Source organism: Neobacillus cucumis (genome assembly GCF_016908975.1).
Classification (GTDB): Bacteria; Bacillota; Bacilli; order Bacillales; family Cytobacillaceae; genus Neobacillus; species Neobacillus cucumis.
The window spans coordinates 1-49,850 of sequence record NZ_JAFBEX010000031.1 but is presented as its reverse complement, the minus strand read 5'-3'; the positions used below and the strand labels follow the sequence as shown (position 1 = coordinate 49,850).

Below are 49,850 nucleotides of genomic sequence, written 5' to 3'. Positions count from 1 at the left end.
AGACGCTCCTACCCTTTTAAAAAAGTTGAATGAGCTGCGTCTATTTAAGTGTTGCCATTTTTCGGTCCTTACAGAAGTTAATTTTCATGGTAGTGCTATAACCAAAAGGAATATATTCCAAATAAAAAAATGATAAGATCCGATAATCGGTTAATCCATATTAAGGTTTGTTTTTTTAGAGCTTCCTTGAAAAGCCCCACAACAAAACATAGTATAAGCCACCAAATTCCTGAGCCAATAAATACACCTAAAACTAAAGTGACCACTGATCTTTCATTAGCTTGAGTAAGTCCCAATCCGGAAAAAATGCCATCAAAAGGAAATATGGTCATAGGGTTTGTTAGAAAAACTGAGGCATATTCCCCAAATAAATGCTGACCTTCGACTTGTGCAGGGTTTTCCGATGCTTTAGATATGGCTATTTTTATTCCTAAATAACAGAGGAATGCTCCCCCTGCTAAATGAAACCAAAACTGCTCTTCTATAAAAAATTTTGTAATAAAAGTTAAACAAAGCCCTGCAATAAGTCCATAAACGGCATCCACACTTGCCGCCCCAACTCCCGACACAATTCCATATACTACTCTTTCAATCATAGAGTTGATATTTTTCAATAAAAAAAAGCTTCGTTTGATCATCATATTTTTAATCAAATTTGAACCAATCTTTTAAATAGATGGACGCCACAATATATTGGACATTAGAATAACTATAGAGAAAGAAGATGACTTAATAATCATCTGAGAAAGGATGAGACCATGGAAGAATCAATCCTTGAAAATATCGTAGTTGCCTTTTCATCCGGAAAAGACTCCGTTTTCTTAGTCAAGCAATTGTTAAAGGATCCAAGGTATAAAATCATATCGTTAGTGACAACCTGTACGAACAATGGAAACGTCACTAGTCACCACATTGATGAACAGCTAGTAGAAAAACAAGCAGAAGCCATCGGACTGCCTCTATACAAAATAAAAATGAGCGATTTTACCACAGAGAATTTCGAAGATGGTTTAATCAGTACCATGGTTTATTTCAATAAACATTTCGGTGTTACAAAAATCGCATATGGTGACTTATTTTTGGAAGAGGTTAAGACCTATAAAGAAAAATTACTCGCGAAATACGGATTTGAATTGCTGCTGCCCTTATGGGGAAGAAATACGGAAACATTAGCTCGACAATTAGTGGAAGAAGGATGGAAAGCTGCTGTCATATCCATAGATTCAACAAAATTATCGTCCGAGTTTTTAGGAAAAAACTTGACAAAAGAATGGCTGGAAGCATTGCCTCCTGATGTAGACCCATGTGGAGAGTACGGCGAGTACCATACCTTTGTATATGATGGGCCAATCTTTCAATATCCTATTCCAATAGAAATTGACTTTCAAATTATAAATGAAAGGGATCGTTGGAAATTCGTTGGAATTAAATTAAAAGGCGAGGAAGGTATGAGTTGATGATGTTATAAAAAATACTTTTAGAAATGTGAAAAAGCAACGGAAATGAGGTGACCCCCGAAAGTTAGAGTTTTATATTATGCAACTAATTGGCTGGTGTGGATATGGTATTGTACCGGACTCATGCCTGCCAATTTTTGCTTTATACGCTTGTTATTATAATAATTGATATATTCTTAGATTCTCTTTTTTAATGCCTCAAATGTGCACAGTGCTTCTCCGTAATACATTTCTTGTTTCAATAAGCCGAAAAAGTTCTCCATGGGCGAATTATCTAAACAGTTTCCTTTTCGCGACATACTCTGGAACACCTTGTTTTCTTTTAGCGTTTTTACCCATTTATTATGTTGATAATGCCATCCTTGATCAGAATGTATGGTCGTTCTGAACGTTGAATTTTTTACGATTTCTAGTGCTTCCTCAAGAGGCTTGAGCGCTAATTCTAAGGTTGGGAGCATACTTATCCCGTAAGATAGAATTTCACCATTGAACATATCCATTATTGGACTTAGATACAGTTTTACATTGTCTGAACACTTTAACTCTGTAAAATCGGTGGTTAATTTTTGATGACACACGTTTGTATGAAAGCGACGATTGATACGGTTCTTGGCAACAGCACCAGTGGTACCCTTGTAAGAACTGTATTTGCGTGATTTTAAAGTGAATTTATCTCCTTTGATTCCGAGTTTATTCATGATGCGTTGCACCTTCTTATGATTCACTTCTAACCCACGGTTTTCCAATTCTAATTGAATACGACGATAACCATAATTTCCGTTATGTTCTTCGAAAATGGAATGAATAATTTCCTCTAACTCTTGGTCTGAATTTTCCTTCTTCATCATTTTTATATGATAATGATAAGAGGATTCTGGAATGCCGACCATATGTAAAACATCTTTTAATTTGAAGGTTTCTTTGAGTTCGAATGATAGAGCTGCTTGTGCTTTTCGAGATAGCCTTTCGGATCCATCTGAAAAGCTCGCAACTTTTTTAAGTATTCTACCTCCAAACGAAGAAGTTCGTTTCTCTCTCCAATTTTTGTTCGTATGTTAATTCTTTTTCTTCTGTAATTTTTTTATTTCCGCTGTTCTTAGCTTTACCTGACATGGATGGCTGTCCTTTCGGTCTATCCAGGGCCTCGGCACCACCCTCCACATAGGCTTTCTTCCACGAAGCTATCATAGAAGGGTTAGTTAACCCAAAATGAAGGGCTGTATCAACCTCTGAAGAACCTGTTCTTTTCATAAAGCTTAATACATCCAGCTTGAATTGAACAGAGTAAGTTTCCTTACTCTCCTTTTTCATTAAACCTTTCTCTCCAAATTTTTCGTAAACTTTTACCCATCTCATAATGCGAGTATGGTCCTTCATATTATGCTTTTGTGCTAAAAACCTATATCCTAATTTACCTTCTTGATACTCCTTTACTAACATTAACTTAAATCCTTCACTATACTTAGCCATAAAGAAACACCCCAAAAATTAGATTTCACTCTAACTTTTGGGGTGCAGTACATTATTCCGCTGCCTTTTTCACTATTGCTACCTTTTAGCTTAGGTACAATTCTTCACAATATAAGTTTTTCCTCACCCACTTTAAACATGTTAAAATCAACAATTATTCCTGCAGATAATCAACAATTTCGATTCATTTGTTGAATAAACATCAAATCGCATGGAATTAGCGATTGAAAATAGCCCGTTACTTTATATAATGATAGACAGACGTTGTTTAAACAACATGAAGGGTTTGTAAACTTTATCATTAGTAAAGTGGGGGTGTATTTTTTTGGAAGAACGAAATAATTTATTGATTTTTATATTGACTATAGGAGTTTTCGGCATCTTAAATACCGAAATGGGAGTTATCGGGTTATTGCCTTCCATAGCTGAGCATTTTCATGTAAGCATATCAACAGCAGGATTGGCCGTTAGTTTTTTTGCCATTGCAATCGCAGTATCTGGCCCTACAATGCCGTTATTGTTTTCAAGTATAAATCGTAAGAAGGTCATGATACTTGTATTAGGAGTCTTCGTTTTAGGAAATATTGTATCCATATTTACATCTAACTTTACCAATCTATTAATTATTCGAATATTGCTTGGCCTTTTTCATCCTATTTATTGTTCCATGGCATTTACGGTAGCTGCATCTTCCGTACGTGAGGAAGATGCTCCGAAAGCCGTTGCTAAAGTATTTATAGGAGTATCTGCAGGCATGGTTGCAGGTGTACCGATTGCAAGTTTTATTAATAATGCCGTTTCATTTGAAATGGCTATGGCGTTCTTTGCCATTGTTAATGCTTTAATGTTCATTGCTACATTGATTTTTGTACCATCTATCCCTGTTGAAGAAAAGATTTCTTATGGCACGCAACTTGCTGTATTAAAAAAACCCATTATATGGGTTTCCATCGTGACTGTTATTTTATTAAACTCGGCTGTATTTGGTGTTTATAGTTATATCGCTGATTATTTGAAAACAGTAACGAATATGTCTCCGAATATCATTAGTTTAACGTTATTCATTTTTGGTGGAGCTAATATTATTGGAAACATTGTCTCAGGAAGATTGCTTACTCATAGCCCCAGCAAATCTGTAGTATTTTTTCCTTTGTTAATGGGTGTCGTTTATATCATTTTTTTCTTATCAGGACAGTCTACCGTACCAATGTTAATGATAACGATCATTTGGGGCATATTGGCTGGAGGAATAATGGCCAATATTAATCAATATTTGATTGCTTCTTCCGCTCCCGAAGCACCTGATTTTGCCAATGGATTATTTATATCATCCTGTAACGTAGGAACAACATTGGGTGCTACTGTAGGCGGGTTATTTATAACAGCAATGGGGACACAATACGTTGTGTTAGTGGGAATCCTATCATTAATATTAGGTTTGGTAACTATTTTACTTAGAACCTACATGTTGACTCCTACACAACAACTTTCCAAAATAGTTTCCAAATAAGAAAAGGCTAGGTATGGAAAATACCTAGCCTTTTCTTATAACTATAGAATCCTCTCTAGCAAAATCCCCAATTCCTTTGCCATTACAATAGGCGGAGAAGGCATCCCATCCTTTAGCCATTTTTCCAACGCCCCTACATACGCATTTGCAGCAAATGTAACGATAGTATCTTCACTTAGACCTTCATTTTTTCCATTTGTTTTGTGCAACTCTTCCTTGAATCCTTCGATTGAATACTCTAGGAACTTACTACGAAAAGATGGAGTTGCTTCTTTGCTCGCCAACATCGTTGAAAAGAATAAATAATTCTTCTCAAAGTATTCAAAAAATATCTGGATGGCATCTACCCATTCCTCTTGACATGCCCATTCACTTGTTTCCTTAAGCTCGTTTATATATTCATCTATCATCTTATCTAGTAGATCGTATTTATCCAAGTAATGCAGATAAACAGTACTTCGATTCACATTTGCCCTGTCAGAAATATCCTGAATGGTAATGTCATCAAATTTCTTTTCACTCATAAGTTCAAGAATTGCCTTTTTTATCGCCTGTTGAGTTTTGAGTACTCTTCTATCTACTTTCGGCATTGTTACATCACCATACTTTCTTATAGATTACTTTGTTGGATAAACAACGAATTGCGTTGAATTGGCTACTAACCAATGTAGGGCTTTGGACTACAAAATAGAAAAAAATTCTTGGTACCTAAAGTTCTTAAAAAAATCCCTTATAAATAATCAACATTTTTGGTTTATTTGTTGATTATACAACTAATTAAGATTATTTAACGATTGAAAGCACTTTATTTCTCTTTATAATTATAAACAGATGTTGTTTAAGCTATCAATGATGTTTTTGATTAACTGTGTGTAAGAAAATTGTCTTTTTAATAATGAAAGGATGTTTATCATTTATGTCTACAATTCAAGATAAAATAGTTGTCATTATGGGTGCATCAAGTGGAATTGGTGAAGCAACCACCAAGAAACTGGGTGAACAAGGAGCAAAACTAGTCATTGCGGCTCGTCGTGAAGACCGCTTGAAAGCACTTGTTGAATCATTACCAAACACTGATATTACTTATGCTGTTGCAGATGTAACCAATAAAGACGAGGTTCAATCGGTTATCGATTTGGCAAGAGAAAAATATGGCCGTATAGATGTGCTATTCAATAACGCTGGGATCATGCCGCAAGCTCCGCTTTCTGACTTGCGTATAGAGGAATGGCGTCAAATGTTGGACATCAATATCATGGGTGTTTTAAATGGAATAGCTGCCGTGTTGCCCATCATGCAAAAACAACAATTTGGTCATATTGTTACGACTGCCTCTGAAGCTGGACATGTTGTTTTTCAAGAAGGTGCCGTTTATAGTGGGACCAAGTTTGCTGTTCGTGCCATCATGGAAACTTTGCGACAGGAGGAGAGGAAAAACAAAATTCGCAGCACGCTGATCTCTCCAGGAACGGTAGATACTGAGCTTTATACAACCATTAGTAATCCTGATAGACGTAAATGGATAGAGAATCTTCAACATACTATCGGTTTAAAATCAGAAGATGTAGCAGATGCAGTAGCATACGCCATAAGTACACCCGATACGGTTAATGTAAGTGAAATTCTCTTGGTTCCAGCTACAAAAGTTGACTAATGATATTAAAACTATAAGTGATAAAGATTGGGCCGAAAACATCTAAAGGTCTTTCATACTTCTTTCGATTATGGAGATACATGAGCTTTCAGATGAGGTCTAACTAAAATAATAAACTGCCCTAATAATTGGGGGCAGTTTTTTTAAAAAAGAGTGAACTCCCATTTTTATAGTTCGCATGCTCTTCTTAATGCACCAATATCTTCTTCCGATCCACATTTCTCTCGATAGGAAATTCCCCTTTTCATTGCCTCTTTTCTTAACTATCGTTATTCTTATTTTTTGTTGATCCCTAAACATGTTATTTGTTTTCCTATTTGGATTATTATAGTATTAAATCACTACCTTATTTGTATGGAATAGGTAGATAGAAAGAGAGGTGTCGTTTTATGAAAGAAATCAAATCAGAAAAAGATTATCGTGAACAAATTTCTCAGGACCAGATATCTGTTGGCATTTTCACCACTACCTGGTGCCCCGACTGCAAAAGATTAAACATGTTTATTGATGAAATTATTGACGAAAATCAAGATAAACAATGGTTTAAGATTGACAGTGATGACTTCCCTGAGATTTCCGAAGCACAACAGGTGATGGGGATTCCTTCCCTATTAGTGTTTAAAAATGGAGAAAAACTTGCTCATTTACACAGTGCAAATGCCAAAACTCCCGAACAGGTTCAAGAATTTTTTAGCAATTTGCAAATTTCTTCTAATAAGAATTGATTAAGCCCTCATATAAGGGCTTTTTCTAATGAGTCTGTTAAAAAAATTTGTTAAAAAAAGATCCTATTTTTGAAATGATACCTTATGAGAAATAGGATATAGAGATGACTGATTCTACATAAAGTCCATTTTCTGACAAATCAGAGTCATGAGGAATTACTTTAATTATAAAAAAAAGAACCGCAGAAACGGTTCTTTTCACATTATTATAAGGAATAGAAGGAAAGCCATTGCTAGTACCAAAATAGCTACTAATTCATTACCTGCACTATCACTAAAAATAGCTGCATTGTTATTTATTTTCTTAATAACTTCCGTAGAGATCCTCTACCTTTTTTAATCTATTTTCTATTTTTTGGTGCAACTAATAACTACCGTTTCTCCTGAAAGAACCTCATTATTCTCTAAAACATTTAGATCATAATCTGCACTATTCGTAATAACCATTGGTGTTGTCAGTATGATATTTTTTTCCTTTAGGGAACTACGGTCAACACGAAGAATTGGCGTTCCTTTTTTTACTTTTTCTCCCTGGTCTACAAGTTTTTGAAACCCTTGACCATTCAAGTTAACTGTATCCAGCCCAATATGAATTAATATTTCTGCACCATTTTCTGCTGTAATACCAAAAGCATGTAACGTTTCTGCCACTAAAGTAATAGTCCCCTCACATGGTGCACAAACGAGATCTTCGTCCAATTCGAATGCTACTCCATCACCCATCATTTTGGAACCGAAAACTTTGTCAGGAACATTTTCTAAGTTCATCATACGACCGGTAACAGGTGCATAAATTTCGACGTTTTTGCTTTTCTTTTGAAACATTTTAAACATTTCAACTACCTCCTAAAGATATTAACGAAAATATTATTCTAGCTAAAGATAGCGTAAAACTGTATCATTGATGAAGCCTCTTAAAGAGTAGCTCTCATTGATCACCTATAGATGTTATTATATGATGACACAAAAAAACTCTTTAGCAAACATCACATAATACAATTCTAGCTAAAAATAGCCTAAAATGTATCATTGGTGAAGCCTCCTAAAGAGTTACTCCCGTTGATAACGACTTTATTTTAGCTAAACCTTATTGAATTGTCAACGAAATATTCAATTTTTCTGATTTTTAGGTTGATATTCTGGTCAAATGGTAGATCTTTGTAGAGACCTAGGTAATAGGGATAATGAACAATTGTTTATCACCAAATTCAATTCTTTAATGAGTTAAGAAACTTAAAAATAGCATTAAGTATATGACGACAGAACTTGAAGTGTTACTAGAAAATCAAACCATAGGCATTCGAAGAATATTTGTGTTAAAATGAATAGTCTGTTGGATAGAAAAAGAGAGAGAGGGGTATATACGAATCAAATGGAAACTAAAACACCTAAGAATTTCTTTAAAAACCTAATCAGCCTCATTAAAGGGAAAGTCTTTGTTATCAATGTGCTTCCAGTGTTGGCAGGATATTTTTTATCTTCGCATATCAATCATCTTCCACTTGCTGAACATATTGCCTCTTTCTTTGTTACATTAATAGGAAGTGCTTTTGTCATTGCTGGTGCTTTAATGTTGAATAATTGGTACGAAGCCGATTTAGATAAATTAATGGAACGAACTAAAAAAAGACCGAGTGCTACTGGAGAGTTCAGCAAGAAGTTTGTTTTAACTTTAGGAGTTACAACAAGCATAATCGGATTTTTAATATTGCTTTTTACTAATGCCGAAGTGTTACTATTTTCATTCCTTGGTTGGTTTTTTTATGTGGTCTTGTATACATTTTGGAGCAAACAAAAATACTCATGGAACACGATTATTGGTGCCGTATCAGGATGCGTTACACCGTTAATCGGTTGGTCTGTGATTTCTAGTAGTTTTCAACTTATTCCTATGATGTTGGCAATCATCGTATTCATTTGGCAAATGCCCCATACTTATTCCATCGCCATACGAAGATTTGATGATTACAAACGGGCAGGATTTGCTATGTTACCTGTTGTATCGGGTATCAAGAAAACGAAAATACACCTTCTATTTTATCTGATTTGTTTGATTCCAATCCCATTCTTCATGAAATCTCTTGGTTTGTTTTTCATCGGATTTATGACACTTTTAAATATCGGATGGATCATCTTATCTATTAGAGGATTTGCTACACGAAACGAAGAACATTGGGCGAAAGGGATGTTTAGATACTCGGTAATTCATATGATGTTATTTCTTATATCTATTATTGTGATGTCAATTTAAAAAGAACGGCGGCCCAAAAGCTAGATTTCATCCTAACTTTTGGGCTGCAGCCCCTGTTAATACTTTTTATATAAAACCGATACCAATTCCAACACAACTTCCGCATCTGAATCCGCCACATCCAAATCCTCCACAACCAAATCCGCCGCAACGGAATCCTCCACAATGGAATCCCCCGCAATGGAATCCTCCACAATGAAATCCTCCTCCACAGCGTCCGAAATGACGAGGATCTTCTAGATATTGTTGTCCATAAGGATTAATTGGGATTAGCCCCCCCACTTGGTATTGATCCATGCCCAACATTTGTAATTCATTTTGAAAATTTTGCAAAGTTACCCCCCCTATATAAATATCTTAAAACAGATATTAAACTGAGAGTTTCATTAAGATCATTTTTATTTTTGTTTGGAAAAACATAAATATCTCTGGTACTCTCTTCAACAAGGTATGATTCAAATTAGGTCACTGTTACTGATTTAGGTGCCTATTTCTAATTGTGAAATCCTATGGACAACATTAGTAGAGTGAGACTTTTTAGTAGAATATGAAATTATTTACTTACAGTGGGGTAAAAAAGAATTGAGTTTAGTTCAGCAGATTATCATTAGAATTACCGTTTAATGTGGTCAGGCTGTATCAACATTGAAAAGTAGGTCAAAATCAACATTCACTTCATCTATCTAGAAATGTTAATATTCCTTTCTATAATACCGTTTTATTATCTTAAATTTCTCCCTTGGAAGGCCGTCATTCTACGTTAAATTTTTTTGATAATGCCGTTTCCGAACTCACGAAATTTTTTAAGGTTTGTATTTCAAGATATTTGCAAAGGTACAGATTACTTATCTCAATCAAGCTCACGATAAATGAACAAATTTAATTAAAATGTTAGCCCTTATTTCCTATAACAGAGGAATTTATCACAAAATTAACTGAACAATAAATCAGATGCTCATATAATGACAGAAATGGCATAAGAGGTGGAGAAATTGAAATTTAAAATTATACCATCAAAGCATATGGAAGCATACGAATTGTTAAAGTTACAAAAAGAAGCTTTTCATTCCGACTTAATCAAATATAAGGATTATTTTCAAAGTCCAGCTGCTGAATCATTGAATTATTTTATTTTAAAAATGCAAACCTCCTTACACTATTCTATATTCGTTGATGGCAGGCTTGCAGGTGGAATCTGTGTTGTAAAGCAAACAAAAGATCATTATTATTTGTATCGTATTTTCCTTGGGTCTGAATTTCAAAATAAAGGTTTGGGATCAAAAATATTACAGGAATTAGAAAAACAATTCCCTCATGTAAAAAAATGGTCACTTGATACACCTAAAGACAACCGTAGAAATCGCCATTTTTATGAAAAACTTGGCTATATAAAAACAGGTGAACAACAAATAACCAAATACTTGACACTTATTTTTTATGAAAAGAATTTATAGTCCTTTTGACAATAGCTGGGATAAAACCAAACGGGGAGTGGAAATATAAGAATAAAGAGCAAAATGGGAAAGAATTAACCCTCTAGGGTGGTCTTTCTTCAGCAACTAAATTCCGTTTGTCACACTTTATAATTACTTTACATAAATACCTATAAAGAATTCAATTTGAAATTAAAAACTCTAACCCCCTATCACCTAAATAAAAAAATAACCCCTACAATGATATTGTTTAACAATAGGATTAAAGGGTATAAACATATCGACAAGGAGGATGAGATACATGATAAATAAGATTGTTGGCACATTAGCCATAGGTGGCGCCGCTTACCTGTTGAGGAATAAGGAATCTCGCACCAAAGTCATTAATCAAATGAAAAGCATTGCCTCTCCAGAAAACATCGAAAAGATAAAAAACCAAATCCGATCACTGTCCAACCAAAACTTAAAAGAGAATCCTGACCAGCCGAAGTTATTAGCGCCTTTGTCAGACCCAACATTCCCAGATTACGCAACAACAGCAAGGGCTGAAGCAGGAAGGTCCTAATGTAAGATCCACAAATAAACAAAAAAGGAATCAGTTGAATAACTGTTTCCTTTTTTGTTTATGGAATAGAAACAGATTTATACAATAATCCATTATTACTACTATAGATATAAAAGCTAAAGGAAAATAGTAGGATTTACATTCCTCTTTCGTCTCTTAAAATACATAGTAGGAGGTTGAGCAGCATCTTATTGCTTCAAATATTGAATCGTCTGCTATCTTTTATATAAATTGTAAAATTTAAAAGTATAATGGAAACATATAGTTTAAGTTAAGGAAGGTTGATACGGTTGGGGGAATTTCTAAATTTTTCATATCAGGATTTCAGGTACAAACTTTATGTTCCGAGCGAATATCAAGCGAAAAAAGATACCCCGTTGATGGTGATGCTTCATGGATGTGAACAAAATCCAGATGATTTTGCTGCTGGAACAAATATGAACTACCTTGCTGAAAAAGAAAACTTTTTCGTACTCTATCCTGACATGAACCACCTGTTTAAACCTTCGAATCCTGCTGCTTATAACCCTTTTGGCTGCTGGAACTGGTTTTTGGATAAAAATCAGCACCGTGGAGAGGGACATCCTGGGTTAATTAATGCGATTATCAATCAGATTAAAGGTACTTACCTCATTGATTCAAGTAAGGTGTACGCAGTTGGCTTATCTGCAGGTGCGGCACTCGCTTGTATTCTTGGAGTTACCTATCCAGATGTATTTAGCGGTATTGGAGTGTGTGCGGGACTTCCCTATGATGCTGCGAATGTATTTTTTCTAACCGATCCAATGGCTAAGGCTGCCACAGAGAGCATGCAAAAAGGTGTTTCGGATCCCTATGCATGCGGTAACAGCGCCTTTCAGGAAATGGGAAAATTTAAGAAGAAAATGCCTGTTATTGTTTTCCATGGTATCTGCGATACGGTTGTACATCCGATTAATGGACAACAGGTTATCATACAGTGGGCACAAACTAATTTTCTTGTAGAAGGTGGTACAGGAAGAGCTGATATTACACCTCACCAGGTCAAGTCTGACCTTATCAATGGAAAAAGTTGTACTAAACATATATACGTTGATGGAGACGGTCAACTTTTAATGGAACTATGGATGATCGATCAAATGGGGCACGCATGGTCTGGCGGGAGCTCAAATGGTTCATATACCGACCCATTAGGACCAAATGCAACAGAAATCATTTGGAATTTTCTCGCCAAACATCATCAGCTCACTGTTGAAAATCTGGTCGAAGCACCTAAAAAGAACTTTTTTCGTAACCTTTTTACAAAGCTTTTTAAGAAAAGAGGATAAAACTATTCATCTTATTCTCTTAGGTCCACCTTCTAAGAAAATTAAAAAACAGACTCTAAAAAGAGTCTGTCCATGTTTGGCATTATATTAAGCCTTACGAACGTTAGCTGGAATAATCAAAGGGTTGCGATTGCCCCTTTAGATTTAAAATCTTTGAATATTAGAGTGGTGTCTATACTCATATCTTACTGATGAGTCATATTTTTTCAAAGACGGAAAATATCGATCTACAGGATTGTTAAACTGTAAAAAATATGTTATCTTTTTATGATTGCATACGAATCCAGTGCTTGGCGTAGAGTAGAATATGTGGAAACACCATTAAATTCGAGTCCTAGCTGTACCGCCGTTTGTGCTATCTCAGCTCTAACTCCTGAAAGGGTAGCCGTCACCCCCATTAATCTTAATCCTTTTATCAGTTGAAAAATTTGCTGTGCTACCATTGTATCAATCATTGGAACGCCTGATAAATCAATAACAAGAAAATTCACCCCAAGATTGGCACACTGGTTCAATGTATTTTCAAGCATTAACTTTGCCCGTCTTGAATCTATGTCGCCCACAAGAGGAAGTAACGCTATCTCGTTATTAAGAGAAATAACCGGAGAACTTAACTCCTGTATAAGTTCCTGTTGAGCAGATAGTTTTTGTTGTAAACAGTATTGATGCTCTTCGACAAAACGCAACATAACTTTATCAAATGCTTTTAGAATCAGTCGATTCCAGCTATCTATCACCTCATTAGGAAACTCACCCGTATGTAGAGAAACAAAATCTTTAATATAATCAAGATACTGTTCCCGCACCCTGAAAAATTCTCTTAACATAAATTGGATTGGTGTGTTTAAATGCTGCGGATCTTGAGCAATCGACCGGATCCATTTTTGAAAGTCTTCAAGGAAGGCTTTTTCCTCTTTAATAAAAGCTTCACAAAGATGTAAATGGAACTCAAAGTTTTGTTTTTTTAAAGCATTGATGACATTAGGGTCATCCGAGGCATAAACTCCTGACGGGTCATTTTTATCTAGCGAATTATACCATTCCTCTGTAAGATTTCTTGCCTTAGACAATAGAAACGAGTGTAATTCTTTATTTCTATGCAACTTAAATCCCCCCTCCAGCAATTCAATCAAATAATATACTTAATACTAATAAAATTTTTAATTTATTTTATCACGTAAGTATTGCTGAATACACCCACTTATCCTGCTCCAGAAATGGAACAAGAAAAAGGAGCCGTAGCTACAACTCCTTGTTTTCCCCAAATACTCGTTTATTAAACAAAATATGAATAATTACCACCCGTGACGTTAGCACAATATGAAAAGATGCCCAATAAAAAAAGGGGAAGATCATCTTTAAATGAATCTATTCCCCTATGCCTATTAACTATTTTGAGGATCTCATTTCGTTTTCTAATACTGCTAAACGAATAAGTTTCAACTTTATTTCCTTGCTAAGTGAAAGCCATTCAGGTTTATAAATTCTCATTTTATTGTCCTCCAATCGATTAAGGTTTGTCTAAAAAGTGCACTGTACACTTATTATCCGAAATAACGTATTTGAATTTTCAGTTATTTATTTTTTCCCGTTTTTTGGTATTTCCTAACATAGATTTCATTTCCATTTTATTCGATTATTCTACATATTTTTCTTAGCTTCATTTAGCTTAATTCCTTAAAATATCCAATCATAAATTCGCGGAATTCCCGAACAACCTTTGGAGTATACCGCTCCGTTTTCCATGCCATCCCTATCGTTCTTGTACAGACAGGCTGTTCAATGTGCAATGGAACAATTTTTTCATAGTGTGAATAGCGAAGGGTATGCTCGGTTAAAAAGGATATTCCCAAGCCCTCTTCAACATAGTTATGAATGGATCCCGGTTCTTCGAGTTCAAAGGCGATTTTCGGTGTGAATCCTGCTTTTTCACAAAAAGCATCTGTTAGCATTCTGAAGGGATTTGTCGGCTCTCTGTGAATAAATTGTTCATCTGCCACTTCCTTTAACTGAATGCTATCTCTCCTAGCCAAATGATGGGTATCCGGGACTACAATGAATACCTCATCCTCCATAAGATTAATCCAGCTGATTCCTTCTTGCTCAATAGGAAAGTACGTCACACATAAATCGATTTCCCCTTTTTCCAATTGATCCACCAGTCGCAAAGGAGCATGCATACTTACTTGAAAATTGACGAATGGATAGGTCTTACGAAATTGACTAATAATATTCGGCAATAATGGAATATGCATGACCGAAAGTGAAATTTGATTCCTACTCTCTCCTGCGAGTTCCGCCATTTCAAGCTTGGCAGATTCTAATTCAGAAAAAGCTCTATCTACTCCTTTTAAAAAAATTTTCCCAAATTGGTTTAGTTTAATATTCCTTCCCTCTCGATCAAAAAGGGCAAAACCCAGCTCTTCCTCTAAACGAGAAATGGTTTGGCTCAGTGATGGTTGTGCAATCGTAAGCTCTTTAGCAGCCTTTGTCATATGTTCAAGATTGGCAACGGTTTGAAAATACCTTAATTGTAAGAAATCCATGTGTCCACCTCTATTGATAGTCCTCAACCTATAAGCAAATAGTAATATATATATTAGTCGTTATCAATTATTTGGAGTATGATTAAGCATATAAATTATTTTGGAAGTCGAAATAAATTTTAAATAGTAAGAAAGGTGTTCTTATGGAGATTTGGAAAAGAAATTTATTTGTTTGTTGGTTCGGTTCATTTGTGACCGCCGCAGGGATGAGTCAAATATCCCCTATGCTACCATTATATATAGATCAGCTAGGGGTACACGCAACTTCAGATATTGAAAAATGGTCTGGATTGATTTTTGGTTCCACCTTTTTAATCTCTGCCATTGTTTCGCCTATATGGGGAAAACTTGCAGATAAAAAGGGCAGAAAACTAATGTTACTCCGTGCAAGCCTTGGAATGGCCCTTGTCGTTTTTATGATGGCATTTGTACAAAACGTTTATGAATTACTCGCATTACGGATGTTAATGGGGGCCGTTTCTGGTTACATTTCTGCTGCGGTTACCTTAGTTGCAACACAAACACCGAAGAAAAATTCAGGCTGGGCACTCGGTACACTTTCAACAGGCTCCGTTAGTGGCGGACTTTTAGGTCCTTTAATGGGGGGAGTTATTACAGAATTCTTTGGAATTCGAAGCTGTTTTGTTGTAACAAGCGTGTTATTGTTAATTGGCTTCTGTGCCGTTCTATTTTTGGTAAAAGAAGAATTTACACCTGTTCATAAAACACCGTTAGCCTTTAACCAAGTTTGGAAGCGAGTTCCTGATACGAGATTGCTAATTTCATTGTTTGCTAGCACCTTTATTTTGCAAATTGCCAATATGTCCATTCAGCCATTAATTACAGTTTATGTAAAAGAATTATCACCACATGCAGCCCATTTATCTATGATAGCGGGAATGGTGGTGGCAGCTGCCGGTTTAGCTAATGTAATCGCTGCTCCACGATTAGGTAAGCTTGCTGACCGCATTGGTTCAAGAAAAATATTGATCGGAGCACTTATTGTTGCTGGAATTATCTTTATTCCACAAGCATTTGTGAAAACACCATGGGAACTCATGGGACTGCGCTTCTGTCTTGGTCTTGCGACAGCTGGATTATTGCCATCCATTAACAACCTTGTCCGAAAAAGTGCACCAGATGAAATTGTTGGTCGTATTTTCGGGTATAATCAATCTGCACAGTATATTGGTACTCTCGGAGGATCTGTATTAGGAGGGCAAATGGCAGCATTCTTTGGCATACATTATGTGTTCTTCACTACAAGTGCTTTATTACTGCTAAATGCATTATGGGTTTATAGTATTAATCATATTGGTATTAGAAGTAGGAGCATGTCACATAGTCATTAAGAAGCACGCTGAGATTTCAGTGTTTCTTTTTTGTTCTTTATTTAATTATGTTAAACCTGTGGCTAAGACCTTGGTTAACGGGGTACCGCCAACAAAATTCGGTTATCTATACTGAATTGAATCGGTACCTTGTTGAACTTAACTCGAGTAAGTTTTAAAAAAAAAGCCACCTATAATGGTTGCTTGCTTCACTTATTGAATATATTGATACAATAAAAATTTGTGTTATTCTTGAAGAATTCTTTTGGTCATTCTTTCAAACATTTCTAACGGCATGGTAAATTTAGTTGTTTTATCATTCCGTACATATGTTACGATTTCTACCTGGTTACCTTTTCTTTCTACCTCTATTAATGAATTTTCACCGTTATCCCTAACTGAAAAATATGGACCATTTTTCTTTTCTTTCTCTTTAAATTCATAAATCATTAAAATCACTCCTTTATTAACTGACTTCTATACATTATAAATAAAATCCTTCTTCCACTCCCTCAGTTAGCACAATAAAAAGATGGAATCGCCAATGCCATCCCATCTTTAACATTAGCACCCATAACAACTCTTCGAAAATACACGATTATCGTAGCATACTCTCCAATTTGTCTTTCACTAGCACCCATTCTTGGTCGATTACACTGTAATACACAGAGTCTCTTAAATAACCGTCAGGCATAACCATATGATTCCGAAGCACTCCTTCTTTTACTGCACCGAGCCGTTCAATTGCCTGCTGAGACCGCATATTTCGACTATCTGTTTTCAACTGAACACGAATGGTCCCAAGTGTCTCAAAACAGTGTTTCAAAAGAAGATTCTTACATTCTGTATTTATTCTGGTTCGCCAAACAGTTGGAGACAGCCATGTAAAACCAATTTCCAAGTTACGGTTTGGTATGGATATATTAAGAAAACGAGTGCTTCCGACAATCCTCCCCGAGTCCTTATCCAAGATAACAAAAGGAAATTCGCTTCCTTGCTCTCTCGCTTGAAGTGCTCTATTCACAAGGTACTTCATATCTTCAATCGATTGAACCTTCATTGGCATGTATGCCCATATATCTGGATGGTTTCCCGCATCAAATAATTCCTGTACGTGAGAATCTTCCAGAGGCTGTATCTTTACTCTTTCTGCTACTAGTACTACTGGTGTTATCTCCATATTTATCTCCCCTTTTTTTCTTTGGTTGAATTATATAAACAAACCGACCTGTATAAAAGGGTCAGTTGTTTATTTTTTATATGGGTCAGATAAGTGAGGAGATAGTTCCGGTAAATTATTGTTATAAAAGTAAAAAACCCTCCAGCAATGCTGGAGGGTTAAAAAACTTTACTCTTCTTTTTTGGAGTTACATTGGTCACAATCCATCAAATAACTTTCTGCTTGCTCTTGCATATGCTTCCCGCATTTAGTACATTCCTTTTTTGGTAAATTGCGGAAAAATTCAACTGGACTCATTAACATTATAACTCCTCCTTTATTAATACAGTTCGTTATTTTTTCTGTTGTTGTAATACAGTATAACCAAAAAAAAGAAAAATGTATAGACCTTTTTTAAGGGAATCATAAAAGTTTTAAACTGTTTTTTACCTTGTACATCCTAATAGAAAATCTCAGTATAAAAATCCCACAGTTCACCATTATGCACCATTTTAAATAAGATGTCTTGTCCTTAATCGAGTAACCATCGAGAGTGAAATAAGCGGAGATTTTCCGTTTAAATGTAGCATAGGAGCTCGTTTCGGGGTAAATAAACGGAGGATTTCCGGTTATGCCAAGCAAAATTCCCTATTTTCGCATTTTTCGAGTCAATAGGCGGAATCTCTCCGTCTATATAAGCTAATTTTTATTATAATTACTTATTAAGCGGAATTTTTCCGTCTATTTATCAGATCGGGTACTTAACCTGATCCCCAAACCGATAATGCGGACCTTCTTGATCCCGTTGCCGGAATCAGCAGCTTTTTATCGACTAGCTTATAAAGAATAATAAAATTGTTACATAAAATGGCACCCGAAAACGGAGCCCTTTATGTAGGACTGAAGATGGATTAGACGCCCTTCCTGTATTATAAAGAAAGACAGGACCCGCATGGAATCCTGCCTTCTTGAAGGGGAATGCTCCTTATATTCGTTCACTTAGGTCTCTTTCTTTGATAAACACCTCATTTTTTAAAATGTTAGTGTTTGTATAAAGAGTGATCTTTGTTCAAGCTAACCATCCCCTTGTATTCTTTATATGGTTTTCATCGTATAAAGATTGGATGACGGTAGAACGTTAGGAAGCTGCTTATTTGAAACGGAACTTGTCTGCGACAGACACCTCATTTCAATAATTGATGAATTTTCATCATCACTTTTTGTTCCCCTTCGAATATTATAATGCCCGTTTAGGATAACTTTATCCAAAGATTTTATTAATAATAAAAACGTTAAAATACTAATTTTTTATCCAGTTTTTCGGCTTCATGATGAAAAAAAAGCTATTGCTTTGCAGTCAGTCCATTTTGTCGCCCAATTCAAACTACCCGTTCGTGAAACAAATTTAAGCAACTGGATAACTGCTTAAGAATGAAAATGAATGTGCCATTTTTTTTGCAAAATTTAATGGAGGCTCAATAGTTTGGATGTGAATATACATAATCGAAGGCTCAGTATATAACCAGTGATTATGCAAAGCACTTAATAATCATCCCATGTTGGACGATCGAATACATAAAGCCAGGGATCTCTTCTTCTAAAATCGCAATTTCAGCCAAGCATAACGCATTACCGCTTTGATCCATTGATTCAAATAAGACCCCTACTGGCACAACAGAACTACTCAGGCGCCCTTGAACCTTTACCTTAAAATTGCGATGTAATGAAACAGAACAAACATCTTGTTTTATGTTTTTTTTCCATTAAGAATTTTAGCAAATTGTTCACAAATAGAAGGAAAGTTATTCATATAATTGAGCCTCCCTTTACATAAAATATCCCCTAGAATATATTTAATGGAATCCTTGAATATGTAGGAATTCTTGTAATTGGGCTGAGTTAAATCATATTTTGATTTTGATTAAAAGCAAATTCATTAACCACACTGCACAGCAAGGAGTACGAACATACATATTAAGGTTTTGGCTCCAATGCAAGAATTGCATTATTTTTTGTACTAGCTGTAATTGTCCCTTAAGTTAGATTAGACCAATAAAATGTTCCCATTTTATTTGTAGAATTTTTTACAAGAGTAAGGTATACTATAAAAAATTTTTCTTTTTAAGGTAAGTTATGGAAACAATAAAACCTACAAAAAAAGGCGCATATTGATGCTAAATCAGTTAAGTTGGAGGTAAAAAAATGGATCAACACCTGCATCACGTAGAAGAACATTTTTCTGGGTCTGACTTCATTCGGGATGTTGTAATTGGTATGTCAGACGGATTAACCGTACCGTTTGCATTAGCTGCTGGTTTGTCCGGTGCTGTTGATACAACAACATTAATTCTCACTGCCGGAGGCGCTGAAATTGCAGCAGGATCAATTGCCATGGGACTTGGCGGATATTTGGCAGGAAAAACAGATGCGGAACATTACGAATCTGAACTTGCCCGTGAACGGCGTGAAGTAATAGAGTTCCCAGACCGTGAAGAAGAGGAAGTATCTGAAATCTTCAGGGAATATGGACTTGAAGAAGACCAAATTAAATCGATTACTGAAACCATGAAAAAGAACCCTGAAAAATGGGTGGATTTTATGATGAAATTTGAATTAGGGCTAGAAAAGCCGGAGCCGACAAGAGCGAGAAACAGTGCTATTACCATTGCTATTTCTTATATTGTCGGAGGGATAATCCCTTTGTTTCCATATTTCATCTTTCATAAACCTTCAACAGCATTAATGGTTTCTGTTATGGTTACACTTATCGCCTTACTAGTTTTTGGATATGTAAAAGGAAGGTTTACAGGAACATCTCCGATGAAAAGTGCTTTTCAAACGATGATTACTGGTGGACTTGCTGCAGCAGTGGCATTCGGTCTAGCAAGAATTCTCACCTGACAGTTAATTTTTCGTAAGTGGTAAACGATACATACATGCATCCCTTGCCTAATGGTAGGGGTCAATTTGTGTGAGGCAATGGATATTGCTAGGAAGTGGCATTAACCTGAGGCACTTCCTTTTCGTGATTTTTTCGGAAATGTTTAACTAACAACAACACCAACACAGTTAAAGCAGTTCAAACCGCCACAACGAAGCCCCAGCAGTGAAAACCTCCACAACGCATCCCCCCGCCATGCAGGCGCGGATCCAGGCTCTGTGGATTGATTGGAGCTAGCTCACCAACTTGAAAACGTCTCATGTTCCGACATTAGGAACCCGTGTTTATAGTAAGACCTTTTTTGCTTATATTACATTTCCTTCGGCTTAGATTTTTCCAAAGCTATTTTAAAAAAATCAATATATTCCAGAACTTCTTCTCGCAAAAACACATTGAAAGTTGTGCCCAGAGATTCAATCAGAAAAAGAACATGTTTCCAGTCACCAAAAGAAAATGATAGGTTATATCTTTACCTCCTTAGCCTATTTACAGTGGGGGTTTCTAGGGTTATACTGGAATGCCCTGGAAAATGTATCCCCCATGAAATTTTAGCCCACCAAATCTCAGTGAATATCACGGTCGTATGTTGCTATTCGAATAGAATATTAAACTTTAAAGTTAAAATCTTGGTATATATTGAAATAAATTGATGTCGAAACTTGAATATTAGTAATCTTTGAAAATGGAAGCGCTTACTGATATAATTCAATCAGAGGGAAATCATAACTGACCATTATTTTATTTGGTGAGGGAGAGCCTCTACATTCAAATTAAAACACTTTAAATCCAAAAGTATCCATATAAATCCTATTAAAAAAGGGGAGAGGAAATTGAAAAAAAGTCAAATTTTGTTCAGTGAATTTGTTAAGGAAGACAGATTTGCGCTTAATGAGTATCTAAAAAGTTTATTTAATCAAATTACACAATGCCTTCCATTACCAAGCACCGCCGAACAAGAAAATGGAATAAATAACTGATTACTTATAAAGCCAAGAGTATTTTACTCTTGGCTATTAAATTCTTTCTTACTCACCAGTTTCAGCAAAACGCTTAATGCGCTCTCCGATTTCATCACGTACACGTTGGAAGAATGCCCATTTTTCCTCATCGGTTCCTTCTGCCTTTGCTGGATCATCAAAGCCCCAGTGTACTCGTTTAACATGTGGAGGGGTCACAGGGCAGTGATCTGCTGCATGTCCACATAACGTAACCACTAAATCAGCATTATTTAAAATTTCAGGGTCGATGACATCAGATGTTTGGTTTGAAATATCGATTCCCGCTTCCTTCATCGCTTTTACAGCGTTAGGGTTTAATCCATGTGCTTCAAGACCAGCACTTTTTACTTCCCATTCATCATCTAAATCCTTTTTAGCCCATCCTTCTGCCATTTGGCTACGGCATGAGTTACCTGTACATAAGAAGTAAATCGTTTTTTTGTTATCCATTTGTATTCCACCTTTATTTTTCGTGTAGTATTTTATAAATAAGTGCCGCACAACTTGCTCCTAAAATCGTTGCGACAATATACACCCATAAATGTTGAGTAGCTCCTGAAACGATTGCTGGACCAATCGATCTGGCTGGGTTCATCGAGGCCCCACAGATTGGACCGGCAAACATAGCTTCTAAACCCACTGTTGCACCAATCGCAATACCAGCGAAGGATTTTACTGCTTTACCATGGACCGCAGATCCGAAAATAACCATCATTAAGAAAAATGTAAGTATAAATTCCAAAATAAATGATTGTCCCCATGAACCTCTCGGTAAAGTGGTTCCGAGTGAAGCAACGTTTCCAAATAAACTTAACAATGTTGCACTCGCTGCTATACCTGCCATGATTTGAATAATGATATAATAAAGTGCTTCTCTTTTCTTTATATCCCCATGGATTAAAAATCCGATGGTAACAGCAGGATTAAAGTGTGCACCAGAAAGGTGACCAAAAGTGAAAATTAGCGCCATAACTACAAGACCAAATGTAAGGGCTACGCCTACATGAGTTAAACTTTTTGTAATCGTATCTATGATCACGGCACCTGTTCCGGCAAAAACAAGAAAGTAGGTTCCTAAAAATTCGCTGATTAGCTTTTTGTTCATTTCGATTCATTTCCCCTTGATGAAATTCGATTGCTTAACAACCACAACGAAGCGTAGGATTGCTTTTTTCAATCTGTCTGATTTTCTCGGTTTGAACTGGTACATGCTCTAAAATGTCTTCAATCAGTCCATATAAATCACTTTCTGAATTCAAGGAATAATAAATCCACTGACCTCTCCGTTCTTCCTTAACCATCCCTGCATCCTTTAATTTTCGAAGGTGCTGACTGATGGATGGTTGACTCATATCAAACACTTCGAGAAATTCACAAACACAACATTCGCGTTGTTTCAAAATAGCAACAATGGTTAGTCTTGTTTTATCACCTAATAATTTTAATACATTTGCCGAACGTTCTAAATCAACTATTGATTTCAACATATAATAACACCTCCTCTATGGAATATAAGTAAATAGTAATTTACTTATTTAAATATCAAAAATTTGTTGTTGAATTAACGCATTTATAAATAACTAATCAATGTCCCCGATTCTAATCCCAATCGATATATAACTATTTGATTATATGCTAAATCAAATAATAATTGATTTCAAGATATTAATTGTTAAGTTATTGTAAAATAAATTAAGATGTTTTTTATGTAGTTAAGATAATTCGTCTGACAAATCTCAAATAATCAACGTGGAGATTTACTCTAGAAAAATCTAGATTTGCCAAAATGTTGATAAACAATAAAAAACGCACTGTGAATTATATTGTGAATTCAAGTGCGTTTTCATATGGTTTTACAATGTTTGCACCTCTAAAGTAACCCGTTACTTAAAGTGCTAGTCTTTTTTTTATTTGATTTGTGAATGCCTTCTTAAAGTAACCCATCCGTTCGTGAAAGAAAAACGAAAAATTATTTAACATTTTTAACTGAAATCAAAATCGATCACGAACACCTTATCGGAGGGTTCGGTTTCCTCCAGAATATGTAAAGTCTCGATATCATTCTCCAATTGCTGACCCGAAGACTGAATGAGAAGGAAAATGGTTTCGTTCTTTACTTCCAAACGAAGGCGGCGTCCGGGGAACAGCTCAGTAGCCCATTTATGTGCCTTAACGATGCGATTTTTAAGTTTTGATACATAATCTTCCATCTTTCCCCTCCTTCTTTTTCCACAAAAGCACACGTTCGTAATAAAAGAATACTTATCTTATCGAAGAAATGAATTTATTTTTTCCTTTTCGATTTCCCTACTTAGCCTATTGCAGCCGCTATTCCCAACCAAACAGCTATACTCAATTCATTGCCCTCATTAAATTAATACGTTTCCTATTTGTATTTATACTCTTTAGAGACGCTTAATTTTCTATATCCTGAACCCTTAACCAAAAAGAAAAATGACCGCCGCAGCGCTCATTGTCGTAACCCCATCTTTCTTATAGGTAGAAACACACCGTTAGTAATATTTTTATGTTAAATATCCAAAAACAAATAGGTAAAATAGGGTAAATATTATGGAAAGCAAAATTCCCCATAAAGGGTTTTTAAAATGAATTCTAAGCACCAAAAACATTGAAAAGTCAAAAAATATTGTCCATTTTAATTTCCATCCATGAAAATAGTGGATATGGTCAAATCTTAGGAGGAATAATTCCACTATTAATAATGCCGTTACCCATTTTATGATATAAATGAATTTCTTCAGGAAACTTCCCTCTGGAAAATTTGACAGATAAATAATTGTATACAAAGGATTGATAAGAAAGGTATGGCACAAATGAATAGCAATATGGCTATTGAAGAAAAAGTCATGTGAACTGAATTTCCATAAATGAAACTTGGTTAAAGCAAATATTTTATATAGGAGACTCATTGCAACAATATAAATCATGGTGGGATAATAGCGTTGCCATTCCTTCCAATTTGCCCACCTTAAAGATATAAGTATAAGAGTAATCGCAATTGTAAAATGCAACCTTATGTCTCTTCCTCTCTTAAATGTAAAAATTAATATTTAATCATCATTTCCATTTCCAATACATAAATTACATATTTTTACATTTTTAAGAGCCAACCGTTCAGTCGGCGGACTTATAAAAGCATATACATTTCAAACTGTGTAAGAGAATCTTTGGCAAACCCCTGCTTTTTGAAAAAAAGTTCAAGGAGACTATTGTTTGGAAAGCATGTAGACATTTGGGTTAATTGAAGGTCCTCAGCAGCTGTTTTTAATAAGGCAGATGCTAGTCCTTTCCCTCTTGATGTTTTCTCGATCATTAAAAAACTAATCTTTCCGCTTGGACTTATGCAAAGAGCCCCTTTAAGTTGACCATTATTTAAAGCACCATAATATGTGTTTGTTGGAATTTCTGCGATAAATTCAAGGTCATTTTGCCAATTAATATGATAATTCCTTTCTTCAATTCCCTGTTTAAATAAGGAAAAATCAATCTTTTTCAAATAGAGGTCGGACTGACTCTTTGCTGAGTACAATTTGGAAAGGTTACTGTTTGTGTAGTACACTATATCGTATATTTTTTCATAACCTAACCTCTTATAGAAGTTAATTGCTCGATCATTCCCTACTATTACTTCCAGAAAAAGCTGCTTACACCCTAAGTTGTTTGCCTCTTGTTTATGGAGTTCAAAAAGCCTTTGGCTAATACCTTTACCTCTATACTCAGGGTGGATCGCCAACGTTCCGCATCTCATAGTTTTAATTGATTCATAAACTTTAACCCCGCTTAGTATGACACCAACTGGCCGTTCCTGGTCAAAAGCAATAAAGGAATTCTCCCTACTATTTCCTTCAGGACCAAAAAATCGGTTAATAAACTCTTCTTCACTAAACTTAAACTTTACGATATAGTCGGAAAACCCATCCATAAACGCTTGATATATCAAAAAATCTGATACATCCGAACACTTTTGATAACGAATCTTAGTTTCACCGATACTCAACCATACCACCCCTATATTTAAAAAATTCATCTAAACTCCACTAAATTAGAAAAGTGACAAGACTGGATTTTATTTTTAAAACTTTCAAATGTATCAAAAAAAGCAGCCAGGAAGGTACAGCTGCTTTTTTTGTACATATAGATTATTTCTTAACTAGAAGTGCTGTTGTGCTTTACAAAATGTTTTTCTTTAAATTTGTACCTTATTTACTTGGGGTAACAAGTATACGCACGCTATCTTCTAATCGCTGAGCAATATTTTGATGAATTTCCCTAGTTTGTTTGAAATAGTTGTCTGTGATAGCTTCCCAAGCGTTCCATGCTTCATTTGTATATTCAATAAATGACTCACTATTTTGTTCAACAAGCTTCTCTGATTTCTCCATTAACTCAAAGGCAGTATTAATTGGAGTTAAAGAAAGTTCCTCTAATTTATTAGCTACTTCACTTACTTGACCTTTTAAAGATTCAGTCACTTCTTGAGTAAATTCATTAGAATTAATATCAGAGATTTGGAATAAGCCTTTACGCAAATCGCTATTAATTTTTGTTGCATCCTCAAAAAGACCCTTTAAAGTATTGCGGTATACTTCATTGAACTTTGTTGTTTCCTTTATAGCATTTAAGAAAAGTTCTTGACCTTGTGCTCTATATTCTCTATTACGAGAAATTGCACCTTCAAATTGATCCCAAAATGTTTCAATTAATGACTCTGAAACATAGCTTGTTTCGTTTTGCAGCTCTACTTCTTGAATCTCAACTTCTGCAACCTCTACTTTTTGAACTTCCTTACTAAGAACTTTTTCTTTTGGTTCCATTACCTTTTGTGCCATCTTTATTCCTCCTCATGTCCTTTATTAAATATCTCTATTTTTCCTCTTAAGAAAAGAGTATGTAGAGTCAATAATCTTAGTTATGACTATAATTCCCAATTACTATATATGTATTTTACACATATGAGTTAGGCCCCGTCAATTAAACATACAAAATAAAATGAGTAATTTTAATAATTTTTTAAAAATTGGTAGTTTTGAATGATTTAGAAAAAAAGGGTTATGCATTAAAAAAAATCATTTTTTATATGGTCTTATTTAACTATGTAGCGTGGTAGTGATATTTCCATTATGGAAAGGTATCAAAAGTATGGTCTTTCATCCTATTAAAAGGAAATAGAGTCTGTACTCAACTTCCTTTTTTACCATTCACATACCACTCATAAGCCTCTAGTTACTCCATCCCTAGACCTTCTATCAATAAATACCCATGAGTTTCCCAGCGATAATTTTTTCGAATCAATTAGTTGGCTCCACGGGTACCAAAGAAATTATAATAGGTAATGGATTTCAAATTAAAGGAGGCGCTGAAATGAAAGTAGCAAATCATGTAGAAACACTTGACTTGGTTATGAATATGATGGGCCAGCAGAGTGTAATTCATCCGATACTATTGTGGGATGAAGACGAGGTAATCTTAGTGGATACCGGCATCCCCAACCAGCTTGGTAAAATTCGTGAGGCGATGGACAAGGCTGGTGTACACCTCCACAAACTGACCAAAGTCATCCTCACCCATCAGGACATCGACCATATTGGCAGTCTGCCAGAAATTTTAAAAGCTGCTAATCATAAGGTTGAGGTTCTTGCCCATGAAGAAGACAAACCGTATATTGAAGGCGAAAAGCCCTCGTTGAAAATGAATCCGGAACGGGTTGCCAAGATGCTGGAAAATCTGCCAGAGGAACAGCGCCAGAAAATAAAAGCTGTGTTTGGTACACCGCCGACTGCCAAAGTCGATCGTACCGTCAGCGATGGTGAAGTGCTGCCATACTGCGGCGACCTTACAGTCATCTTTACGCCGGGACACACTCCGGGACATATCAGTCTGTATCACCATGAGAGCAAGACGCTAATTGCCGGCGATGCCCTTGTGGTAATTAACGGAGAGCTGCAAGGTCCTATGCCCCAAGCAACGCTGGATATGGCGACAGCGCTTCAGTCACTTAAGAAATTTAAGGAATTTGATGTAGAAACCGTGATTTGCTACCATGGAGGCGTATACAACCAAAACGCTAACCATCGGCTCGGTGAATTGGCTGACGGGGAGTAAGCTGGGATTGGAAAAGAGTAGTGTATACACTACATTTCTGCATTATTAAATTAACTATCCATCAAATTTATTTAAATACAATGTAGCACGATAAATGAATGCATTTTATATTAATAAATTCTTAAAGATAAATTAATTGAAAAAATAGGTTAATATGAATAAGACAAAAAAGCTATCACTGTCTAGCTAACTCTATTCTGTAGACCATTTTCGCAAAAATAAACCATCCTGAAACACAGAATGGTTCTTATTTTTAATTAAAATTTAAAATGTGCTAAAATAACGGGCAGATAAAGAGCCAAAATAATTTTTCATATTCTTTGGTTCTTTATTTCATTAACTGATTTCTGTCAGCTGCATGAGGCGGTCTTTCCAACCACGCATGCTTAATTTGCAGATTTAAACCGTCCTCTGCGTAGAGGCCAATCTCTCCTTGTAACCGAACATAATCAGCCGCAATGTCACGTCTTGGACTAGCAGAAATTGCCGTACCGTAGTTTCCCATACCTGCAGCAGTCATCATGGAAATTTGATACAACATTAATTTATCGGAAAAAGGAGATTCCGTTGTATCTTGGACTTGTGCATCCCAGGTTACAGGTGCAGGGAGATCATTTTCATGTAAGTATTTACTCAATACAACAATTTGTTTATTTGCAATTTCTTTCCCCCGTTTGAAATATTCTCGGACATCCTTAGACTCCCCAACTTGAGCGAAACCAGTTATTACTGCTGTACCCATATGGTTAGTTTGCATATTAGAGAAGAGATGAGTGATCTCTGCGGCTGTTAGAGGTCGTTGTTTTCCCCACCAACCTGCTAAGAAATGCTGTTTTTCAACCATATCCACTTCTTGGAGATAGGGAATATAAGGAGACCTAACTTCTACTCCCTTGGAGAGAAGGACATTCGTAGTTTCATTAAACAATTCCATTGTAGAAGAGATACAAGACATAAAGTGTTCTCGAATATCATTGCGGAAGGTATGCGGTAAAATGGCACCGTATGTTACTAAAGCCCCTTTCGTCATATTTTTCGTATAAAATAAAAAGAACTCATCTGAAAAAAGCCTTGGAGCATCCACATTAACATCGTTTTCAGTAAACCCAAGAGGGATAGCATGTCCTTCTTCTTTAAATATTTTTGACACTACTTGAACATGCTGCTGAGCTAAATCGAAGGCATGCTCTATGACTTTTTTGATTTCCGCATCTTCAACTTTAGCTAAATAATATTTATAAACACATATAAACATTGAATCCGCTATATAATTTGCCCATAAACCACCAACTTCAGATGAAGTTAAACGAATATGATGAGTTTACATGAAATACCTCCAGTTTTATAACTGTTGATATTATCCCCCTTAAAAAAATACTTATAAAATTTTTACGATTCTTTTAAATAAGTTAGAAATTCTTTTCCCATATGGAGTGTTTTTATTTAAAATGAATTATCCCATAAATGTTTATAAATCCTTATTAAACAATCCCGTTAGCGGAACAAGAAAAGCGACCGCTCTTATTGAACAATCGCCCCGGTAGTTGAAGAAAGAAATATTAATTACATTTAGTATTATTTGTTAATTCTTCATGTTATTTTTTTATTTCTTCTGTTTGGTTCAAGATATTATTCACTTTTCTTAAGGCAGCATATAACGCAAAAGTTAATCATAGCGACCAATTCCATATTTTTATTTCCTTTTTTATTCACATCCCACTCATATCACTTTTAAGCTTCCCTTTTGGCTTAACCATAAAATTAGTCATCAATCCACTCATTTCATCCATCTCATCGTCTGGATTCATGGTATGATCAAGTATATGGCAATGGAACATCCACATACCAGGTGCATTTGCGACAAATTCAATATCAGCCGTCTCTTCGGGAGCTAAATTAACCACATTCATGGATACTGGTTTTGCCAAATGATGCCCATCCTGTGAAACCAGTTGAAAAGTGTATCCGTGTAAGTGCATTGCGTGGTAAGATTCTGCACTGCTATTGATGATGCGAATAATCACACGTTGCCCTTGTTCCATTTGCAAGTTAGGTGAATTGGGACCAGGTTTTCCATTTAAGGTAAAAACATTTTCCTCTGTTTTTTGATCCACTATAAAAGAGCCAATATCAAATATTGCGTCTACATCCGCGTCTGGGTATTCCATACTCTTTTCAGGTTCAACCAGGAGTACTCCGTGTAACCCATAGTTAATCTGCTTGTCCATATTGGTTCCACTACCATAACTGTGAGTCCCAACCATATCACTAGTAATCTTAAATTCATAAGTAAAAGAGGAACCCGGTGAAATAGGTTTATTGGGGATCCCACCCATTTTTGCTGGAATGGATATACCGTTAAAACGCAAACTCGTCGGCTCTTTTAATTTATTTTTTAAAATAATTTTCACCCTATCACCGACCTTTACTCGAAGTAAAGGTCCAGAAGTCTGACCATTATAGCCCCAGACATTCACGTTTTTTTGTTGATACAGGTTCCAAACGATCGGAGTAGCCGTTAAAATAAATTCTTTGGTTCCATCTGATAAAATTTTTGGTGTCATGGCCTTCTCGTTCATACTGTTTTCAGCATCCTTATTTTGATGCTGAATTTGTTTCTTCGTTAGCGCATCCGTTGCCGCATCCGTAACACCCGGCATCCCAGCATTTGTGGCTAGTATCGGGTCAGGCTGAGTGGAAGCTGCATTCTTTTTCGAATCTTTTGGTATGGACTTAGCTATCGTTGGATCGACATGTGCCGTGAGAAGAAATATAGCCATAACGCCTACAGTGACTAGGCCACAAAGGATTGCCATCCTTTTATAAACAAATGATTGCCTCTTCTTATAGAAGAAGGAAAAAATCACACTAAAAAATGCCAGAAGGATGATGCACACACCTAGGATATCTTTCATTTGTGTCAAGCCTGTTTCCTCCTTATTTCACGTGAATAACCGTCATCATTCCACCTAGTGTATCTTGATTATCGTCAGGATTGGACAATTCACTGGCGATGGTACTATGAAACCACCAATCACCCACTCGATCTGCCGTGAATGTGACATCAAGTGTTTCGCTTGGTGCGATCGAAACGACGTTAACAGTTTGTGGATCAGGCAATGGCTGACCATCCTCCGCTACAATGGTCATGTTATAACCATCAAGAGATACTGCATGGTAGTCCTCTGCACTTGAATTCACTAATCGTAATCGAACACGCTGCCCCTTTTTCAGGTTAAGCGCCGGGGTATAAGGATAGGACTTTCCATTAATCATGAATACATTTTCAGGATCGACACCATCCACCTTGGTCGCACCAAGAGTAAACAATTTATCCACATCATAATGAGGTTGATCTGAGTGTTCCTTTGGATCGACAATGATCACACCATACATACCCGCGTCAACCTGAAAATCATCATGATAATGACTGTGAAACCAGTGGGTGCCGACCATTTGAGGTGTCACCGTAAATTTATATTCGAAGGTTCCATTCGGGTTAATCGCTGGATTGGGCATTCCAGGTACTCCATCCATTGCATTTGGAACCTGGAGTCCGTGCCAATGGACCGTCATGGGTTCGGTTAACATGTTATGAACAACAATATCAACCTGATCGCCCACTTTTACTCGAATGAGAGAACCGGGTATCGTAGAATTAAAACCCCATCCTTCCATCACTTTACCAGGATAAAGACTCCAAGCAAATTTAGAGGCCGTTAAATGAAATTGTTTGGTACCGTCTGTTAAAATGTTCGGTTTTAAAGCTTCCTCATTCATCATATCGACCGCGGTTTTATTTTGTTGATTGATTTCTTGCTCCGTCATATTTAAGTTGGTAGCATTTGCTACGGTTGCATCGGCTGTTGTTGATAGTTGTGCTGGATTTGTATTACTGTCCGCTTGAACATCTTGAATCTGGTAACTCGTTGTAATCCCTGTACCCAAGGCGGCTAGTAAAGTCAGGAAAGCCATATATTTTATCGTAACGGTTCCTTTTCTCTTTCCAACGTCACTTTTACTCTTTTTTATAAATAAATAAATGCAATGAGTCAAAAGAAAAAGTAAACCAATCATTAGCACACCTATTGAAAATAACATGCTTATTTTTAAGATCATTCAAGAACACGTCCTTATATAACATTTTATGATGAGTCCATAGGGGTAGCTAAGAAAAAAGGAAGGTTAGGCACCTACTAGGTACCTAACCGCGTGAATCTATTTTTTATTTTTCGGGTGCATCTACCCCAGCATCTTTATACAATGTTGCTAAATATTCCTTACTTTGTTTAGCAGCGCTCTCTTTGCTTTCCTTTTCCCCAGTGCTAGGATTCAAGAAAAGCTGATTATTATTGCCGTCATTTGTGAAATCAAACATATTATTCATGGTTCCAGCTAATTCATCCATGGAACTATCACCGATTCGACCTAGATTCCAGTTGTCTTCTATGAATCTTAAAATACTAGTTTGATCTGTTAAGGTATTGTCAACAAAGTTTTGTTTAGCATATGGAGAGATTACTAGTAATGGTAATCTCGGACCATATCCTGCTCTGTCAAGATAGGTACCTACTTTAGGAGTACCTGCATCCCCTTGGCCATTCAACATATCTAATTGAGGATCGTTGGAACCGTTCATAAGTGGCGCCATCACATGATCATACCAGCCATCGGAATCATCATAAGCAATCACAACAGCAGTATCTTTCCATTCTGGCAGTTGTTGAAGCTTATTGATTGTATTGGTAAGGAACGTTTGTTCATCAAGCGGGTCAGAATATCCAGCATGTCCATCTTGGTATTCAGGTGCCTTTAGGAAGCTGACTGCAGGCAGATTGCCAGAATTAGCAGCTGTCCAGAAATCAGTTAAATCGTATTGATGGTTCGCTTGATCCGTTTTACCAATCATGTCAGATGAAGACGGAGCCACATGGTTCGGGTTTGATGTTGACTTATAATATTGGAACGGCTCATGGTGTGGGCTGTAATCAGTTGAAGTGCCGCCGGCAATATTTTTGTGCTGCTCATCCGATTTGCGGAAGCCTCCTTGGAACCAGCCCCAAGTGATGTTTTTAGCATTTAATAAGTCACCCACATTTTTATTGGTATCATCCATTGCTGCCGTACTTCCAGAGGAATCTTTATCATAATAAGGGTTAGGATCCGCTGTTATTGTTCGATTGGTAGGCTGAGAGGTGCTAACGGTACCACCTTTCGCAATATTTGCCGTATATGTAGTAGAACCATGTGTTTGTCCAGAAATAAGATTTAAAGCGCCAGGAGTAGAAGGACCATAACCTGTACCAAAGGAATTATCGTTTAAGGCATAAGCTTGAGCATAATTCCACATTGCCGTTACAGTATTACCATCATAATAGTCCATTACAAGATCTGAACCTTTTCCGCCATATTGAACAAATTGATCCATCTTGCCCCCATCGGTTGCTCTTTGCTCATTCGTATAACTATGATCCATATCAGCTGTTACGGCTTGAGAGCGGTCAAGACGTTGTGGATTCGCACCATTTGGATTGTTGGTTAGTAAACCGCCACTTAAACCATTAACCGTAGGGGTATTCTTTGCTGCGTTAAACTGTGGTTCTCCTTTCGGATTTTGGGCACTAGGATATGTACCAAAATAATGATCAAAAGAGACGTTCTCCTGAAAAATGACCACAACATGTTTGATCGGTGTAGTCGTTTTTGTACTCTTATCGTTGAGTACATTGTAAGGTATGGTAGAGTTCGCACTGGTTTTTACAGCCTGGTTTTCTGCCGCCATTAATGGTGCTGCCGTCAATATCGTTAATGCACCAAATGACAAAGCAAGCTTTCCAAATTTTTTCATGTTTTTTCCTCCCCATATTCTAGCTTTCTATTAACAAAGAAAATATTAGCAAAGGAATGTAAAAGGATTTCCTCCACTTTGTATTCTTTTAGTAAATTAAATTAGAATATGATGAGAAAAAGATTAAAAAAAAATGAAAATATTAATCTATTAAATGTTATTGAAAAAAATAGACGGGCTTCCCATTGGAACAGCCCGTTTTCAAGTATAATCTTTAATTAATGATACTCACCGATGATTTACTTTTATATTACTAATCTTAATAACCGAGCACTTCCATCTTCTAAATATAAGATCCTTTTCGTACCAACATTACCCAAGCCTTTCGTCAAAATATAGATAGTCTGTATAGATTCTAATCCCTGGAGAAGTGGAGCCCTTTCGTGCAATAAGAAAACGCTACTCATAATGGCAGTAGAATGCTTGCCTTTTCCGCCCATTAATCAAAGGCTCATTGTACATTTTTGATTTCTTGAAATAAGGCCTTCAACAGATTTTGAATGTTAAGTCTCAAATCTGAATCCATTATTTCTTTGTTACTATCTAATTTTTTGTTAATAAAAGGAACAGTCAAGGTCCCTCCTTCAACCAACGATGCACTCATCATCGAGAGTGTCCCCAGAAGAGACTCGTGGGCTATTGCACCTCCATCTGGGTGTGGAGAGGCACTAATAACTGCTACTGGTTTATTAACGAATTCCCCCGATGATACCACCCAATCAAGTGCGTTCTTCAATGCCCCTGGAATTCCTCGGGCATATTCTGGTGTGCATATTAGTACACCATTCGCTTCCTTTAGGAGTCTACGCCAATTGGCAACAGCAGTATCGGGGACATCTAAATCTAAATCTGGATTAAAATGTGGAAGTTGTCCCATTTCACTGTAAGTAACGACAGTCCCTTGTGATGAAATCATTGAAATAACAGCACGTAATAATGCTGAATTCAAAGATTTCCCCCTTAAACTGCCTGATATAGCCAAAATATTAATAGGATTCACATTTTTCATTTCAACCACCTCTTGGAAAAAGTTTAATAGTAATGCGTTTAAATATAAGTATCGGAATATTCTACATTGAGCTTCCAAATTCCTTCTTTAGCTAACCTCTACAGGTTTACCATTAAGTTGATTAATAAAGATCCTATTTTCATCCCCATACTTCTTTTTATTTACTCTTTCTTGAAGAAAACTAAAAAATCCTTTTTTATCATTTTGATGTTTAACTTAACTCCGTGGTAGTTAAACAAAAAAAGCGGTACCTTATTAAGGGCCGCTAGCATGTGTTTAAATAAAATTTTCCCTATGTTTTTCACAAATGACACTATTTACTCCTAACCCAATTGATGCTTAGAGCCAGGCGGAAGATAAAATGGTGGTACCTTAATCCATCCTCGTTTGCGCATTAAATGTTTTAATTTAGTTGCGAAAGCTAATTTTTCTGATTGAAATTGAATAAACAATAAGCCAACATCTGTTCGAATCGATTCAGAAGCAGCACCAGCAGCACGCATAATTAAACTTGCGATTTTTAAAGATAAGTCGTTTGCAATCACATCATCCGTTAATTTAACACCTGGGGGAATACTGCTTGGGGTTGATTTTGGCATATCTTCAGGGGCTGGAGGTAATATAATTCCTTCTTTTATCATGAAATTATGGAGTTGCTCCCTTTGACTGGTTCCAAGTTTCATATCTTCTTCAAGCATTGCTTTTAGTTCATCATCCGTCGTGGTGTTTATAGCTGTTTGAACAGAGACTTTCGCTAATTCGAGTCCTGACAAATAAAGCCAACAAGCCATTACTTCACCGACATGAAGAGGCTGGTCTTCGTCTTGATCTGTAAATGACTTTAATGCATCAATAGCTGATTCCCATAAATTTACCATACAGTTTCCTCCTTAAATCGTAGTGATCTCTTAATATTTTTCGTATAAAAATACTTTTTATTCAAGAACATCGGAACAAAGGTCAGATGAATTTCATGTCTTTAGTTACAATTAGAAGGTATGATTAAGTTCGTATTACAAATTAGCTGAACTTCTGTATTGTCCGACAATCTTCGTTTTTTTTACAAGTTGCTAGATTTAAAAGTTACAACATGTGTACTGGTATACTGTTTCTCCTGTTACATACGATGAGAAAGAAGGTTTAGTGAAATTGGTTTGTAGACGGGGAAAGTGAGAAACCACCACATTGCTTGAGCGTTAGTTTTTGATGCAGGAAGTCAAATGAACTCTTCAAAGAGTTTAAAAATTATGAGAGGGGAATATTAGTTGAGTCGCATTTTTGAGGTTTTAAAGGTTTCGACCCGTTTAGGACTCACATCATTTGGGGGTCCAATTGCTCACTTAGGATATTTTCATGAGGAATATGTGAAGCGCCGGAAATGGCTAGATGAAAAAAATTATGCTGATTTAGTCGCACTTTGTCAATTCCTACCTGGACCAGCAAGTAGTCAAGTCGGCATTGCCATTGGTATCGGGCGAGCTGGATTGATTGGTGGTCTAATGGCATGGCTTGGATTTACGCTTCCTTCTGCTATTGCACTCATGATTTTTGCTTGGGTACTTCAAGGTCTAAATATCCAACATGCTGGTTGGTTACACGGATTAATGATTGTAGCGGTGGCTGTTGTAGCTCAAGCGGTCTGGGGGATGGCAAGTAAACTTGCTACAGGGAAAATGCGAGGTACAATTGCAATAATTTCAGCTGCCGTCATCCTTTTATTTCCCACATCAATTGTTCAAGTGTTAATAATTATTGTTTCAGGATTCATTGGATGGAAATTCTTCAAAGGAAATACAACACAGGAAATCGAACCAATGCATATACCAATCAGCAGAAAAACAGGCATTACCTTTCTTGCGCTATTCTTTGTCTTGCTGATTGTTCTGCCTCTCTTAAGGCTTGGTATTCATAGTCAGGGACTCGCAATGTTTGATAGTTTCTATCGTGCAGGAGCATTGGTTTTTGGAGGCGGTCATGTAGTTCTGCCGTTGTTACAACAAGATGTGGTACCAACAGGATGGTTGACAAATGCCCAATTCCTAGCTGGATATGGTGCTGCACAAGCGGTGCCAGGTCCTTTGTTCACCTTTTCTTCATACATTGGCTTTGTATCGAAGCCGTACCCTAACGGAATAATTGGAAGTATACTTGCACTGATTGCGATTTTCTCACCTGCATTTCTTCTTGTTGCAGGTGCACTCCCATTCTGGAATATCCTTCGTTCTCGTCCAGGATTCCAATCAGCCCTTTCTGGGATTAATGCATCTGTTGTCGGGATATTGATTGCTGCTTTGTACAATCCTGTTTGGACAAGTGCCATTAAAACGCCTTATGATTTTTGCCTCGCAATTATTGCTTTTGCCTTACTGATGATTTGGAAGCTACCACCTTGGATTGTTGTAATTATATCGGCACTTGGTGGAATCTTTATAGCCGTTCTTACCTAGGAAGATAATACAGATGATGGATTTGTTTTTTAAAATAAATCCACACTACCTTTCAATGCCTATAAAAAATTGAACCACGGGTAAAACCTCCGTGGTTTTTTATCATTTTAATGAATTACCATCTTGAGCTAAGCGGCCCACTCGAATTCTTCACCTCATCTTCTAAAATACCCCGCAATTGCTGGAAAACTCTCAAATTTCCTTCCTCGATCTATAAGGACGTATTCGTTAAACCTTATTTCCGATAAGATTGAGAAAAGACGTTATTTAAAACTTTAAAAGCTGAGATACTTAATTTCTTCCAAATCCTGCAATACAATAATGAAAAGGCAAATGTCCCCAACATAACCAAACTACTAAAATCAGATGATACCGATGGTCCCAAGACAGGAAATTTAAATACATATAATAATATACAAATGCCTAGTGTTAAACATAAAGCAGCAAATGGAATTATTAATATACTTCTCTTTAAATAATTAAAACCACCACCTAAACTGAGGCCTAATAATCCTGTGGTAAAGATGAACACCAATAGCTCACTTGGCTGGAGCATGGCCAATAAAAATATGGTTATCAAATAAGTCATCACACCTATTCTAAGTGACACTAGGGTAGCGAGTACAAGAGGACCCGTGCTCATCATGCTTATCATATAACCAATTCCAGTGAAAATCCCCGCAGATTGAAAGATAACGGTTAATGAACCTAATAGCGCACCAACTACAAGGCGCTTTGTCTTAGAATAACTATCCATAGTTGGGATGAACTCTTCCCCCCAAAAACAAGATTTCACTTTTTTGAAAAATGACAACATTTTACACCCCCTTAATAGGTAAATGCAGTAGGAAATAAGATTATGCTTAATGTTTAGAGTTACTGTCTTTGAAACCTTTTTTACAATATACTTTTTCGTTTGGAAAATTACATGCAGCCAATGAGTGGAACGGAGATAGAAATATCCATAATGTCTTAGGTACATAAATCGTCAAAAGGATTCTTCACCCGATTTGTCTTTAAGATGCTCGTTTCCCTTCTTATTGCGATCATCTTCGTTGAGATCGGAGTTGCCCTTTAAGCTAAACATTAACCTCTCCTCTATTCCAAGTACAGTCACAAAAATGGGACTATAGTTTTTTTTCCGTTTTTATGTTCATCGGCATACCATATAGTACCGATTTTCATAAATGGAAAGGAGGAGTGGATCTTGAGTAAGAAGAAAAAAGGCAAATCATTTTGGTGCCCCTTATTGGCAGCGCCCGCTTTATTTTTTCTCGCCCCTGTTTCCATCGGCTTGTATCTGACTCATCCCTTCCCGGCAAAAACCACGAAAACACCCATGGAATACGGACTTGAGTTCGAAGATATAGAATTTTTCAGCCGAAAAGATCAATTAAAGCTGTCTGGATGGTGGATTCCAGCAGCGACAAAGCAAAGCCAGAAAACGGTTATCACTGCACACGGTTACATGAATGAACGTGCTATGGAAGGGATTGAAGGACTACAACTCGCCAAAGCTCTTTCGGAACATGGCTATAATGTCCTGATGTTTGACTTTCGTAATACAGGCAAGTCAAAAGGAAGAACCACAGGGATTGGATATTTTGAGAGACACGATTTGTATTCAGCCATCGATTATGCCCTTCGAGAAAAAAATCAAGAAAAAATTGCTCTCCTTGGTTGGAGTATGGGGGCTGCAGCGTCACTTATTGCTGGATGCGAACATCCTTCTGTAACCGCTATCATCGCCGATAGTCCCTTTAGTGAATTAGGACCTTTTTTAAAAGAAAATCTGTCTTATTGGACCAAACTACCCAAGAAACCTTTTACTTCAATTATTTATCATTCTATGAGATTACTCCTCAAAATCGACCCCGCTGAAGTGTCACCCATCAATCACGTAAAAAATACGAAAGGAAAGTCGTTTTTCCTCATCCATAGTAAAACAGATGAAGCCATCCCTTATACTGAAAGTGAAAAAATCGTTCAATCGATTTCATCGGATAACCATAGAGAATTGTGGTTAACGAACGATGGTCCACACGTTAATTCGTATCTTTTGAATAAACAAGAGTATGCACAACGTGTACTCCAATTTCTAGAGCAGCACTTAACTTAATGACCATACCAACGCAAAAAGGGCGATGACACACTCTTGACTGTCATCGCCCTTTTTTATGCTTATCTTCATCCCACTATATACAATTCGCGTCTACTACCTGTCCAGATACCGCCAAAAGTTCATTTATGCTAACCCATCCACCAATATTTTGAGATTGGTCCACACCTTCGATTGTAAAAGTTAGATTAATATGGTTGGGAAGTGACAAAGTGGAATTTTTGCCAGTGCAACTCTGTGCTTTTTGTAGTGAATCTACCCTCACACCTTCACACAAAATCGTATACCTTTGCATCGGAACAGAAATTAATATTCCCTTTAAAGGATTATAGGTCCTTATTAAACCTTCAACAGTTGTTCCATCTCTGAAAGTTAATCTGATCCATCGCTTTTGCTGATAACAAGCAAGAATTTTTTGAAATAGTCCTTGTCTGTAGTCATAGAAATATGGATAGAAAGGCTGGTAAGGATAATTTGGATACAATGCAGCCTCCCCCTTTCTTTAAACTAAATCTTTTCATGTATATGAGGAAAAAAAGGGTTAGTGCTTGTCATTAACCCTTTTAGTTAATTGATGAAATTAGACAGGAGTTTATTCGTTGTCATCTAAATTATTTCGCTTATCCTACTTTTGCCACTGGATTTCCTTTGGCTTAGGAAAATAAATATGTTGAAAGCCACTCTATGAAAAGACTATTATTTCCTTGTTAGGCAATAAATCACAGCAACACCATGGAAGCGAGGAGACCCTCTTGCATTTATTTGAAATGAGAAAAATTGGGATAATGTTGATAGGAAATTTTATTATAGGAATTGCCGTTTCTCTATTACGTTTAAGTAATTTTGGGACGGACCCTTGTAGCACGATGAATTTAGGGGTAAGTGATTTATTACACCTATCTTTCGGTGTCTATACCTTAATCTTTAATTTATTCTTACTTATTATTGTATTTATTTTTGTTCGACATACAATTGGAGTCGGGACGATTGTTAACATGGTGGGAATCGGCTTTTTTTCGGATTTCTTTGTAAGTAGCTATATTGAGCAATTCAGCGCTTCTCCCTTGTTCATGACCAGAAGTATCTTCCTTCTCATTGCCATCATCTTGATTGGAATCGGAGTTGCCCTTTATATGGCTACCGACTTGGGCATTGCGCCGTACGATGCCATGGCAATAGTCATTCAAAAATTATCGCATAACAAAATAGGATTTGCGCCCGCCCGAATTATGACAGATGTTGTATGTGTAGCAATTGGTTTTTCTTTCGGGGCCACCGTGGGAGTTGCCACCTTCATCATTGCCTTTTGTACCGGTCCACTTGTCCAATACTGCCGGAAACATCTTGCGGAACCATTATTACGAAATAAATCGGCGGTTTTACCCATGTCATTTGATCTTACTGAGTAATTGCTAGTAGCTCTATTTTTAAATAGAGTTATTTTTTTTATAAAATTATTGAATTATTCACCAGTATTTAAACGAAAAAATGCAGGATTATTTAGGTCATGAAAAAAGTGAAACCACTCTAATATATGTCAGGAAAGTGGAAGCATAAGGCAGCAATTATATACGATATATTATTAGAAAAAAATTAAGCAATGCATTTCGAATGCGTTGCTTTAAATCACTCTTGCCTCCGTTATTTGAACATGACAATAAAATAATTTTCATAGTAAAATATTAGTATTTACAAAAGGAGCTCCATTCTTATGAATATTTTAGTTTTAGGTGCAACTGGACGAGTTGGAAATCAAATAGTTACTTATGCCCTTCATGAGCGACATCATGTTACTGTATTAGCTCGCACTCCAGAGAAGATTCAAAAAAATAATGAAAATTTAACCATTTTTCCAGGAAATGTTTTAAACAAAAATGATATCGTAGATGTCATGCATGGGATTGATGTAGTTATTAGTGCACTTAATACTGATGGCACAACCACCCTATCAGAAAGTATGCCACTTATTATCGGAGCTATGGAAAACGAAGGTATAAAACGAATAATAACTGTAGGAACAGCTGGTATTCTACAAAGTAAAACCACGCCAAATTTATTGCGTTATCAATCCAGCGATTCCAAGCGGAAGTCAACCCGTGCAGCAAAAGAACATCATAAAGTTTACGATATGCTCAAACAATCAACCCTCGAATGGACGATTGTCTGTCCCACCTACTTGCCGGATGGAGAAAAGGTTGGCAACTATCGAATAGAGCGAAATTATTTGCCGGAGGGTGGAGCTGAAATATCCGTAGCGGATACAGCTGAATTTACTTTTAAACAGATAAACGCAAGCGATTATATAAAATCGCGTGTAGGTATCGCCTACTAATATTTTTCTTATACTACTTTCATATTGGATTAACTCGTTTATTCAAAAGGAAAAATGGGACGCGGCAATAATCCCCACTCTTTTGAAGGTTAGCAATAAAACAGTGACAGGCTAGAACTTTAATTCTCATCTTAGGCTACCACTGTTTTTATTGTTGGGGCTTGTCTAAATAAGCATGGTCGTTTTTTTGTTCATCAACTGTTTAGGTCATAAGCTGGGGAGATTGGGTAGCGTGCATCTGCCAAAAGGAAATAACCTCTTCCGTATCTGCCACCATTCCAAAATAGGTATCCACGGTTTTTAAAGTCATATCATGTTCTTCCTGCGAAAAAGCCGCGCAGGCATCTTTCATGAGCACGATTCGATAATCCAGCATAAACCCGTCTCTAGCGGTTGATTCCACACAAAGATTCGTGCTAACGCCTGTTAGAATCAAGGTTTCGATCTTAAGAGTTCGCAATATGGATTCTAGCCTAGTATGAACGAACCCGCTGTAACGATGCTTCTTCACGATGATGTCATCCGACTGAGGTGCAATCTTGAAAAATTCCGCTCCCCAGCTCCCTGTCTTGCAGATTGGGTTCACACCATCCGGGAAGCGAGAAAGCCAAACCTCGGAATCAGTCGCCTTTTCATGATTCGTTTGCAGAAAAATGATTGGAACAGAGTGCTCTCTTGCCGCATCCAACAAGCTGAGCAAGCTCGGCATCATTCCTTTGACCGCGCTGACGTCGCTTCCGCTTTTGGCAATTGCTCCATCGGGATGGCAATAATCATTTTGCACATCCACGACGATAATGGCCGCGTTTTTTCGTTCCAAGTTCTTTTTTAATTTTTCCAACCTTTTTACCCCCTTTACCATGCTTATTATTCCAATCCAAACCTTCAATATTACAACATGCACATTAGGTCTTTTCACCCCGTTAAGGTGCATGACCAATCGCTCCCCAAAAGATCTAATCTGTCAATAAGCTGTTAAACCAGAAAATGTTTGAATCGATAAAAACTTTGTGAAGAAATGTACTGATATCACGCAGGGAGGTTCCTTCCCACTAATAGGAAAAACGAAGGAATTTGTGGCTCGTGAATGGTTTAGGAAAATAAAAATAAAAATGCCATTTGGTGCAAAGCTCGAGATGGTGAACGTGGACAGACACTTATAGTCTAGAGGATGCCCCCAGCAATCACCTTCTTCAACATAAAATACCGTTACTTTAAGTGAAAATCTTCACAAGCGGTTTCTTAAATTAATAACCAAAAAGGCGATGCCTTTAATCATGCATCGCACTCGTAAATTGAAAATTAATTCACTTTTTTTCCATTACTGCAAAGTAATTATTTTCACTATCTGCAAAATTAAATACTCTACCTGAAGGCATATTTACAATTTCTCCGACTGTAACATTTTTGTTTGATAAGTCACTATATAATTTATCAAAGTTTTTTGAGAAGAACATTAAAGAAGGTGTTCCAAGATTTAATTCTGGTGACATTTTCGCAATAAATTCCTTATTATGGAGAATAATGCTTGTTTCTGCTTCTTTAGTTGGAGCAATTTCAATCCATCTGAAACCTTGACCATTGTCTTCCTCTGAAATTACACTAAACCCTACTTTTTCTGTCCAAAAATCCTTTGCTTCATCTTGGTTATTAACGTACAACATGATTTGACCAACTTGACTAATCATTGATTCTTAGACTCCCTTATATAAAAGTAATTACAATTCTTAATTCTCATAATCCAACTGACGCTTTAAACAGCGTTACAGTAACCCTACTTCAGCGACTCCACATACTCGTTCAAACGGTCCCAAGTTTCGGTGATACCCTGCAGCATGCCCATGTCCATGACGTTCTTAAGGGACTCTGCGGACACATATTCAGCACGGTTTATCAACTTCGTCTTTCCATCCTGGTCGATGAATTCCAATGTGATCTCGGTGGACGGCATGGAGTCATTTATATTGCCTTCGGCATCGGAAAAGTAATCAGTGTAGACTATCTTCTCCGGCTCGATAATCTCCTTATAAACCCCTTTGCCCCAGGATTCCATTCCAAAAAATTGATCCGAGGTCTGATCAACGCACTTCATACAGTAATGCCAAACACCTCCCGGACGGAAATCAACTGTGCAGACCGGAATCTCCCAGCCCCTTGGTCCCCACCAGCGTTTTAGATGCTCCGGCTCTTTAAACATCTTGAATACGAGATCGCGTGGAGCACCGAAAATGCGCTCCAATACCAGTACCCGCCCGTTCTCTACTCTCGATACCATTGCGTTGTTTGACATCGTAATTCCTCCTTGAATATGAAATGATTTTATAATTTTTCCTTGTTCTGCAATTCCGTCAAATAATCATCTAGATTGTCGAATCTTTCTTGCATCACGCGTTGGAAGGACTGTATCCAAGAATCCAGCTCTTGGAAGGGTTCTGGACGGAGCCTGTATATGCGGCGGTTAGCTTCAGCCTGCACTTCCACAATCCCGTTGTCACTTAGCACTTTTAGATGCTTCGAAGTTTGGGGCTGTCTCAACCCTAGTTGGTCGGCAATTTCCCCTACGGTCAGGGGACCGTCTCGCAAGAGTTCGACGATATTCATACGATTTGTTTCAGACAAAGCGCTCAGCGTCGTCATGTTCACGCCAGGAATCTTCCCTGACATATTGCTCACCTCGTCAAGTGATGGTCTTCGGTAAAATCACATCTACATCATCACTAGTCTTATCGTCCTTTTGATTTAATTATACCCAAACAGGAATATTCCCGTCAAGGAATATTCAAAACCTAAAGTGATACCAGGTCAGTGTTTTTAATAACCATATTTCTCAATAGTTATTTTGTTTAAGTACGTTTCTTCACAAATTAAATCTATTCCTATTTTAAATACCCTTAATTAACATTCAATAAATTGATTAATTTGATTCTTAATGAATGTACTTAGTTAAAAAGAAAGACCTACTCAAAATGAAGTGCCACCCGTCAAGTAGACAAAACTCTTATACAACATATTTACCAGTCTAATAGTACGACTGTTTTAATAACCACTTTTGATTAGATGATTTAACAATTCTTTATGTATACGAAGTAAAGATTGAATATCTTCATCAGGCATTTGTTCTAATGCGTATAACATAGCTTTATAAGAAATGGAATTCTTACTTGATTTCTTCGACACTTCTTCCCCTTTTATTGTTAACTTCAGCTTTACTTCTCTTCGGTCTTCTTCGGAAAATTCCCTTTCAACTAAACCCATTTTAACCATTTTATCAACACCAACACTTATGGTACTTTTTGATGAGATAAGCCTTTCTGCCAACTCTTGTTGCGTTAATTCAGGAAAAGCGAATAAAGTATTTAGGATTGATAACTGCTGTAATGTCAGCCCAAAACTCTCTGCATTCTTTTTCGTAAGTTTTGCTGTTGTCTTGTTAATAGCCCAAAGTGATTGATAAAATTCCTGTACTTGTTTAACTTTCGGTTTATTGAAATTTAAGTCCATTTAAGACACTCCCTTAATAAAATAGTTCAAAAATAAACTGTTCAATTACTTTAGAAAATGACTAAAATAAACTATTTGCTGTACAATTAGCCTGCTATTTATTAAGGTACCAACCCTTTTTACCTTTAATTCTATTTAAATGAACTAAAGGGCATAAAATTACCATTTTTTTCAACATCCAATGTATAATAACATTTAGAAAAATAAAGAAAGAGACCGCCTAAGCAATCCCCTTACCGAAAAACTCCATTTACGTCAGAATTGGAAAAAGGAGAATGATGAAAAAAAATGTATTTCCTATAGTGATAGTGCTTCTTGGTGTATTCATCGGTGCAGTTGGCTATTTTTTCTTCATACATGTATTCATCTCAAATCTAATGTAAATTCCCTCAGAGACTGTCTGAGGTTTTTTTATATCCTAGAACTCAATTATCCATTTGTATAAATTAATACCTTGATGAATCATTTTTTCGAATGAGAGGAAAGACCTCGTCCGATAAGGTTTGCAGAAACAGGCTTTCTTCCCAATTCTCTTGCCCAAATCGACAATTGTCCTATATGGTGAATTTCGTGAGCAATGGCATGTCGTATAACTTCACCCCAAGTATCCGTTACAATTCTTCCATCTGGCATGGTATCGTAAAATAATTGATTTTCCATACTAGCATCCCAGTTGTTCACAAAATTCTCCACTTCTAAATGAAATTCTGCGTCCAATTTTCGAACCTTGTTCAAGCTTTTATAATTATCGAAACTCTCCTGAAAGTCAGTTTTACCCTGTAAGAGACGGATCCAGCTCCACTCGACATCAACAATATGGAAAAGTGTATGTAATATACTTCCCATTCCACCCGTTCGGTTTTGCAAAAGCTCATTTTCACTTAACTTTTCACACCAATGATACCATTCTTCTCTTACCAACCAGTTATATCTAAAAAGTGTTTGCAATAAAGCCCCTCCGATATAAGAAAATAAATTAACCGTTAACATATACTTAAGGAATATTAATAAACCTTATTTAGTATAACTATTTCAACAAACATAGTATAAATTCCTTGGTGGTAGGTTTATGAAATTTTTTCCATCTTCTTTGTTAGAGAAAACCGACTGATAGTTGAAGAAACACATGGCCGTTAAAAAAATTAATTTATTAGTTCTTTTTTTATAATTTCATAAAAGGAAACTATATAATAGGAATTACAATTTTTTTAAAACTTAAGAAAATCAAGGAGACAAAAATGAACGAAAACTATTTTGTAAAAACGCATGCAATAGGGAATGAGTATATAGTTTTTAATGAGGAAAAGATAAATTTTAAATTAACAGAAAAGGCAATTCAAAGAATATGTAATGTTAACTTTGGAATAGGTTCTGATGGGATTTTACTAAAAGTTCCTTCAAATAAAGCAGATTTTGGATTAAGAATTTTTAATCCAGATGGTTCTGAGGCAGAGAAAAGTGGTAACGGCTTAAGAATATTTTGTAAGTATATTTATGATTATGGTTTTACCCATAACCAAGAGTTTTCTGTTGAAACAAAAGGTGGAATCGTAAAAGCAAAAATGATTGAGACGTCAAATGGAAAAGCAAAACTAATTTCAGTTGATATGGGAAAAGCAAATTTTCATTCGAAAGAAATTCCAACCAGATTCACTACAACTGAAGTAATAGGAGAAAAACTGAATATTCAAGATAAAGAATATGAAATTAATTGTGTTTCTATCGGAAATCCTCATTGTGTTATTTTAAAAAATGAGCTAAACATTGATGAAATAAAGCAATACGGTCATCTTATAGAAACGAACCATTACTTTCCAAATAGAATAAATGTACAATTTGCAAAAGTTTTATCAAGAAGTGAAGCTGAAATATTAATATGGGAAAGAGGTGCTGGTTTTACATTAGCATCAGGGAGCTCATCATGTGCAGTAGCCTCTGTTTTAAGGAAAAGAAATTTAGTTGACAATAAAGTTAAAATTAAGATGCCTGGCGGAGAATTATTCATAGAAATAGATGATAATTGGAATGTGAAAATGACTGGAGAAGTTAGGCAAATTGCGGAAGGAACTTTAAGTGATGAACTTATTGAAGATTTAAATACATAATGCTAAAACCTAGCCTAAAAAGCTAGGTTTTTATGTATATCATATTGAACTTTACTGTCCCTTTAGCTTAATAAGAACACCCGTTAAACCATTCATATGCTCCCCTTGTTTTTTTCTTCAGCTTTAAGTAGAATGACCTTTTTAATCACATTACCGACTACTATACCTGGAATAACACAAATCATTGGCAGCCAAACAGGGCCTAATAGTACGCCAAATAATTTTAAATCAGTGGAATACATGCAACCAACCGTAACAAAATAAGCTGAAAAAACAAAGGGAAGAAAAGAAAACCGTTCTTTCCCCCCTCCTCCATCTTTCCATGCATCCCACATAGCAAAAAAATATAAACATGGATAGAACATCAGCCATTGATAATTAGTAAGTAAAATTGCTTCTTCTATTTTTCCTTGAAAACTTAACATAATAACTTTATTGAAATTTCCTTTAGAATTGATGAGAAACTCTAAAAAAACAAATAACAAGCCTTTTAATATTTTTCCATTAAGAAATTGACCGAATCCTGGAAGAGCAATACTCCACAATAACTTCTCAAATGGAGTATGAGAATTATCCATTAATTAACTCCTCTCGAAATTTGCTAAGTTGTAATTTATTTGCATCAAATATAATATAACCCTTTATATATTTTTTACAAATTTTAGGAGAATGAGTCTATATATTTTTCAACAAAAAACGACAAATATCATCGCTCAATCGGATTATGTTTATTTTCGTTAATAATAAAAAAGACCATCGTCTCCGATGATCTTTATACTCGTTTCGCTCCAATATATCTAGCATGCCAATATGGGTTGCTAGTGTAGGTGATAATAACCCCTTTTGAAGAGGATGCCATGATCATTTTCCCGTATCCGATATAGATAGCAACATGGGTTGGGGCACTTACTTTGGACGGTCCATAGAACAGTAAATCACCAATCTGCAAATTAGATGGTCGATATCCGTTTCCATAATACATTTGGGCAGCCGTACGATAGAGTGTTCTTCCCGCTTTGCCGTAAGAATACTTCACAAGACCTGAACAATCAAATCCGCTTGGCGACATACCGCCCCATTTATATGGAACTCCGATATTAGCTTTCGCAACCGCAATGGCTGCTGTGTGATAATTATAAGTTGCTGCTTCCGCTTTTTCACCCTTGGCGGCGAACAAAGAGCCACAAGAAGCTAAGATGGTTAAAGCTACGATGAATTTCTTTAGCATGATTGTTTCCTCCTAGTGTGATTTGATAGATTCACTATACTAGAAAGGTATAACAGACTCATCACAGGAATATGTTAATTATATTACAAAGTAATTCTAATATAATTTTAAACCATTATATTATTATTCTTTAACATGTTCAGCGTCGTTTTCATTTTTCTATTTACCTGCCATGTTTGTGAACAAGAAAACAAGGACCACCATATCAATCTCGTCTTTAAAAACGCACCCGTAAGCTTAAGTACGATATTTCACATACGGGATAATTTTTTCTGTTTTATCAAAAACTAATTCAAAAAAGGCGGGCTAACATGAATTCAGATTCTTATGTGATGCTCATAATATGGATCGTTTTACCTTTTATTCTTTGGAAAGTTACCCCTCGAAATCGACTACGTGAAGCACTTGCTACCCTATTGTTTTTTCAGATGTTAACGTGGGTGTTTAGCATTTTTCTTACTTATTTTGGCTTATATGACCCTCCATTTAGGCTTTTCAAGAATGCTACTAAAATTAATTAGACTATGGAATATTTAGTTTTTCCTTTCTTTTCCGTATTGTTTCAACTAAAATACCCAAAAAATGCACACTTTTTTAAACGTTTGTCACATTATCTGTTTTGGGTAGGTATGATTTTATTGGCTATGATCTTGTTAGGTAAAATCAGTAACATTGTAAATAGTAATATGGAAAGCCTTATAAGGAGTTTTTTTAATTTTATTATTGAATTATGGTTATGCCGTCAGTATATCTTGTGGTTTATGGACCATCCCGATTTTGAAAGGTTGGAACAAAATGAAGGTTGACCAGTTGATTATCTATATCTTATATTCGTGTACTTTTATTTCTTTAGCATTTATACCCAAGGAAAAATTAAGGGATGCCAGTATCATATTTTTATTTCAACAGGCTGTAACATGGTTTGCTGGGATCCTTGCTGTTGGATTAAACTTAGTAGAGTATCCTGTTCGGGAACTCGCCAAAGTGAATGGAACCAGCTTTTTATATGAGTTCTTTTTATTTCCCGTCGTCACTATCTTTTTTTGTATCTATTACCCACGAGCAAGTAAAAGGTGGAAAAAAATTATATATTTAAGTGCATTTAGCACAGGACTCACCGTGCCTGAAGTTATTATTGTTCATTTTACGAATCTCATTAAATACTTAAGATGGGAGTGGTATTATACTTGGACTTCCGTTTATGTTACCTTATTTTTGGCATGGGTATTTTATAAATGGTACTTTAAGTTAAATAGCCGGAAAAAAGTCTTGTTTCACTAAATGTGTATTTACCTATAAACTTGAATACTTCTCTAGAAACTAGTTCAGAAAAAATGCATTACCAAAGTAATGCACTCGTTACAATTATTTACTTTCTTTTATTTCCCTTGTGATAATAGGTGTGCTTACTGTTAATAAGTGTGCTTAAATCTCCTCTAAAGATTACGTCTTTCATTTCACGCAAACTAAGTGGAATGAAGGGAGATAAATATGGAACACCTATAGACTTAAGCGATGCCATGTACGCTATTAATAGAAGGAAACCGATGAGGATTCCTGTAACTCCTAAAAAATTGCCAATAAACACAAAGACAATACGCAGTAAATTTAAAGCTCCCCATAAGCCACCGCTCGCAATATGCATACTAGTTAAAAAGTTTACACCGACCACTATCATTGTAAATGGGTGAATGATTGTTTTTGACACCCATAAATTACCGATAGTTGAAGGTATTGCCTGTCCGGAAGTGGACGAGTATAATGTCCACGTATAAATCCGGAGAAAGGAAA

Annotated in this window: 55 protein-coding genes and 1 pseudogene; 19 read left to right on the top strand and 37 right to left on the bottom strand. The window is 36.2% G+C overall.

The genetic code is table 11. From position 1 onward, the window contains the following. Positions 1-95: 95 nt before the first annotated feature. A complete protein-coding gene (locus JOC76_RS26310; protein WP_205181774.1) occupies positions 96-653 on the bottom strand; it encodes a LysE family translocator in 558 nt (185 codons plus the stop codon). Positions 654-758: 105 nt separating this feature from the next. Between JOC76_RS26310 and JOC76_RS26305 the strand changes: the two genes are divergently transcribed. Continuing rightward, a complete protein-coding gene (locus JOC76_RS26305) occupies positions 759-1,457 on the top strand; it encodes a Dph6-related ATP pyrophosphatase (RefSeq protein WP_205181773.1) in 699 nt (232 codons plus the stop codon). Between the two features lie 77 nt (positions 1,458-1,534). Here the strand turns inward: JOC76_RS26305 and JOC76_RS30985 are convergent, their stop codons facing one another. The 3 genes from JOC76_RS30985 to JOC76_RS26290 are packed head-to-tail and all read right to left on the bottom strand — an operon-like array spanning position 1,535 to position 2,927. Beyond that, the gene (locus JOC76_RS30985; protein ID WP_205181779.1) at positions 1,535-1,627 is read right to left on the bottom strand and encodes an IS3 family transposase; all 93 of its coding nucleotides are present in this window, start codon (positions 1,625-1,627) and stop codon (positions 1,535-1,537) included. A gap of 6 nt (positions 1,628-1,633) precedes the next feature. Continuing rightward, positions 1,634-2,461: an IS3 family transposase gene (locus JOC76_RS26295; RefSeq protein WP_205181778.1), complete on the bottom strand. Its 828-nt coding sequence runs from the start codon at positions 2,459-2,461 to the stop codon at positions 1,634-1,636. Position 2,462: 1 nt separating this feature from the next. After that, the gene (locus JOC76_RS26290; protein WP_205181772.1) at positions 2,463-2,927 is read right to left on the bottom strand and encodes a helix-turn-helix domain-containing protein; all 465 of its coding nucleotides are present in this window, start codon (positions 2,925-2,927) and stop codon (positions 2,463-2,465) included. Positions 2,928-3,252: 325 nt separating this feature from the next. Here JOC76_RS26290 and JOC76_RS26285 point away from each other — a divergent pair, with 325 nt between their 5' ends. Further along, positions 3,253-4,437 (top strand): MFS transporter, encoded by a 1,185-nt coding sequence (locus tag JOC76_RS26285; RefSeq protein WP_205181771.1) that lies wholly within the window; start codon positions 3,253-3,255, stop codon positions 4,435-4,437. A 41-nt stretch (positions 4,438-4,478) separates the two neighbouring features. Here the strand turns inward: JOC76_RS26285 and JOC76_RS26280 are convergent, their stop codons facing one another. After that, the gene (locus tag JOC76_RS26280; RefSeq protein ID WP_205181770.1) at positions 4,479-5,027 is read right to left on the bottom strand and encodes a TetR/AcrR family transcriptional regulator; all 549 of its coding nucleotides are present in this window, start codon (positions 5,025-5,027) and stop codon (positions 4,479-4,481) included. A 326-nt stretch (positions 5,028-5,353) separates the two neighbouring features. Here JOC76_RS26280 and JOC76_RS26275 point away from each other — a divergent pair, with 326 nt between their 5' ends. Both JOC76_RS26275 and JOC76_RS26270 read left to right on the top strand, forming a co-directional pair. Further along, on the top strand, positions 5,354-6,091 hold the full coding sequence (locus JOC76_RS26275) for an SDR family oxidoreductase (RefSeq protein WP_205181769.1): 738 nt from the start codon (positions 5,354-5,356) through the stop codon (positions 6,089-6,091). A 389-nt stretch (positions 6,092-6,480) separates the two neighbouring features. Then, a complete protein-coding gene (locus JOC76_RS26270; protein ID WP_205181768.1) occupies positions 6,481-6,816 on the top strand; it encodes a thioredoxin family protein in 336 nt (111 codons plus the stop codon). Between the two features lie 348 nt (positions 6,817-7,164). Here JOC76_RS26270 and JOC76_RS26265 read toward each other — a convergent pair whose 3' ends face one another. Further along, positions 7,165-7,650 (bottom strand): PTS sugar transporter subunit IIA, encoded by a 486-nt coding sequence (locus JOC76_RS26265; RefSeq protein ID WP_205181767.1) that lies wholly within the window; start codon positions 7,648-7,650, stop codon positions 7,165-7,167. A gap of 538 nt (positions 7,651-8,188) precedes the next feature. On the opposite strand from JOC76_RS26265, the gene cyoE reads away from it, so the two are divergent. Then, positions 8,189-9,067, top strand: a complete 879-nt coding sequence (gene cyoE, locus JOC76_RS26260) for a heme o synthase (RefSeq protein WP_205181766.1) — start codon at positions 8,189-8,191, stop codon at positions 9,065-9,067. Between the two features lie 66 nt (positions 9,068-9,133). On the opposite strand, the gene JOC76_RS30980 is transcribed toward cyoE, so the two are convergent. After that, positions 9,134-9,364, bottom strand: a complete 231-nt coding sequence (locus JOC76_RS30980) for a hypothetical protein (protein ID WP_372442015.1) — start codon at positions 9,362-9,364, stop codon at positions 9,134-9,136. A 695-nt stretch (positions 9,365-10,059) separates the two neighbouring features. Here JOC76_RS30980 and JOC76_RS26250 point away from each other — a divergent pair. The 3 genes from JOC76_RS26250 to JOC76_RS26240 all read left to right on the top strand — a co-directional run bounded on the left by JOC76_RS26250 (position 10,060) and on the right by JOC76_RS26240 (position 12,372). Continuing rightward, a complete protein-coding gene (locus JOC76_RS26250) occupies positions 10,060-10,521 on the top strand; it encodes a GNAT family N-acetyltransferase (protein WP_205181764.1) in 462 nt (153 codons plus the stop codon). 280 nt (positions 10,522-10,801) lie between these two features. After that, the gene (locus JOC76_RS26245) at positions 10,802-11,065 is read left to right on the top strand and encodes a hypothetical protein (RefSeq protein WP_205181780.1); all 264 of its coding nucleotides are present in this window, start codon (positions 10,802-10,804) and stop codon (positions 11,063-11,065) included. Between the two features lie 290 nt (positions 11,066-11,355). Further along, positions 11,356-12,372 carry an extracellular catalytic domain type 1 short-chain-length polyhydroxyalkanoate depolymerase gene (locus JOC76_RS26240; RefSeq protein WP_205181763.1) on the top strand — a complete coding sequence of 339 codons (1,017 nt, stop codon included), beginning with the start codon at positions 11,356-11,358 and terminating at the stop codon, positions 12,370-12,372. Positions 12,373-12,629: 257 nt separating this feature from the next. On the opposite strand, the gene JOC76_RS26235 is transcribed toward JOC76_RS26240, so the two are convergent. After that, the gene (locus JOC76_RS26235; protein ID WP_205181762.1) at positions 12,630-13,475 is read right to left on the bottom strand and encodes an STAS domain-containing protein; all 846 of its coding nucleotides are present in this window, start codon (positions 13,473-13,475) and stop codon (positions 12,630-12,632) included. A 561-nt stretch (positions 13,476-14,036) separates the two neighbouring features. Then, positions 14,037-14,918 (bottom strand): LysR family transcriptional regulator, encoded by an 882-nt coding sequence (locus JOC76_RS26230; RefSeq protein WP_205181761.1) that lies wholly within the window; start codon positions 14,916-14,918, stop codon positions 14,037-14,039. 143 nt (positions 14,919-15,061) lie between these two features. On the opposite strand from JOC76_RS26230, the gene JOC76_RS26225 reads away from it, so the two are divergent. Next, positions 15,062-16,270 carry a multidrug efflux MFS transporter gene (locus tag JOC76_RS26225; RefSeq protein ID WP_205181760.1) on the top strand — a complete coding sequence of 403 codons (1,209 nt, stop codon included), beginning with the start codon at positions 15,062-15,064 and terminating at the stop codon, positions 16,268-16,270. 225 nt (positions 16,271-16,495) lie between these two features. On the opposite strand, the gene JOC76_RS26220 is transcribed toward JOC76_RS26225, so the two are convergent. From JOC76_RS26220 to JOC76_RS26205, 4 genes and pseudogenes are all read right to left on the bottom strand, one after another. Then, a complete protein-coding gene (locus JOC76_RS26220; protein ID WP_205181759.1) occupies positions 16,496-16,699 on the bottom strand; it encodes a hypothetical protein in 204 nt (67 codons plus the stop codon). A 148-nt stretch (positions 16,700-16,847) separates the two neighbouring features. Then, complete coding sequence (locus JOC76_RS26215) at positions 16,848-17,429, bottom strand: GNAT family N-acetyltransferase (RefSeq protein ID WP_205181758.1); 582 nt, start codon at positions 17,427-17,429, stop codon at positions 16,848-16,850. Positions 17,430-17,597: 168 nt separating this feature from the next. Then, on the bottom strand, positions 17,598-17,732 hold the full coding sequence (gene yhfH / locus JOC76_RS26210; protein ID WP_205181757.1) for a protein YhfH: 135 nt from the start codon (positions 17,730-17,732) through the stop codon (positions 17,598-17,600). A 1,081-nt stretch (positions 17,733-18,813) separates the two neighbouring features. After that, positions 18,814-19,218: pseudogene (locus tag JOC76_RS26205) on the bottom strand (DUF1259 domain-containing protein). 392 nt (positions 19,219-19,610) lie between these two features. Between JOC76_RS26205 and JOC76_RS26200 the strand changes: the two are divergent. Together JOC76_RS26200 and JOC76_RS26195 are read left to right on the top strand one after the other, a co-directional pair. Beyond that, positions 19,611-20,309 carry a VIT1/CCC1 transporter family protein gene (locus JOC76_RS26200; protein ID WP_205181756.1) on the top strand — a complete coding sequence of 233 codons (699 nt, stop codon included), beginning with the start codon at positions 19,611-19,613 and terminating at the stop codon, positions 20,307-20,309. Positions 20,310-21,179: 870 nt separating this feature from the next. Next, on the top strand, positions 21,180-21,326 hold the full coding sequence (locus JOC76_RS26195) for a hypothetical protein (RefSeq protein WP_205181755.1): 147 nt from the start codon (positions 21,180-21,182) through the stop codon (positions 21,324-21,326). A gap of 48 nt (positions 21,327-21,374) precedes the next feature. Here JOC76_RS26195 and arsC read toward each other — a convergent pair whose 3' ends face one another. From arsC to phaP, 7 genes are all read right to left on the bottom strand, one after another. Further along, positions 21,375-21,797 (bottom strand): arsenate reductase (thioredoxin), encoded by a 423-nt coding sequence (arsC, locus tag JOC76_RS26190; RefSeq protein ID WP_205181754.1) that lies wholly within the window; start codon positions 21,795-21,797, stop codon positions 21,375-21,377. Positions 21,798-21,810: 13 nt separating this feature from the next. After that, on the bottom strand, positions 21,811-22,452 hold the full coding sequence (locus JOC76_RS26185) for an MIP/aquaporin family protein (RefSeq protein ID WP_205181753.1): 642 nt from the start codon (positions 22,450-22,452) through the stop codon (positions 21,811-21,813). 34 nt (positions 22,453-22,486) lie between these two features. Then, positions 22,487-22,834: an ArsR/SmtB family transcription factor gene (locus tag JOC76_RS26180; protein WP_205181752.1), complete on the bottom strand. Its 348-nt coding sequence runs from the start codon at positions 22,832-22,834 to the stop codon at positions 22,487-22,489. 495 nt (positions 22,835-23,329) lie between these two features. Next, complete coding sequence (locus tag JOC76_RS26175) at positions 23,330-23,557, bottom strand: hypothetical protein (RefSeq protein ID WP_205181751.1); 228 nt, start codon at positions 23,555-23,557, stop codon at positions 23,330-23,332. A gap of 315 nt (positions 23,558-23,872) precedes the next feature. Further along, positions 23,873-24,379, bottom strand: a complete 507-nt coding sequence (locus tag JOC76_RS30975) for a CBO0543 family protein (RefSeq protein WP_372442013.1) — start codon at positions 24,377-24,379, stop codon at positions 23,873-23,875. A gap of 116 nt (positions 24,380-24,495) precedes the next feature. Next, positions 24,496-25,290, bottom strand: a complete 795-nt coding sequence (locus tag JOC76_RS26170) for a GNAT family N-acetyltransferase (RefSeq protein ID WP_372442014.1) — start codon at positions 25,288-25,290, stop codon at positions 24,496-24,498. 277 nt (positions 25,291-25,567) lie between these two features. Then, positions 25,568-26,197 (bottom strand): polyhydroxyalkanoic acid inclusion protein PhaP, encoded by a 630-nt coding sequence (phaP, locus tag JOC76_RS26165; RefSeq protein ID WP_205181749.1) that lies wholly within the window; start codon positions 26,195-26,197, stop codon positions 25,568-25,570. A gap of 532 nt (positions 26,198-26,729) precedes the next feature. Here phaP and JOC76_RS26160 point away from each other — a divergent pair. After that, positions 26,730-27,470 carry an MBL fold metallo-hydrolase gene (locus JOC76_RS26160; protein ID WP_205181748.1) on the top strand — a complete coding sequence of 247 codons (741 nt, stop codon included), beginning with the start codon at positions 26,730-26,732 and terminating at the stop codon, positions 27,468-27,470. A 328-nt stretch (positions 27,471-27,798) separates the two neighbouring features. On the opposite strand, the gene JOC76_RS30790 is transcribed toward JOC76_RS26160, so the two are convergent. From JOC76_RS30790 to JOC76_RS26130, 6 genes are all read right to left on the bottom strand, one after another. Beyond that, positions 27,799-28,782, bottom strand: a complete 984-nt coding sequence (locus JOC76_RS30790; protein ID WP_205181777.1) for a DUF3231 family protein — start codon at positions 28,780-28,782, stop codon at positions 27,799-27,801. A gap of 397 nt (positions 28,783-29,179) precedes the next feature. Beyond that, on the bottom strand, positions 29,180-30,385 hold the full coding sequence (locus JOC76_RS26150) for a multicopper oxidase family protein (protein WP_239557982.1): 1,206 nt from the start codon (positions 30,383-30,385) through the stop codon (positions 29,180-29,182). 22 nt (positions 30,386-30,407) lie between these two features. Then, a complete protein-coding gene (locus JOC76_RS26145; protein WP_239557979.1) occupies positions 30,408-31,589 on the bottom strand; it encodes a multicopper oxidase family protein in 1,182 nt (393 codons plus the stop codon). 106 nt (positions 31,590-31,695) lie between these two features. Beyond that, positions 31,696-33,318, bottom strand: coding sequence for a phospholipase C (locus tag JOC76_RS26140; RefSeq protein WP_205181746.1), 1,623 nt, complete (start codon positions 33,316-33,318; stop codon positions 31,696-31,698). 451 nt (positions 33,319-33,769) lie between these two features. Beyond that, a complete protein-coding gene (locus JOC76_RS26135) occupies positions 33,770-34,327 on the bottom strand; it encodes an NADPH-dependent FMN reductase (RefSeq protein ID WP_205181745.1) in 558 nt (185 codons plus the stop codon). Positions 34,328-34,650: 323 nt separating this feature from the next. Then, positions 34,651-35,205, bottom strand: a complete 555-nt coding sequence (locus JOC76_RS26130; RefSeq protein ID WP_205181744.1) for a DUF3231 family protein — start codon at positions 35,203-35,205, stop codon at positions 34,651-34,653. 387 nt (positions 35,206-35,592) lie between these two features. Here JOC76_RS26130 and JOC76_RS26125 point away from each other — a divergent pair, with 387 nt between their 5' ends. Next, the gene (locus JOC76_RS26125) at positions 35,593-36,774 is read left to right on the top strand and encodes a chromate transporter (protein ID WP_205181743.1); all 1,182 of its coding nucleotides are present in this window, start codon (positions 35,593-35,595) and stop codon (positions 36,772-36,774) included. 235 nt (positions 36,775-37,009) lie between these two features. Here the strand turns inward: JOC76_RS26125 and JOC76_RS26120 are convergent, their stop codons facing one another. Beyond that, complete coding sequence (locus tag JOC76_RS26120) at positions 37,010-37,591, bottom strand: hypothetical protein (RefSeq protein ID WP_205181742.1); 582 nt, start codon at positions 37,589-37,591, stop codon at positions 37,010-37,012. Between the two features lie 390 nt (positions 37,592-37,981). Between JOC76_RS26120 and JOC76_RS26115 the strand changes: the two genes are divergently transcribed. Further along, positions 37,982-38,893, top strand: a complete 912-nt coding sequence (locus JOC76_RS26115; RefSeq protein WP_205181741.1) for an alpha/beta hydrolase — start codon at positions 37,982-37,984, stop codon at positions 38,891-38,893. Between the two features lie 76 nt (positions 38,894-38,969). Here the strand turns inward: JOC76_RS26115 and JOC76_RS26110 are convergent, their stop codons facing one another. Continuing rightward, a complete protein-coding gene (locus JOC76_RS26110) occupies positions 38,970-39,377 on the bottom strand; it encodes a hypothetical protein (protein ID WP_205181740.1) in 408 nt (135 codons plus the stop codon). 283 nt (positions 39,378-39,660) lie between these two features. Between JOC76_RS26110 and JOC76_RS26105 the strand changes: the two genes are divergently transcribed. Together JOC76_RS26105 and JOC76_RS26100 are read left to right on the top strand one after the other, a co-directional pair. Further along, positions 39,661-40,302, top strand: a complete 642-nt coding sequence (locus JOC76_RS26105) for a YczE/YyaS/YitT family protein (RefSeq protein ID WP_205181739.1) — start codon at positions 39,661-39,663, stop codon at positions 40,300-40,302. Between the two features lie 302 nt (positions 40,303-40,604). Continuing rightward, a complete protein-coding gene (locus tag JOC76_RS26100; RefSeq protein WP_205181738.1) occupies positions 40,605-41,225 on the top strand; it encodes an NAD(P)-dependent oxidoreductase in 621 nt (206 codons plus the stop codon). 202 nt (positions 41,226-41,427) lie between these two features. On the opposite strand, the gene JOC76_RS26095 is transcribed toward JOC76_RS26100, so the two are convergent. Continuing rightward, the gene (locus tag JOC76_RS26095; RefSeq protein ID WP_372442012.1) at positions 41,428-42,159 is read right to left on the bottom strand and encodes a cysteine hydrolase family protein; all 732 of its coding nucleotides are present in this window, start codon (positions 42,157-42,159) and stop codon (positions 41,428-41,430) included. Between the two features lie 76 nt (positions 42,160-42,235). Here JOC76_RS26095 and JOC76_RS26090 point away from each other — a divergent pair, with 76 nt between their 5' ends. After that, positions 42,236-42,388: a hypothetical protein gene (locus JOC76_RS26090; RefSeq protein ID WP_205181737.1), complete on the top strand. Its 153-nt coding sequence runs from the start codon at positions 42,236-42,238 to the stop codon at positions 42,386-42,388. 144 nt (positions 42,389-42,532) lie between these two features. On the opposite strand, the gene JOC76_RS26085 is transcribed toward JOC76_RS26090, so the two are convergent. The 5 genes from JOC76_RS26085 to JOC76_RS26065 form a co-directional block, all read right to left on the bottom strand. Further along, on the bottom strand, positions 42,533-42,913 hold the full coding sequence (locus JOC76_RS26085) for a VOC family protein (RefSeq protein ID WP_205181736.1): 381 nt from the start codon (positions 42,911-42,913) through the stop codon (positions 42,533-42,535). Between the two features lie 86 nt (positions 42,914-42,999). Continuing rightward, the gene (locus JOC76_RS26080; RefSeq protein WP_205181735.1) at positions 43,000-43,515 is read right to left on the bottom strand and encodes an SRPBCC domain-containing protein; all 516 of its coding nucleotides are present in this window, start codon (positions 43,513-43,515) and stop codon (positions 43,000-43,002) included. Between the two features lie 29 nt (positions 43,516-43,544). Further along, positions 43,545-43,889 carry an ArsR/SmtB family transcription factor gene (locus tag JOC76_RS26075; protein ID WP_205181734.1) on the bottom strand — a complete coding sequence of 115 codons (345 nt, stop codon included), beginning with the start codon at positions 43,887-43,889 and terminating at the stop codon, positions 43,545-43,547. 372 nt (positions 43,890-44,261) lie between these two features. Beyond that, positions 44,262-44,726 carry a MarR family winged helix-turn-helix transcriptional regulator gene (locus JOC76_RS26070; protein ID WP_205181733.1) on the bottom strand — a complete coding sequence of 155 codons (465 nt, stop codon included), beginning with the start codon at positions 44,724-44,726 and terminating at the stop codon, positions 44,262-44,264. Between the two features lie 462 nt (positions 44,727-45,188). Then, the gene (locus JOC76_RS26065) at positions 45,189-45,674 is read right to left on the bottom strand and encodes a DinB family protein (RefSeq protein WP_205181732.1); all 486 of its coding nucleotides are present in this window, start codon (positions 45,672-45,674) and stop codon (positions 45,189-45,191) included. 290 nt (positions 45,675-45,964) lie between these two features. Here JOC76_RS26065 and dapF point away from each other — a divergent pair, with 290 nt between their 5' ends. Beyond that, on the top strand, positions 45,965-46,831 hold the full coding sequence (dapF, locus tag JOC76_RS26060) for a diaminopimelate epimerase (RefSeq protein WP_205181731.1): 867 nt from the start codon (positions 45,965-45,967) through the stop codon (positions 46,829-46,831). Positions 46,832-46,923: 92 nt separating this feature from the next. On the opposite strand, the gene JOC76_RS26055 is transcribed toward dapF, so the two are convergent. Then, a complete protein-coding gene (locus JOC76_RS26055; RefSeq protein WP_205181730.1) occupies positions 46,924-47,409 on the bottom strand; it encodes a hypothetical protein in 486 nt (161 codons plus the stop codon). Between the two features lie 194 nt (positions 47,410-47,603). Next, on the bottom strand, positions 47,604-48,059 hold the full coding sequence (locus JOC76_RS26050; RefSeq protein WP_205181729.1) for a C40 family peptidase: 456 nt from the start codon (positions 48,057-48,059) through the stop codon (positions 47,604-47,606). 723 nt (positions 48,060-48,782) lie between these two features. On the opposite strand from JOC76_RS26050, the gene JOC76_RS26045 reads away from it, so the two are divergent. Further along, a complete protein-coding gene (locus JOC76_RS26045) occupies positions 48,783-49,340 on the top strand; it encodes a CBO0543 family protein (RefSeq protein WP_205181728.1) in 558 nt (185 codons plus the stop codon). 88 nt (positions 49,341-49,428) lie between these two features. Here the strand turns inward: JOC76_RS26045 and JOC76_RS26040 are convergent. Continuing rightward, the coding region (locus JOC76_RS26040; RefSeq protein WP_205181727.1) for a spore germination protein at positions 49,429-49,850 on the bottom strand (422 nt) is incomplete at its 5' end.

Coding starts and splice junctions, on each gene's coding strand:
- JOC76_RS26185 (WP_205181753.1), bottom strand. CDS start 22,452: ATGAACAAAAAGCTAATCAGCGAATTTTTAGGAACCTACTTTCTTGTT.
- phaP (WP_205181749.1), bottom strand. CDS start 26,197: ATGGCACAAAAGGTAATGGAACCAAAAGAAAAAGTTCTTAGTAAGGAA.
- JOC76_RS26160 (WP_205181748.1), top strand. CDS start 26,730: ATGAAAGTAGCAAATCATGTAGAAACACTTGACTTGGTTATGAATATG.
- JOC76_RS26225 (WP_205181760.1), top strand. CDS start 15,062: ATGGAGATTTGGAAAAGAAATTTATTTGTTTGTTGGTTCGGTTCATTT.
- JOC76_RS26100 (WP_205181738.1), top strand. CDS start 40,605: ATGAATATTTTAGTTTTAGGTGCAACTGGACGAGTTGGAAATCAAATA.
- JOC76_RS26085 (WP_205181736.1), bottom strand. CDS start 42,913: ATGATTAGTCAAGTTGGTCAAATCATGTTGTACGTTAATAACCAAGAT.
- JOC76_RS26215 (WP_205181758.1), bottom strand. CDS start 17,429: ATGGAGATAACACCAGTAGTACTAGTAGCAGAAAGAGTAAAGATACAG.
- JOC76_RS26075 (WP_205181734.1), bottom strand. CDS start 43,889: ATGTCAGGGAAGATTCCTGGCGTGAACATGACGACGCTGAGCGCTTTG.
- JOC76_RS26280 (WP_205181770.1), bottom strand. CDS start 5,027: ATGCCGAAAGTAGATAGAAGAGTACTCAAAACTCAACAGGCGATAAAA.
- JOC76_RS26230 (WP_205181761.1), bottom strand. CDS start 14,918: ATGGATTTCTTACAATTAAGGTATTTTCAAACCGTTGCCAATCTTGAA.
- JOC76_RS26180 (WP_205181752.1), bottom strand. CDS start 22,834: ATGTTGAAATCAATAGTTGATTTAGAACGTTCGGCAAATGTATTAAAA.
- JOC76_RS26145 (WP_239557979.1), bottom strand. CDS start 31,589: ATGATCTTAAAAATAAGCATGTTATTTTCAATAGGTGTGCTAATGATT.
- JOC76_RS26275 (WP_205181769.1), top strand. CDS start 5,354: ATGTCTACAATTCAAGATAAAATAGTTGTCATTATGGGTGCATCAAGT.
- JOC76_RS26095 (WP_372442012.1), bottom strand. CDS start 42,159: ATGCACCTTAACGGGGTGAAAAGACCTAATGTGCATGTTGTAATATTG.
- JOC76_RS26305 (WP_205181773.1), top strand. CDS start 759: ATGGAAGAATCAATCCTTGAAAATATCGTAGTTGCCTTTTCATCCGGA.
- JOC76_RS26120 (WP_205181742.1), bottom strand. CDS start 37,591: ATGTTGTCATTTTTCAAAAAAGTGAAATCTTGTTTTTGGGGGGAAGAG.
- JOC76_RS26265 (WP_205181767.1), bottom strand. CDS start 7,650: ATGTTTAAAATGTTTCAAAAGAAAAGCAAAAACGTCGAAATTTATGCA.
- JOC76_RS26055 (WP_205181730.1), bottom strand. CDS start 47,409: ATGGATAATTCTCATACTCCATTTGAGAAGTTATTGTGGAGTATTGCT.
- arsC (WP_205181754.1), bottom strand. CDS start 21,797: ATGGATAACAAAAAAACGATTTACTTCTTATGTACAGGTAACTCATGC.
- JOC76_RS26245 (WP_205181780.1), top strand. CDS start 10,802: ATGATAAATAAGATTGTTGGCACATTAGCCATAGGTGGCGCCGCTTAC.
- yhfH (WP_205181757.1), bottom strand. CDS start 17,732: ATGTTAATGAGTCCAGTTGAATTTTTCCGCAATTTACCAAAAAAGGAA.
- JOC76_RS26150 (WP_239557982.1), bottom strand. CDS start 30,385: ATGAAAGATATCCTAGGTGTGTGCATCATCCTTCTGGCATTTTTTAGT.
- JOC76_RS26080 (WP_205181735.1), bottom strand. CDS start 43,515: ATGTCAAACAACGCAATGGTATCGAGAGTAGAGAACGGGCGGGTACTG.
- JOC76_RS26070 (WP_205181733.1), bottom strand. CDS start 44,726: ATGGACTTAAATTTCAATAAACCGAAAGTTAAACAAGTACAGGAATTT.
- JOC76_RS26130 (WP_205181744.1), bottom strand. CDS start 35,205: ATGGTAAATTTATGGGAATCAGCTATTGATGCATTAAAGTCATTTACA.
- JOC76_RS26220 (WP_205181759.1), bottom strand. CDS start 16,699: ATGATTTATGAATTTAAAGAGAAAGAAAAGAAAAATGGTCCATATTTT.
- JOC76_RS26135 (WP_205181745.1), bottom strand. CDS start 34,327: ATGAAAAATGTGAATCCTATTAATATTTTGGCTATATCAGGCAGTTTA.
- JOC76_RS26050 (WP_205181729.1), bottom strand. CDS start 48,059: ATGCTAAAGAAATTCATCGTAGCTTTAACCATCTTAGCTTCTTGTGGC.
- cyoE (WP_205181766.1), top strand. CDS start 8,189: ATGGAAACTAAAACACCTAAGAATTTCTTTAAAAACCTAATCAGCCTC.
- JOC76_RS26175 (WP_205181751.1), bottom strand. CDS start 23,557: ATGGAAGATTATGTATCAAAACTTAAAAATCGCATCGTTAAGGCACAT.
- JOC76_RS26270 (WP_205181768.1), top strand. CDS start 6,481: ATGAAAGAAATCAAATCAGAAAAAGATTATCGTGAACAAATTTCTCAG.
- JOC76_RS26290 (WP_205181772.1), bottom strand. CDS start 2,927: ATGGCTAAGTATAGTGAAGGATTTAAGTTAATGTTAGTAAAGGAGTAT.
- dapF (WP_205181731.1), top strand. CDS start 45,965: ATGAACGAAAACTATTTTGTAAAAACGCATGCAATAGGGAATGAGTAT.
- JOC76_RS26170 (WP_372442014.1), bottom strand. CDS start 25,290: ATGGATGGGTTTTCCGACTATATCGTAAAGTTTAAGTTTAGTGAAGAA.
- JOC76_RS26105 (WP_205181739.1), top strand. CDS start 39,661: ATGAGAAAAATTGGGATAATGTTGATAGGAAATTTTATTATAGGAATT.
- JOC76_RS30980 (WP_372442015.1), bottom strand. CDS start 9,364: ATGGATCAATACCAAGTGGGGGGGCTAATCCCAATTAATCCTTATGGA.
- JOC76_RS26200 (WP_205181756.1), top strand. CDS start 19,611: ATGGATCAACACCTGCATCACGTAGAAGAACATTTTTCTGGGTCTGAC.
- JOC76_RS26140 (WP_205181746.1), bottom strand. CDS start 33,318: ATGAAAAAATTTGGAAAGCTTGCTTTGTCATTTGGTGCATTAACGATA.